This is a genomic window from Rhizobium sp. GN54 (genome assembly GCF_021026345.1).
GTDB lineage: Bacteria > Pseudomonadota > Alphaproteobacteria > Rhizobiales > Rhizobiaceae > Mycoplana.
Genome location: NZ_JAJNCZ010000005.1, coordinates 282,840 through 338,659, shown reverse-complemented (window position 1 = coordinate 338,659; position 55,820 = coordinate 282,840). Strand labels below are relative to the sequence as shown.

The 55,820-nt window shown below is 65.4% G+C and carries 53 protein-coding genes (1 of these 53 only partly in view); 35 read left to right on the top strand and 18 right to left on the bottom strand.

Annotation, left to right across the window (positions count from 1 at the left end):
• Window positions 1-213: 213 nt before the first annotated feature.
• From rpsT to LQK81_RS16465, 3 genes are all read left to right on the top strand, one after another.
• Entirely contained in the window at window positions 214-480 is a 267-nt protein-coding gene (gene rpsT / locus LQK81_RS16475; RefSeq protein WP_230807448.1) for a 30S ribosomal protein S20, read from the top strand.
• 873 nt (window positions 481-1,353) lie between these two features.
• Entirely contained in the window at window positions 1,354-2,901 is a 1,548-nt protein-coding gene (gene dnaA, locus LQK81_RS16470) for a chromosomal replication initiator protein DnaA (protein ID WP_230807447.1), read from the top strand.
• A gap of 246 nt (window positions 2,902-3,147) precedes the next feature.
• Window positions 3,148-3,621 carry a VOC family protein gene (locus tag LQK81_RS16465; RefSeq protein ID WP_230807446.1) on the top strand — a complete coding sequence of 158 codons (474 nt, stop codon included), beginning with the start codon at window positions 3,148-3,150 and terminating at the stop codon, window positions 3,619-3,621.
• 39 nt (window positions 3,622-3,660) lie between these two features.
• On the opposite strand, the gene hemW is transcribed toward LQK81_RS16465, so the two are convergent.
• From hemW to rph, 4 genes are all read right to left on the bottom strand, one after another.
• Window positions 3,661-4,857 (bottom strand): radical SAM family heme chaperone HemW, encoded by a 1,197-nt coding sequence (gene hemW, locus LQK81_RS16460; protein WP_230807445.1) that lies wholly within the window; start codon window positions 4,855-4,857, stop codon window positions 3,661-3,663.
• A 10-nt stretch (window positions 4,858-4,867) separates the two neighbouring features.
• A complete protein-coding gene (gene rdgB, locus LQK81_RS16455) occupies window positions 4,868-5,512 on the bottom strand; it encodes an RdgB/HAM1 family non-canonical purine NTP pyrophosphatase (protein WP_230807444.1) in 645 nt (214 codons plus the stop codon).
• An 11-nt stretch (window positions 5,513-5,523) separates the two neighbouring features.
• A complete protein-coding gene (locus LQK81_RS16450) occupies window positions 5,524-5,964 on the bottom strand; it encodes a VOC family protein (RefSeq protein WP_230807443.1) in 441 nt (146 codons plus the stop codon).
• Window positions 5,965-6,050: 86 nt separating this feature from the next.
• A complete protein-coding gene (gene rph / locus LQK81_RS16445) occupies window positions 6,051-6,767 on the bottom strand; it encodes a ribonuclease PH (protein WP_230807442.1) in 717 nt (238 codons plus the stop codon).
• A 230-nt stretch (window positions 6,768-6,997) separates the two neighbouring features.
• On the opposite strand from rph, the gene hrcA reads away from it, so the two are divergent.
• Both hrcA and grpE read left to right on the top strand, forming a co-directional pair.
• Window positions 6,998-8,077 (top strand): heat-inducible transcriptional repressor HrcA, encoded by a 1,080-nt coding sequence (gene hrcA / locus LQK81_RS16440; RefSeq protein WP_230807441.1) that lies wholly within the window; start codon window positions 6,998-7,000, stop codon window positions 8,075-8,077.
• Window positions 8,078-8,337: 260 nt separating this feature from the next.
• The gene (gene grpE / locus LQK81_RS16435) at window positions 8,338-8,946 is read left to right on the top strand and encodes a nucleotide exchange factor GrpE (RefSeq protein ID WP_230807440.1); all 609 of its coding nucleotides are present in this window, start codon (window positions 8,338-8,340) and stop codon (window positions 8,944-8,946) included.
• Between the two features lie 280 nt (window positions 8,947-9,226).
• Here grpE and ptsN read toward each other — a convergent pair whose 3' ends face one another.
• The 6 genes from ptsN to lptC all read right to left on the bottom strand — a co-directional run bounded on the left by ptsN (window position 9,227) and on the right by lptC (window position 14,830).
• The gene (gene ptsN / locus LQK81_RS16430) at window positions 9,227-9,688 is read right to left on the bottom strand and encodes a PTS IIA-like nitrogen regulatory protein PtsN (protein WP_230807439.1); all 462 of its coding nucleotides are present in this window, start codon (window positions 9,686-9,688) and stop codon (window positions 9,227-9,229) included.
• A gap of 75 nt (window positions 9,689-9,763) precedes the next feature.
• The gene (gene hpf, locus LQK81_RS16425; RefSeq protein WP_230807438.1) at window positions 9,764-10,339 is read right to left on the bottom strand and encodes a ribosome hibernation-promoting factor, HPF/YfiA family; all 576 of its coding nucleotides are present in this window, start codon (window positions 10,337-10,339) and stop codon (window positions 9,764-9,766) included.
• A 454-nt stretch (window positions 10,340-10,793) separates the two neighbouring features.
• The gene (gene rpoN / locus LQK81_RS16420) at window positions 10,794-12,365 is read right to left on the bottom strand and encodes an RNA polymerase factor sigma-54 (RefSeq protein ID WP_230807437.1); all 1,572 of its coding nucleotides are present in this window, start codon (window positions 12,363-12,365) and stop codon (window positions 10,794-10,796) included.
• A gap of 458 nt (window positions 12,366-12,823) precedes the next feature.
• On the bottom strand, window positions 12,824-13,609 hold the full coding sequence (gene lptB / locus LQK81_RS16415; protein ID WP_183802572.1) for an LPS export ABC transporter ATP-binding protein: 786 nt from the start codon (window positions 13,607-13,609) through the stop codon (window positions 12,824-12,826).
• 32 nt (window positions 13,610-13,641) lie between these two features.
• Entirely contained in the window at window positions 13,642-14,205 is a 564-nt protein-coding gene (locus LQK81_RS16410; protein WP_230807436.1) for an LptA/OstA family protein, read from the bottom strand.
• A gap of 7 nt (window positions 14,206-14,212) precedes the next feature.
• Window positions 14,213-14,830, bottom strand: a complete 618-nt coding sequence (gene lptC / locus LQK81_RS16405; protein ID WP_230807435.1) for an LPS export ABC transporter periplasmic protein LptC — start codon at window positions 14,828-14,830, stop codon at window positions 14,213-14,215.
• A 280-nt stretch (window positions 14,831-15,110) separates the two neighbouring features.
• Between lptC and sppA the strand changes: the two genes are divergently transcribed.
• Genes sppA through LQK81_RS16390 form a run of 3 tightly spaced genes read left to right on the top strand, consistent with a single transcriptional unit; the run spans window position 15,111 to window position 16,804 of the window.
• Window positions 15,111-16,061, top strand: a complete 951-nt coding sequence (gene sppA, locus LQK81_RS16400; protein ID WP_230807434.1) for a signal peptide peptidase SppA — start codon at window positions 15,111-15,113, stop codon at window positions 16,059-16,061.
• 27 nt (window positions 16,062-16,088) lie between these two features.
• Window positions 16,089-16,391, top strand: a complete 303-nt coding sequence (locus LQK81_RS16395; protein WP_230807433.1) for an integration host factor subunit beta — start codon at window positions 16,089-16,091, stop codon at window positions 16,389-16,391.
• A gap of 53 nt (window positions 16,392-16,444) precedes the next feature.
• A complete protein-coding gene (locus LQK81_RS16390; RefSeq protein ID WP_230807432.1) occupies window positions 16,445-16,804 on the top strand; it encodes a DUF1049 domain-containing protein in 360 nt (119 codons plus the stop codon).
• Window positions 16,805-17,101: 297 nt separating this feature from the next.
• Here LQK81_RS16390 and LQK81_RS16385 read toward each other — a convergent pair whose 3' ends face one another.
• Window positions 17,102-17,551, bottom strand: a complete 450-nt coding sequence (locus LQK81_RS16385) for an SRPBCC family protein (RefSeq protein WP_230807431.1) — start codon at window positions 17,549-17,551, stop codon at window positions 17,102-17,104.
• A gap of 141 nt (window positions 17,552-17,692) precedes the next feature.
• On the opposite strand from LQK81_RS16385, the gene LQK81_RS16380 reads away from it, so the two are divergent.
• From LQK81_RS16380 to LQK81_RS16360, 5 genes are all read left to right on the top strand, one after another.
• A complete protein-coding gene (locus LQK81_RS16380; RefSeq protein ID WP_230807430.1) occupies window positions 17,693-18,856 on the top strand; it encodes a class I SAM-dependent rRNA methyltransferase in 1,164 nt (387 codons plus the stop codon).
• Window positions 18,856-19,719 (top strand): TrmH family RNA methyltransferase, encoded by an 864-nt coding sequence (locus tag LQK81_RS16375; protein ID WP_442967147.1) that lies wholly within the window; start codon window positions 18,856-18,858, stop codon window positions 19,717-19,719. The genes LQK81_RS16380 and LQK81_RS16375 overlap by 1 nt, the downstream gene beginning before the upstream one ends.
• The gene (gene lspA, locus LQK81_RS16370; RefSeq protein WP_230807429.1) at window positions 19,716-20,219 is read left to right on the top strand and encodes a signal peptidase II; all 504 of its coding nucleotides are present in this window, start codon (window positions 19,716-19,718) and stop codon (window positions 20,217-20,219) included. The genes LQK81_RS16375 and lspA overlap by 4 nt, the downstream gene beginning before the upstream one ends.
• 55 nt (window positions 20,220-20,274) lie before the next feature.
• On the top strand, window positions 20,275-22,557 hold the full coding sequence (locus LQK81_RS16365; protein ID WP_230807428.1) for a hybrid sensor histidine kinase/response regulator: 2,283 nt from the start codon (window positions 20,275-20,277) through the stop codon (window positions 22,555-22,557).
• 139 nt (window positions 22,558-22,696) lie between these two features.
• A complete protein-coding gene (locus tag LQK81_RS16360; protein WP_230807427.1) occupies window positions 22,697-23,575 on the top strand; it encodes a GNAT family N-acetyltransferase in 879 nt (292 codons plus the stop codon).
• Window positions 23,576-23,629: 54 nt separating this feature from the next.
• Here LQK81_RS16360 and LQK81_RS16355 read toward each other — a convergent pair whose 3' ends face one another.
• Complete coding sequence (locus LQK81_RS16355; protein ID WP_230807426.1) at window positions 23,630-25,915, bottom strand: NADP-dependent malic enzyme; 2,286 nt, start codon at window positions 25,913-25,915, stop codon at window positions 23,630-23,632.
• A 114-nt stretch (window positions 25,916-26,029) separates the two neighbouring features.
• Here LQK81_RS16355 and mutS point away from each other — a divergent pair, with 114 nt between their 5' ends.
• The 4 genes from mutS (at window position 26,030) to LQK81_RS16335 (ending at window position 33,700) form a co-directional block, all read left to right on the top strand.
• On the top strand, window positions 26,030-28,783 hold the full coding sequence (gene mutS, locus LQK81_RS16350) for a DNA mismatch repair protein MutS (protein ID WP_230807425.1): 2,754 nt from the start codon (window positions 26,030-26,032) through the stop codon (window positions 28,781-28,783).
• 92 nt (window positions 28,784-28,875) lie between these two features.
• Window positions 28,876-31,716 carry a [protein-PII] uridylyltransferase gene (locus LQK81_RS16345; RefSeq protein WP_230807424.1) on the top strand — a complete coding sequence of 947 codons (2,841 nt, stop codon included), beginning with the start codon at window positions 28,876-28,878 and terminating at the stop codon, window positions 31,714-31,716.
• Window positions 31,713-33,299, top strand: coding sequence for a murein biosynthesis integral membrane protein MurJ (gene murJ / locus LQK81_RS16340; protein WP_230807423.1), 1,587 nt, complete (start codon window positions 31,713-31,715; stop codon window positions 33,297-33,299). The genes LQK81_RS16345 and murJ overlap by 4 nt, the downstream gene beginning before the upstream one ends.
• Window positions 33,296-33,700, top strand: coding sequence for a VOC family protein (locus LQK81_RS16335; protein WP_230807422.1), 405 nt, complete (start codon window positions 33,296-33,298; stop codon window positions 33,698-33,700). Before murJ ends, LQK81_RS16335 begins: the two co-directional genes overlap by 4 nt.
• A gap of 28 nt (window positions 33,701-33,728) precedes the next feature.
• Here LQK81_RS16335 and LQK81_RS16330 read toward each other — a convergent pair whose 3' ends face one another.
• Window positions 33,729-34,217: a YcbK family protein gene (locus tag LQK81_RS16330; protein WP_230807421.1), complete on the bottom strand. Its 489-nt coding sequence runs from the start codon at window positions 34,215-34,217 to the stop codon at window positions 33,729-33,731.
• Window positions 34,218-34,518: 301 nt separating this feature from the next.
• On the opposite strand from LQK81_RS16330, the gene trpS reads away from it, so the two are divergent.
• The 15 genes from trpS (at window position 34,519) to trmB (ending at window position 48,234) form a co-directional block, all read left to right on the top strand.
• Window positions 34,519-35,583 carry a tryptophan--tRNA ligase gene (gene trpS / locus LQK81_RS16325; RefSeq protein WP_230807420.1) on the top strand — a complete coding sequence of 355 codons (1,065 nt, stop codon included), beginning with the start codon at window positions 34,519-34,521 and terminating at the stop codon, window positions 35,581-35,583.
• Window positions 35,584-35,714: 131 nt separating this feature from the next.
• Window positions 35,715-36,203 carry a universal stress protein gene (locus LQK81_RS16320; RefSeq protein ID WP_230807419.1) on the top strand — a complete coding sequence of 163 codons (489 nt, stop codon included), beginning with the start codon at window positions 35,715-35,717 and terminating at the stop codon, window positions 36,201-36,203.
• Window positions 36,204-36,318: 115 nt separating this feature from the next.
• Window positions 36,319-36,888, top strand: a complete 570-nt coding sequence (locus LQK81_RS16315) for a NifU family protein (RefSeq protein WP_230807418.1) — start codon at window positions 36,319-36,321, stop codon at window positions 36,886-36,888.
• A 30-nt stretch (window positions 36,889-36,918) separates the two neighbouring features.
• Window positions 36,919-37,581 (top strand): tRNA (adenosine(37)-N6)-threonylcarbamoyltransferase complex dimerization subunit type 1 TsaB, encoded by a 663-nt coding sequence (tsaB, locus tag LQK81_RS16310; RefSeq protein WP_230807417.1) that lies wholly within the window; start codon window positions 36,919-36,921, stop codon window positions 37,579-37,581.
• Between the two features lie 3 nt (window positions 37,582-37,584).
• Window positions 37,585-38,079, top strand: a complete 495-nt coding sequence (locus LQK81_RS16305) for a GNAT family N-acetyltransferase (RefSeq protein WP_230807416.1) — start codon at window positions 37,585-37,587, stop codon at window positions 38,077-38,079.
• Between the two features lie 68 nt (window positions 38,080-38,147).
• Window positions 38,148-38,576, top strand: a complete 429-nt coding sequence (locus LQK81_RS16300; RefSeq protein WP_230807415.1) for a Fur family transcriptional regulator — start codon at window positions 38,148-38,150, stop codon at window positions 38,574-38,576.
• A gap of 39 nt (window positions 38,577-38,615) precedes the next feature.
• On the top strand, window positions 38,616-39,404 hold the full coding sequence (locus tag LQK81_RS16295) for a lysophospholipid acyltransferase family protein (protein WP_230807414.1): 789 nt from the start codon (window positions 38,616-38,618) through the stop codon (window positions 39,402-39,404).
• A gap of 84 nt (window positions 39,405-39,488) precedes the next feature.
• The gene (gene miaB / locus LQK81_RS16290; RefSeq protein ID WP_230807413.1) at window positions 39,489-40,889 is read left to right on the top strand and encodes a tRNA (N6-isopentenyl adenosine(37)-C2)-methylthiotransferase MiaB; all 1,401 of its coding nucleotides are present in this window, start codon (window positions 39,489-39,491) and stop codon (window positions 40,887-40,889) included.
• A 28-nt stretch (window positions 40,890-40,917) separates the two neighbouring features.
• Window positions 40,918-41,973, top strand: coding sequence for a PhoH family protein (locus tag LQK81_RS16285; RefSeq protein ID WP_230807412.1), 1,056 nt, complete (start codon window positions 40,918-40,920; stop codon window positions 41,971-41,973).
• A gap of 21 nt (window positions 41,974-41,994) precedes the next feature.
• Window positions 41,995-42,498 (top strand): rRNA maturation RNase YbeY, encoded by a 504-nt coding sequence (gene ybeY / locus LQK81_RS16280; RefSeq protein ID WP_230807411.1) that lies wholly within the window; start codon window positions 41,995-41,997, stop codon window positions 42,496-42,498.
• A gap of 12 nt (window positions 42,499-42,510) precedes the next feature.
• Complete coding sequence (locus LQK81_RS16275) at window positions 42,511-43,725, top strand: hemolysin family protein (protein WP_230807410.1); 1,215 nt, start codon at window positions 42,511-42,513, stop codon at window positions 43,723-43,725.
• 141 nt (window positions 43,726-43,866) lie between these two features.
• Window positions 43,867-45,453 carry an apolipoprotein N-acyltransferase gene (gene lnt, locus LQK81_RS16270; protein ID WP_230807409.1) on the top strand — a complete coding sequence of 529 codons (1,587 nt, stop codon included), beginning with the start codon at window positions 43,867-43,869 and terminating at the stop codon, window positions 45,451-45,453.
• 146 nt (window positions 45,454-45,599) lie between these two features.
• Entirely contained in the window at window positions 45,600-46,016 is a 417-nt protein-coding gene (locus tag LQK81_RS16265) for a helix-turn-helix domain-containing protein (protein ID WP_230807408.1), read from the top strand.
• A gap of 176 nt (window positions 46,017-46,192) precedes the next feature.
• A complete protein-coding gene (gene metK, locus LQK81_RS16260; RefSeq protein ID WP_230807407.1) occupies window positions 46,193-47,449 on the top strand; it encodes a methionine adenosyltransferase in 1,257 nt (418 codons plus the stop codon).
• Window positions 47,450-47,532: 83 nt separating this feature from the next.
• Window positions 47,533-48,234, top strand: coding sequence for a tRNA (guanosine(46)-N7)-methyltransferase TrmB (gene trmB / locus LQK81_RS16255; RefSeq protein ID WP_230807406.1), 702 nt, complete (start codon window positions 47,533-47,535; stop codon window positions 48,232-48,234).
• An 18-nt stretch (window positions 48,235-48,252) separates the two neighbouring features.
• Here the strand turns inward: trmB and LQK81_RS16250 are convergent, their stop codons facing one another.
• Together LQK81_RS16250 and LQK81_RS16245 are read right to left on the bottom strand one after the other, a co-directional pair.
• Window positions 48,253-48,510: a DUF1150 family protein gene (locus LQK81_RS16250; RefSeq protein WP_230807405.1), complete on the bottom strand. Its 258-nt coding sequence runs from the start codon at window positions 48,508-48,510 to the stop codon at window positions 48,253-48,255.
• Window positions 48,511-48,648: 138 nt separating this feature from the next.
• The gene (locus LQK81_RS16245; RefSeq protein ID WP_230807404.1) at window positions 48,649-49,080 is read right to left on the bottom strand and encodes an Hsp20 family protein; all 432 of its coding nucleotides are present in this window, start codon (window positions 49,078-49,080) and stop codon (window positions 48,649-48,651) included.
• 182 nt (window positions 49,081-49,262) lie between these two features.
• Between LQK81_RS16245 and LQK81_RS16240 the strand changes: the two genes are divergently transcribed.
• Window positions 49,263-50,207 (top strand): nucleoside hydrolase, encoded by a 945-nt coding sequence (locus LQK81_RS16240; RefSeq protein WP_230807403.1) that lies wholly within the window; start codon window positions 49,263-49,265, stop codon window positions 50,205-50,207.
• A 59-nt stretch (window positions 50,208-50,266) separates the two neighbouring features.
• Here LQK81_RS16240 and LQK81_RS16235 read toward each other — a convergent pair whose 3' ends face one another.
• Window positions 50,267-52,615, bottom strand: coding sequence for a methyl-accepting chemotaxis protein (locus LQK81_RS16235; protein WP_230807402.1), 2,349 nt, complete (start codon window positions 52,613-52,615; stop codon window positions 50,267-50,269).
• A 232-nt stretch (window positions 52,616-52,847) separates the two neighbouring features.
• Here LQK81_RS16235 and LQK81_RS16230 point away from each other — a divergent pair, with 232 nt between their 5' ends.
• On the top strand, window positions 52,848-53,510 hold the full coding sequence (locus LQK81_RS16230; protein ID WP_230807401.1) for a phosphoribosyltransferase: 663 nt from the start codon (window positions 52,848-52,850) through the stop codon (window positions 53,508-53,510).
• A gap of 64 nt (window positions 53,511-53,574) precedes the next feature.
• Here LQK81_RS16230 and LQK81_RS16225 read toward each other — a convergent pair whose 3' ends face one another.
• Together LQK81_RS16225 and spdA are read right to left on the bottom strand one after the other, a co-directional pair.
• Window positions 53,575-54,210 (bottom strand): DUF1236 domain-containing protein, encoded by a 636-nt coding sequence (locus LQK81_RS16225; RefSeq protein WP_230807400.1) that lies wholly within the window; start codon window positions 54,208-54,210, stop codon window positions 53,575-53,577.
• A 106-nt stretch (window positions 54,211-54,316) separates the two neighbouring features.
• Complete coding sequence (gene spdA / locus LQK81_RS16220; RefSeq protein ID WP_230807399.1) at window positions 54,317-55,120, bottom strand: 2', 3'cyclic nucleotide phosphodiesterase SpdA; 804 nt, start codon at window positions 55,118-55,120, stop codon at window positions 54,317-54,319.
• Window positions 55,121-55,332: 212 nt separating this feature from the next.
• Between spdA and LQK81_RS16215 the strand changes: the two genes are divergently transcribed.
• A protein-coding gene (locus LQK81_RS16215; RefSeq protein ID WP_230807398.1) for a proline racemase family protein crosses the window boundary here: on the top strand, window positions 55,333-55,820 show its 5' portion. Its footprint extends 547 nt past the window's final position; the window shows 488 of its 1,035 coding nt (coding positions 1-488); the start codon lies at window positions 55,333-55,335; its stop codon lies beyond the right edge, outside the window.

The window sequence follows — 55,820 nt, the reverse complement described above, 5'->3', positions numbered from 1 at the left end:
CGTATTCTGAATCGGTCGGGCTGGAATTCCCTGCGGTATTTCTTCAATTTGCTCGTTGACGGGCCTGCCAATTCCCGCTATACGCCGGCCCACAGTTTGGAAAGCCAGTTCCAAGGTTTTCCGATAGTACTCCCGAATTGCTTGGATGACAGGTCGCAGTGACCCGGCACGGCGAAGGTGGAGTTCGCGTCCGGTTTCTGAAGAGAGGCATCCATGGCCAATACGACTTCGGCGAAAAAGGCGACCCGCAAGATCGCTCGCCGCACTGAGATCAACAAGGCTCGCCGTTCGCGCGTCCGCACCTTCGTCCGCAAGGTCGAGGAGGCGCTGGCCGCCGGTGACGCCGCTGCAGCAGCGGCTGCGCTGAAGGCCGCACAGCCGGAACTGATGCGCGCTGCGACAAAGGGCGTCGTCCACGCCAATACCGCGTCCCGCAAGGTTTCGCGACTCGCACATCGCGTAAAGGCGCTTTCTGCCTGATTTACATCTGCAGCTATGCAATTTTGATGGAGCCCGGCGTTTTCGCCGGGCTTTTTCTTTGCCTTTTTGTCGCCGCTATGGTTAATGCGCAAGGCTGTCTCATGTCAGAGGCATGACAGAAAAAAGCAATAAAATTCAGTCATTTATAAGAGGATGACCGCGAAGGGACTACCTGAGGTGGGGGCAATTGCGGCGGACTGAGAGTCAAGAGAATTATTATTTTTTTCGTTTCGCGCTCTCGTTGAGCTGGCCGGTGAAACAAAGCCATTGATTCATAATGGATTCTTCTGAAGAACCCGGTTTCCGAGACAAATTGCGTCAAAGGAGTCAACGGCTGCCCGTTAATTTTGCGGAAAATTCGGCATTGATCTTGCCGTTTGATCCTGCCTAAATGCCTTCCACAGGGGGCGCACACACAAGCGTATAGGAAACGCCAAACACCGCCGTGAATGGCTGGTGCCCGGATGTTTCAACCCTGTGCGGAGTGCATAGCTCCGGTTCATCGGACACCAGAAGCAGGAGACCGGCTGCCCGTTTAGGGTTTCGCCGGAGCGGTCGGGATTTGCCGTTGGTCTGCTTCGTCCCGGTGCTGCTGCGAGGACAGTGGCGGCGGGGTCGGTGGACGGGAGAAGTGAGAGAGTGACGGTCGCGCGATCTGTACGAGGATTTCGCGCTGCCGGATGGGCGGAAGACGGGTGGCCATCGGCCGGCCCGTTCAGGCCCGAGTTTGCTGGTCGCGTTCAGGAGTGGGGCGACGTGACCGGCGAAACCGAGTCCGCGCTGCCGATTGGCTCCGGTAGAGGCGGCTGAGGATGGACCACGCGGCGCCGGCATGACATGCCGGTGCGTCGACTGAACTTGAAAGGCGGCACAATGCAAGTAAATACGGCCACGTCTGTCAGTGCATATTCGAACGGGGACGACGCACTGAAGGCAATCGCAGACGGAAGCGGGAAGCCAGACGAAAAATCCGAAACGCGGCATGACGCTCTCTTCGAACGGGTCAGCGCGCGCCTCAAGGCGCAGGTCGGCCAGGACGTCTACGCCAGCTGGTTCGGCCGGCTGAAGCTCCATTCCCACTCCAAGACCGTCGTCCGGCTCTCGGTGCCGACGACCTTTCTCAAATCCTGGATCAACAACCGCTATCTCGAGCTGATCACGACGCTTTTCCAGCAGGAAGAGCCGGAGATCCTCAAGATCGAGATCCTGGTGCGGACGGCCACCCGCGGCGTGCGCGCCGGCATCGAGGAGGCTGCGACGGCCGTCGAGGCCGCGCCGGCTTCCCAGGCACGTCGTGTCGCCGGCCCGCAGACGGTCGCGCAGGCCGCAGCCGGCATCACGGAAAAGGCGCAGCAGCGCCAGTCGGCGCCCGGCCCGCTGTTCGGCTCGCCGCTCGACCCGCGCTACACCTTCGATACCTTTGTCGAGGGCTCGTCCAACCGGGTGGCGCTCGCCGCGGCAAAGACGATCGCCGAGGCCGGCGCCAGCGCCGTGCGCTTCAATCCGCTCTTCATCCATTCCAGCGTCGGTCTGGGCAAGACGCATCTCCTGCAGGCGATCGCCAATGCCGCGCTCGCCAGTGCCCGCAGCCCGCGGGTCGTCTATCTGACGGCCGAATACTTCATGTGGCGCTTTGCCACGGCGATCCGCGACAACGATGCGCTGTCGCTGAAGGAGACGCTGCGCAACATCGATCTCCTGGTCATCGACGACATGCAGTTCCTGCAGGGCAATTCGATCCAGAACGAATTCTGCCATCTGCTCAACATGCTGCTCGATTCCGCCAAGCAGGTGGTGGTAGCTGCCGACCGCGCCCCCTGGGAGCTGGAATCCCTTGATCCGCGCGTGCGGTCCCGCCTGCAGGGCGGCGTCGCGATCGAGATGGAGGCGCCGGACTACGAGATGCGGCTTGAGATCCTCAAGCGCCGCCTGGAGGTGGCCCGCCTGGAGGATGCCTCACTGGAAATCCCGGCGGAGATTCTCAACCACGTCGCCCGCAGCATCACGGCAAGCGGCCGCGAACTGGAGGGTGCCTTCAACCAGTTGCTGTTCCGGCGCACCTTCGAGCCGAACCTCACCGTCGAGCGTGTCGACGAGCTTCTGGCGCACCTCGTCGGTGCCGGCGAGCCGCGCCGCGTGCGGATCGAGGACATCCAGCGCGTGGTGGCCAAGCACTACAACGTCTCCCGCCAGGAACTGGTCTCCAGCCGGCGCACGCGCGTCGTCGTCATGCCGCGCCAGATCGCCATGTATCTGTCGAAGACGCTGACGCCGCGTTCCTTCCCGGAGATCGGCCGCCGCTTCGGCGGTCGCGATCATACGACCGTGCTGCACGCGGTCCGCAAGATCGAGGACCTGATCGCTTCCGACACGAAGCTGAGCCACGAGATCGAACTGCTCAAGCGGCTGATCAACGAATAGTATCCTTCGCGCCTGGGGGTGCGGCCCTTGAGCCCGGGAGCGCGAGGCCCCGGGCTCTTTTTTATTTCCGGTTGCTGAGCCGGATAGGGGTGCTCAGAAAGATTGCGAATCCGGCTGTTTCGGCGCGCGCCGGCACTGTCGCTCCACGGGGAGCAGCCGGATGAAATCGCCTGCGTGGGCTGGACAGAAGCGACTTGCCCCATATTTCGCAAGGGTGCTGGGCTCCGAGAGCGAAAGGACGATGCAATGGCGAAGAACAAGATCTGCCTGTGGTACGACAAGGATGCCGAGGCCGCGGCCCGCTTCTATGCCGAGACCTTTCCCGACAGCACGGTGGGCGCCGTCATCCGGGCACCCGGGGATTATCCCTCCGGCCAGGAGGGAGACGTGCTGGTCGTCGAATTCACCGTTGCCGGCATCCCCTGCATCGGCCTGAACGGCGGCTCTGCGTTCCAGCAGAGCGAAGCCTTCTCGTTCCAGATCGCAACGGATGACCAGGAAGAAACCGACCGCTACTGGAACGCCGTTGTCGGCAACGGCGGCCGGGAAAGCGAGTGCGGTTGGTGCAAGGACAGGTGGGGCGTGTCTTGGCAGATCACCCCGCGCGTCCTGACCGAAGCGCTGGCGATCGGCGGCGCCGAGGCAAAGCGCGCCTTCGACGCGATGATGACCATGAAGAAGATCGACGTGAAGGCGATCGAGGCGGCCCGGCGCGGCTGAGGCACCGTCTCTTCTCCCTCAGATGCGGCAGGGTGGCGCTCAGCAGGCGAGGTCCGCGACAACCGCATCGAGGATCAGCATGCCGGCGGGCGTGCAGCGCAGGCGTGAATTGCCGAGGCGCTCGATGAAGCCGTGGTCGATCAGGAACTGCTCGCGGTCGGGGTCCGGGCCGCGGCCGGCGAGCGTCTGCCAGCGCACGAGGTCGACGCCCTCGGTCAGGCGCAGGCCCATCAGGAGCAGTTCGTCGGCCTGTTCGGAAAGGGCCAGAACCTCCCGGTCGACCATGCCGTGCCCTTCCGCCTCGACCCGGCCGAGCCAGGTCTCGGGATGGCGCTCCGTCGCGGTCGCGATCTTGGCATCGCCCGCAGACAGACGGCCATGGGCACCGGGGCCGATGCCGACATAGTCGCCGTAGCGCCAGTAGGTGAGGTTGTGCCGGCTCTCCGCGCCCGGCCGGGCGTGGTTGGAGACCTCGTAGGCGGGCATGCCCTCGCGGGCGGTGATCTCCTGCGTCGCCTCATAGAGGATCGCCGACTGCTCGCCATCCGGCACCACCAGCTTGCCGGCCTTGTGCAGACCGTAGAAGGGCGTTCCCTCCTCGATGGTCAACTGGTAGAGCGACAGATGATCGACGGCATAGGACACGGCCTGCTTCAGTTCCGCGTCCCACTCGGCGACCGTCTGGTTCGGCCGGGCGTAGATCAGGTCGAAGGACATGCGCGGGAAAATCTCGCGCGCCAGCCGGATCGCCTTCAGCGCGTCGTCGACGTCGTGCAACCGCCCGAGGAACTTCAGGTCGCGGTCGTTGAGCGCCTGCACGCCGAGAGAGACCCGGTTGACGCCGGCCGCCCGGTAGCCGCGGAAGCGCTCGGCCTCGACGCTGGAGGGGTTCGCCTCCATGGTGATCTCGATGCCGTCTGGCAGGTGCCAGTGGCGGCCGATACCCGAAAGGATCGCGTCCACGGTCGAAGGCTGCATCAGCGACGGCGTGCCGCCGCCCATGAAGATGCTGGTGACGGTGCGCGGGCCGGTCAGCCGCCGCATCGTCTCCATCTCCGCCAGGAAGGCAGCGACGAAACGATCCTGGTCGACCGGCTGGTGGCGGACATGGCTGTTGAAGTCGCAATAGGGGCACTTGGCGGCACAGAAGGGCCAATGCACATAGACGCCGAAGCCGGGATCCAGCGGATCGCCGGTGACCGGCTGCCTCGGTGCAAAGGGGGTGACCGCCGTCATCGGTGTGCCTTCAAGCGTCCAGGCAGGTTTCGACGAAGCGCTTGAAGGCGCGGGCCCGGTGCGACAGGGCGACCGCGTCGCCGGGCTTCCAGCCATGCTTCTCCTGCGCGCTCATCTCTCCGAAGGTCACCGCGTGGCCTTCCGGCTGGAACACCGGGTCGTAGCCGAAGCCCTGGCTGCCGCGCGGCGGCCAGACGACCGTGCCCTCGATCTCGCCGCGGAACATTTCGGTGTGTCCGTCCGGCCAGGCCAGGCAGAGCACGGAAACGAAGCGGGCGCTGCGGTCCGCCGGTGCCGTGGCGCCCTTCTGCGAGAGCGCCTCTTCCACCTTGCCCATCGCCATGGCGAAGTCGCGGCTGCCGTCTTCCTTCTCCGCCCAGTTGGCGGTGTAGACGCCGGGGGCGCCGCCGAGCGCGTCGATCACGAGCCCGGAATCGTCGGAGAGCGCGGGAAGCCCCGCAGCCTTGGCCGAGGCCAGCGCCTTGATCGCCGCATTTTCCTCGAATGTCGTGCCGGTCTCGTCCGGTTCGACGAAGTTCAGGTCGGCGGCGGATTTCGCGGTGAAGCCGAGCGGGCCGATCAGGTCGCGGATCTCGCTGATCTTGCCGGCATTGTGGCTGGCGACGACGATCGTCCGGGTATCGAGCTTGCGCATGTCTGTTCCTGTCAGGTCGTATCCCCGGGGTCTACGCCCCAGAGGCCGGGTTCGGCGCATTCGAGGCTGTTTCCGGCGGGGTCGCGGAAATATATGGAGCGGGCGCCGTTCGGCCAGCGGAAATCGGCCTCGATGGCGATCCCCGCTTCTTTGAGCTTTTCCACCCAGAAATCAAGCGCTGCGGCCGATGCGCGGAAACAGACGTGGCCTTGTCCCGTCATTCCGTGTGCCGGCACCGGGAATGCCTCCGGAGCCGGGGGCACCACCGTTTCTTCCGGGTTGAAGATCAGAAGCACGCCCTGGCCGCAGCGGTAGAAGACGTGGCGGTTCGCGTGCCGGGTGATCTTCTCCAGCCCCAGCAGCCCGCCGTAGAAGGCCTCGGCCGCATCCAGGTCCCCGGCATAGAGCGCGGTCTCGAGGATGCCACCGAGAGGATGCTGCAGGTCGGCCATCGTCTCCTCCTGTCCTTCTCCCCGTAAGCCGAAAGAAGGTGCCCGAAGGGCGGATGCGGGGCAAGGGGGCTGCCAGCCCCCGCCTCTCAGGCGATCGCCTGCTTCTGCATCTCGACGAGATCGGCGATGCCGGCCTTGGCGAGCGCCATCAGGCTTGCGAACTCCTCGTCGGTGAAGGGCTTGCCCTCGGCCGTTCCCTGGATCTCGACGATGCCTCCCGAGCCGGTCATGACGAAGTTCGCATCCGTCTCGGCGGCGGAATCCTCCAGATAGTCGAGGTCGATCACCGACTGGCCGGCGAAGATGCCGCAGGAGATCGCCGCGACATGGTCCTTCAGGACCTTCTCGACCTTGATCATGCTGCGGGTTTCCATCCATTTCAGGCAGTCGTTGAGGGCGATCCAGGCGCCGGTGATCGAAGCCGTGCGCGTACCGCCGTCGGCCTGGATGACGTCGCAGTCGATGGTGATCTGCCGCTCGCCGAGGGCCGTGAGGTCGACGACGGCGCGGAGCGACCGGCCGATCAGGCGCTGGATCTCCTGCGTGCGGCCACCCTGCTTGCCGGCGGCCGCCTCGCGCCGCATCCGCTCGCCGGTGGCGCGCGGCAGCATGCCGTATTCGGCGGTGACCCAGCCCTTGCCGCTGTTTCTCAGCCACGGCGGCGTCTTTTCCTCCAGGCTGGCGGTGCAGAGTACGTGGGTGTCGCCGAACTTCACCAGGCACGAGCCTTCCGCATGCTTGGAGAAGTTGCGCTCGAAGGAAATCTTGCGCATCTGATCGGTCTTTCTGCCTGACGGCCGCATCGTGTACTCCGTGTTCTCTTGAAATCTGCGGCTGCTTCTAGCGCATCGGCCGGAGAATCGAAATCGATTTCGATCCGGCCGATGCGTCATTCGGTCAGGCCAGTGGGAGAGGTACTGCCGGAGCGGCGCGATTTCAGGGTATTGCCGCCGGCCGCGAGCGCAATTGTCCTTGTGCGGGCCCCGGGCGCACCCCTATATTCGGGCTTGGTGACAACGTTTGTATGATCGGCATGGTACTGAGGACTCCCGTGGATACGGACATCTATGCGGCGCTTGACGAGCGGGCGGGCGAGATTTTCCGGCGGATCGTCGAGAGTTACCTGGAGCGCGGCGAGCCGCTCGGATCCCGCAACCTTTCCCGCATCCTGCCGATATCGCTTTCGCCGGCATCCGTGCGCAATGTGATGGCCGACCTCGAGGCGCTGGGGCTGATCTATTCGCCGCATGTCAGCGCCGGGCGGTTGCCGACGCAGATGGGCCTGCGCTTTTTCGTCGATGCCTTCATGCGCGTGGGCGGTGTCTCCGACGAGGACAAGGCCTCGATCGAACGCCACGTCCATCGCCCGGGCCACGGCCAGAGCGTCGAGACGATGATGACCGAGGCGAGCAGCATGCTGTCGGGCGTGTCGCGCGGCGCCGGCATCGTCATCACCACCAAGAGTGATTCCGTCCTCAAGCATGTGGAGTTCATCAGGCTGGAGCCGACCAAGGCGCTGGTCGTGCTCGTCGGCGAACACGACCAGGTCGAAAACCGCATCATCGACCTTCCGGCCGGCACCACCAATTCGCAGCTGACGGAGGCTGCCAACTTCCTCAACGCCCATCTGGCGGGCAATACCATCCTGGAGGCACGCACCAAGCTCGATCGGCTTCGCCAGACCGTCCGCCAGGAACTGGACCAACTGTCGCAGGACCTCGTCGAACGCGGCCTTGCCGTGTGGTCCGGCGGCAACGACGCGTCGAACCCGACCCGGCTGATCGTGCGCGGGCGGGCCAATCTGCTGGAGGGGTTGGCCGGCGCCGAGGATGTGGACCGGCTGCGGATGCTGTTCGACGACCTGGAGAAGAAGGACAGCCTGATCGAACTCCTGGATCTCGCCGAGACCGGCCCGGGCGTCCGCATCTTCATCGGCTCTGAGAACAAGCTGTTCTCGCTCTCGGGCTCGTCGCTGATCGTGGCGCCCTACCGGGACGGCGAGGAGCGGATCGTGGGCGCCGTCGGCGTGATCGGGCCGACGCGGCTCAACTACTCGCGCATCGTGCCGATGGTGGATTACACCGCGCAACTGATGTCCCAGCTTTCCCGTTGACGCCGGAGTGTGCCGCGCAAGGGGCGGCGATTTTACCGAGTTCGGCGAAGAGCCTTGATTTTTTCGCCACGAAGCTCGATATCCGCCTCAACTCCCTCTTGATGTCCGCACAGGTTCGAACTGTGCGGACAGTCGGGAGATGAAGGAGCGCTGCGCCGCCATGAGGGTGTGCCGGCCTGCTCCGTCCGTTCAACCCATGCGTGGCCCGGAGCATCGCGATCGATCCCGGGACATGCCGCTTTCTCAATCCGGAGAAAATCATGACCGACGATACCAGCAAGCACGCCCCCGAAGCCGCCAATGACGAGGCCGAGATTGCCGCTGTGTCGCCAGAGACCGAAGTCGCGGAGGCAGAAGCCGATCCGGTCGACCAGCTCAAGGCAGAGAACGCCGATCTGCGCGACAAGTACCTGCGCCTTGCCGCCGAGATGGACAATCTGCGCCGCCGTACCGAGCGTGACATCAAGGACACCAAGTCCTATGCGATTTCGGGCTTCGCACGAGACATGCTCGCGGTTTCCGACAATCTGCGCCGCGGCCTCGAGGCCATCCCGGCCGACGCCCGTGAAGCCGGTGACGCCGGCCTGTTGGCGCTGATCGAAGGCGTGGAGATGACCGAGCGCTCGATGCTGTCGGCGCTGGAGCGTCACGGCGTCCGCAAGCTCGAGCCGATCGGCGAGAAGTTCGACCCCAACTTCCATCAGGCCATGTTCGAGGTGCCGAACGCGGAGGTGCCGCACGGCACCGTTCTGCAGGTGGTGCAGGACGGCTACAAGATCGGCGACCGCGTCCTGCGGCCTGCCATGGTCGGTGTTTCCAAGGGTGGCCCCAAGCTCGCCGCCGGCGGAGACAAGCCCGACCAGGCCTGAGCCCGGCGAAATCGGCGATCGACATCTTCCAACCCGGCAACCTCGCGGCTGCCGGGTTTCTTCTTTTCTGGATCCGGGGGAGGGTGGCCGGGAGATCGGCCGTCAATGGATCGGCAAAAAAAGAAAACCGGCGCGCCACAAGGCCGCCGGTTTTTCCTGTCTTCCTGTCGCCGGTCAGGGCGAGAGCCGCCGACCGTCGGGCACGTTCACGCACGCAAGCACACCTTCAGGGAAGAACGCCGGCGCGCTCCCTTTTGCGTGCGTCTGTCCGGCGGCCCGATCAGGCGGCGTTGGCCTGTTCCTCGCTCAGGCAGGCGTAGATCGCCGTGGCCGAATCCGAAGACCGCAACTTCGCCACCATGGCCGGATCGCGCAGCACCCGGGCGATGCGCGAAAGGGCCTTGAGGTGATCGGCGCCCGCGCCTTCCGGCGCGAGCAGCAGGAAGACCAGGTCGACCGGCTGGTCGTCCAGGGCTTCGAAGTCCACGGGCGTCTCCAGGCGGGCGAAGAGGCCGGTGATCTGATCCAGTTCCTTGAGCTTGCCATGCGGGATGGCGATGCCGTTGCCGACCCCTGTCGAGCCGAGACGCTCGCGCTGGAGGATGACATCGAATATCTCGCGCTCCGGAAGTCCGGTGATCTTCGCCGCTTTTATTGCCAGTTCCTGAAGTAGCTGCTTCTTCGAATTGGCTTTCATAGCCGGAATTATCGCACTCTGCTGCAGCAAACCTGCCAATGCCATTCTTCTGTCCTCGTGAGCCGCAGTGAAGGATTGAAGCGGAAAGCGCCCAGCCCCCGGACGCTTTCCCCTGCCACTTTAGCCTTTGATATTGGCTGCATCTATCCAGCCAATATTTCCGTCGTTTCGTCTGTAGACGATGTTGAGTTGCTCCTGCCCGACGCTGCGGAAGAGCAGAACCGGTTCGTCCGTCATGTCGAGCGCCATGACGGCGCTCGCAACGGACATGGTCTTCAGCTTCTTCGTGCTTTCCGCAACGATCGTCGGCGCGTAGTCGGCCGGAAGTTCATCCGTGTCGTCCGGTATGGCATCCACGACGGCGTAGGCGACTTCCGCATAGGCGTCATGGCCGTTTCCGTTGTGGTGGTCCTTGAGCCTGCGCTTGTAGCGGCGGAGGCGCTTCTCGATCCGATCGGAAGCCGCGTCGAACGCGATAATCGGATCGTTCGCCTCGCCGTTTGCCTGCAGGGCGGCACCCGTGTCGAGGTGTACCTTGCAGTCGGCGCTGAATCGCGAACCGGATTTTTCCACGGTGACCTGGCTCGAATATCCTCCATCGAAATACTTGGTGACGGCCGCCCCGATCTGCTCTTCAATTCGCAGCCGGAAAGCATCGCCGATTTCCATATGTTTGCCGGATACACGCACACTCATGGAGCTTCCTCTCAGATTGTGATTTGCGTGTCACAGTCTATTCCAACCGGACCCGTCATCCAAGCACTTCACGCGAGCACCATATTTTCGCCTGTCGTACCGGGGAAAACGGGCATACCAGATCCGGCCTGTCTTCTCGCTGGAATTGGGGCGGGCATCTATCCCTTCCTTTCCCGAGAGTCAACAGCACCGGCCGGATCAGGCCGGACACATTCTCGCCATCAATGACAACGGCGCAAATGAAAATTGGATCCATCGGCCGGTGCCGATCTTTGCCGCCGCGGCAGGAGTGAGCCCGCAGGTCGCGTTAACGCCTTGGTTTACATCGACCTTCTGCGGTGCCGGCCGGCACCCGTCGCCAGCCACGAATGTGTGAGCTGACGGTGAAGGCCCTGCGCGGACCTTCACGTCGATTTGTTCGGCAGGAGGAATTATGGCGAGGTCGCCGCAGGCGTCAGAATCCGGCAGCCTTGGCCAGCGCTCGCTTCTCCCGCCGGCGCTGGACGGAGGAGGGGATGTTCATCGCTTCGCGGTATTTCGCGACCGTTCGTCGGGCGATGTCCACGCCGCCCTTCTTGAGGATATCCACGATGTCGTCGTCGGAAAGGACCTCTTCCGGCGTTTCCTGGGCGATCATCGTGCGGATCCGGTGGCGCACCGATTCCGCCGAATGCGAATCGCCGCCGCCGGAGGCGCCGATGGACACGGTGAAGAAGTATTTCAGCTCGAACAGGCCACGGGGCGTCAGCATGTACTTGTTCGACGTCACGCGGCTGACGGTCGATTCGTGCATCTTGATGGCGTCGGCGACCGTCTTCAGGTTGAGCGGCCGCAGATGGTCCACACCGTGCATCAGGAAGGCGTCCTGCAGGCGGACGATCTCGGTCGCCACCTTCATGATCGTCTTGGCCCGCTGGTCCAGGCTCCGCGTCAGCCAGTTGGCGTTCTGCAGGCATTCGTTGAGAAAGGCCTGATCGTCGCTCGCCCGGTCGGACCGGCGCGAGACGGAGGCATAGTACTCGTTGTTGACCAGGACGCGCGGCAGCGTCTCGGGATTGAGCTCGACGATCCAGCTTCCGTCCGGCGCGGTCCGCACGACGATGTCGGGAACGACGGATTCGCTGACGCCCGCCTGGAAGCGCGTCCCCGGCTTTGGATCGAGCTTGCGGATCTCGGCCAGCATGTCGATCAGGTCTTCCTCGTCGACGCCGCACAGGCGCTTCAATGCGGCGAAGTCGCGGCGGGCGAGAAGCTCGAGATTGCCGATCAGCGCGGCCATCGCCGGATCGAAGCGGTCGCGGGCGCGAAGCTGGATCGCAAGGCATTCGGCAAGCGTGCGCGCGAAGACGCCGGGAGGATCGAACTGCTGCAGCACATCGAGCACGCGCTCGACCTCCTGCAGCGGCTTTCCGAGCTTCAGTGCGGTCTCCGCGAGGTTCGAACTCAGGTAACCGGCCTCGTCCAGCTGGTCGATCAGGTGCCCGGCGATCAGCCGGTCGACGGCAGCGGTGAGCGAAAACGGAACCTGGGCCTCGAGGTGGTCGCGCAAAGTGGTGCGCCCGGCGATGAACTCGTCGAGATCGTAGCCCTCGCCGTCGCCGTCTCCCGCCCCCGGCATCGACTTCCACTGCCCGAGCAGTTCCGGCGCGTCCGCCGTCTTCGGGCCGGCATCGTCGGGGAACACGTTCTCCATGCTGGTATCGAAGGATTCCGCCATGGTTTCGGTCCGGCCCGCCGTCGCCGAATCGTAGAGGTCGCCGGCGTAGCCGTCCGCGGCTGGCTCGCTTGCAGCAGGGCGCTCCTCGTTGACGGAGTAATAATCGCTCTCGGCATGGGCGACATCGCTGCCGCGCGCGGCGTCGTCGCCCGACACGAGTTCAAGCAGGGGATTGCGCTCGACCTCGTTCTCGATGAACTGCGTCAACTCCAGATGTGTCATCTGCAGCAGCTGGATCGACTGCATCAGTTGCGGCGTCATCACCAGAGACTGGCTTTGCCGTAGAAGAAGGCTGGCTGCGAGTGCCATGCGGACGCTCATACTCCCTGACGCCGTCACATGTCGCTCGAAACTCAACAAGGACGCCGCACGCAAGCGCTCTCCTCTGCAGAAATCGATGCCGATCTCCGCAACGGACGATGCGCAGTTCACAATTCTGTTGCCGCCTCTGAGCGCCCTCCAAGGGCTGCGCGGTGCAGCATACACCCAGCCGCCCTTCCAAAACCGGTCCCGCAAGGGCCGTGCCGCGGTGTTGGTTCCGGGTCGACGGACCTCAGGTCCCACCCGGAATTTCAGGCTGGCCCAAAAATTGCTTTTTTATCGGATTTGGTCAAGCAGCCGTTGCGCGATAAGGTGAATTTCGTCGCCTCCGCGGCGGCGGAAGCGCGAAATTGTCGCGGCATGACCTGCTTTTGCGCGAGCCTTGTCGACATCACCCGTGGAAATCTGGTAGCGCGGCGAAAACCCGCGAATGCGAACCCGAAAGCCTAAAGGCTGAAATTGTCGCCCAGATAAAGGCGGCGCACGTCGGGATTGGCGACGATGTCGTTCGCGCGGCCGTGGGTCAGCACCTCGCCGGCATGAATGATGTAGGCGCGGTCGATCAGGCCCAGCGTCTCGCGGACATTGTGGTCGGTGATCAGCACGCCGATGCCGCGCGACGTCAGGTGGCGCACCAGCGCCTGGATGTCGGCGACGGAGATCGGGTCGACGCCGGCGAAGGGTTCGTCGAGCAGCATGAAGGTCGGGTCGGTGGCGAGCGCACGGGCGATCTCGAGCCGGCGGCGTTCGCCGCCCGAAAGGGCGATCGCCGCCGATTTGCGCAGGTGCGAGATCGAAAATTCGGCAAGCAGGCTATCGAGCTTGCGCTCGCGGCGCGCCCGGTCGCGGTCGTGCACCTCGAGGACGGCGCGGATGTTCTGTTCCACTGTCAGTCCGCGGAAGATCGAGGCTTCCTGCGGCAGGTAGCCGACGCCGAGACGGGCGCGGCGATACATCGGCATGGTCGTGACGTCGTTGCCGTTGAGCTCGATCGTTCCCTCGTCCACCGGCACGAGCCCGGTGATCATGTAGAAACAGGTCGTCTTGCCGGCGCCGTTGGGACCGAGCAGCCCCACCGCCTCGCCTCTCCGCACGACGAGCGACACGCCGTTGACCACGCGCCTGCCGCCATAGCTCTTCGTCAGGTTGCGGGCGATCAGGGTGCCTTCATAGCGCGACGTATCGGCCGTGCGCCGGATCAGCGGCTCGGCCTTCTTGACGCGGCGCGACATGCGGGAGAGGGAAACAAGGGACACGGGCGTCGTCAGTTCGTGGTTTTGCGGGACTTGGGATCGAGCTGTATCATGACCCTGCCGCCGCAGGCATCGAGCTTGGCTTCGCCCGTGCGCATCAGCACGGTGAGCTGGCAGCCGACGAACACGTTCTTGCCCTCCGAAAGCACCACCTTGTCGCCCTTCAGCACGAACACCTCGTCGATGAGGTTGAAGGTGCCGGTATCGGCGGTGGCTTCCTGCGTGCCCGACTGGAGGAGCACCTTGTCGGCGACTTCGATCTTCTCGATGTCGGCATCGCCGCTCGAGATCGAGCCACCGCTCTGGGCCGTGTAGTGCACCACCATGCTGCCGGCCTGCAGGGTCGTGGTGCCCTGTACGACCTTGACGTTGCCGGTGAACTGGGCGGTGTTGGATTGCTGCTGGATCTCGAGCTTGTCGCTCTGGATCTGGATTGGCTGGTCGTTGGACAGCTGAAGCCCCTTCAGCTGGCTCTTCGTTTCCTGCGCGCCGGCGGTCGTTGCGGCCAGCAGGAGACCGGCTGCGAGAAGCGGCAGGATGGCATGTCTTTGCGCGGGTTCAGAAAATGCGGACATCGTGGCCCTACTTCTCTCTGTTGCGGATAGCGGCGGGATCGACATTGACGACGACGTCTCCCTCGAAGACGACGGTTCGCCCTTTATCCGTCATTCGCAGCGACTGCGCAACAATCGAAGCTTCCTTGGACTGGATGGTGACGGGCTGCTGGGTCGACATGCGGCCGCCGTTGATGTCGAGATGGGCATCGCGGAAGGCGGCCTCGAGGCCGGTATTGAGGCGAATGGTGAAGGGCGCGGTCATGTCGAGGATATTGCGGCCGCGGTCGTAGATGCCGGTGACGGCGTCGACCTGCGCGATCATCTTCTCGTTGACCGGCATCTGCGCCTTGATGTTTTCCAGCTGGATGATGTCCGGGTTCTTCATGTCCTGCAGCGCCCGGTCGGCCTTCATCGAGTAGCTGATGCCGTCCCGGTTGCGGCCGGCGATGGCGGGATTCTTCATCACCACCTTGCCGTCCTCGATCGTGGCGCTTTCGACGTCGAGCTCGTCGGGAAGATAGGTGCTGACGATGGAGACGACGGCGAAGACCGCCGCGATGAAGAGGCCGATCACGGGCAGTGCGATCTTGAGCACGCGCACGCGCGCCGAATGACGTGCCGCCCGACGGTATGCCTCCGTCATGCGGCCCTCCGGCTGTCCAGCGTGATGCGTCTCTGCGACTGTTGTCAGCATTGGCCTTGTTCGATGTCTGCGGCCCCAAGGCCCGTGCCGGCGCAGTCGCCTGTGCCCCGAACCATAGTAACGCGCCCCATATGGCAATTATTCCAGAGGAAACAATGGATGTGTTAAATTTGATGCGAATGATTTGCCATCTGCCCGGCTAATGCCATATCGATGAGGCATTTGGCAAATGGCGCCTTCGCCGTCGGCCACGAAAAATTACCGCACGGGGAATTTGCAGATGGATCAGTCCGCCATAGCCGATCGCCGGCAATTGCGCCGCAAGCTCACTTTCTGGCGGGTCGCCGCCGTTCTGCTCGTGGCGGCCGCGGCCTTCGTGGCGGTGGCTGTCAACTGGGAAACCGGCGCCGGCCAGAGCCACATCGCCCGGGTGAAGATCAGCGGCGTCATCCAGGACGACACCGAGCTTCTGGAGCGGCTGGAGCGGATCGAGCGGAACGACCGCGTCAAGGCGCTCGTGGTATCCATCACCTCGCCGGGCGGGACGACCTATGGCGGCGAGGTCATCTTCAAGGCGCTGCGCAAGGTGGCGGAAAAGAAGCCGGTCGTTGCCGACGTGCGCACGCTTGCCGCCTCCGCCGGCTACATGATCGCCACCGCCGGCGACACGATCATCGCCGGCGAGAGCTCGATCACCGGCTCGATCGGCGTGATCTTCCAGTATCCGCAGATCAAGCCGCTGATGGACAAGCTCGGCGTCTCGCTGGACGAGGTGAAGTCGGCGCCGCTGAAGGCCGAGCCCTCTCCGTTCCATCCGGCGAGCGAGGAGGCCAGGGCGATGATCCGCCGCATGGTCGACGACAGCTTCGCCTGGTTCGTCGATGTCGTTGCCGACCGCCGCAAGCTGCCGCGCGAAGACGTGCTGCGGCTGGCCGACGGCAGCATCTATACCGGTCGACAGGCGCTGCAGGCCAAGCTCGTCGACAAGCTCGGCGGCGACGACGAGATCCGCGACTATCTCGAGACGCGCGACGTCAGCCGCCGCCTTTCCGTCGTCGACTACGAGCCGCCGCGGCGCTCGGGCCTGTTCGGCATCGGCATCGATTCCGCCGACTTGCTGAAGGGTCTGCTCGGACTCGACGTCGGCCCGTCCGAGGCAATCGAAAAGCTCGGGGGCGAAAAGTTGTTCCTTGACGGTCTTGTCTCTGTTTGGCAGGTTGGACGTGATTGAAAAGACACGCGTTTTGAGGGGACAACAGTGATCAAGTCAGAATTGGTACAGATCGTCGCCGCTCGCAATCCGCATCTCTATCACCGCGACGTGGAGAACATCGTCAACGCGGTGCTGGACGAGATTTCCGATGCGCTCGCCGCCGGCAACCGGGTCGAGCTGCGCGGCTTCGGTGCCTTTTCGGTCAAGAACCGCCCGTCGCGTTCCGGCCGCAACCCGCGCACCGGCGACAGCGTCTTCGTCGAGGAGAAGTGGGTACCCTTCTTCAAGACCGGCAAGGAACTGCGCGAGCGGCTCAACCCCAATCACGTGGACGACGACGCCGATTGATGTCGGCGTCGCGCCGCGGTCCATCGACAGTTCCGTATGCGGGAGGCGGCCCCATGGTCAGAAAAGTTGTCAACATCGTCGTGCTGGTGCCGGTCGCGATTGTGCTCGTCGTGCTCTCGGTCGCCAACCGCCAGCCGGTGCGCATGGCGCTGAACCCGTTCCGGCCGGACGATTCGGTCCTGTCGCTGACGGCGCCCTTCTTCGTCTTCCTCTTCCTGGCGCTGCTGCTCGGCATGGTCATCGGCGCCGTCGCCACCTGGATCAGCCAGCACAAGTACCGCAAGCGTGCCCGCGTCGAGGCGACCGAGGCGGTCAAGTGGCACACCGAGGCCGACAAGCAGAAGGCCCGCGCCGAAACGCTGGCGTCGCAGACACAGCCCGCCTCGCAGGCCGCGTTGGCGGCGCCAAAGTAGGAAGCTGAAGCTAACCGCAGCGTTGTGCCGCCGCCGCCCTCATCCGGCGCTGCGCGCCACCTTCTCCCCGACGGGGAGAAGAGGGAATTGTTGCTCGGCCCCGTCCGGATCACGTCCGTCACATGCGTTTTCTGCCTGGATCAGACGTCGCATGTCCGAAATCTCAGCGACTCCGCCCGGCTACGGCACAACGTCGCGTTCCCTCTTCTCCCCAGCGGGGAGAAGGTGGCGCGCAGCGCCGGATGAGGGGGTTCCGCGCACTCTGTGCCCGCCACCGCCCCTTTTCCGACGAGGCTCCTACGCGACACCGCCGTTCAGCCGGGTGCCGAGGTCGGCGAAGAACTGCGCGGCGAGCTTCTTCGAGGTGGAATCGATCAGGCGGGAGCCGAGCTGGGCCAGCTTGCCGCCGATCTCGGCGCGGACCGTATAGGCCAGCAGCGTCTCGGCGCCCTCGTCGGTCAGCTTCACATCCGCTCCACCCTTGGCGAAGCCGGCAATGCCGCCCTTGCCTTCGCCCGCGATCGTATAGCTTTCCGGCGGATTGAGGTTCGACAGCGTCACCTCGCCCTTGAAGGTCGCGGAGACCGGCCCGATCTTGATCTTGACGGTGGCCTCGAGTTCGGTCGGCGACGTCTGGGTCAGCGACTGGCATCCGGGAATGCAGGCCTTCAGCGTCTCCGGGTCGTTCAGCGCGGCCCAGACGGCCTCGCGCGGGGCGGCGATGCGCTCCTCACCTGTCAAGTCCATGGCGTTTCTCCTCCTGAACCGCTCGCTTGGTTTATCGCAGATCGGAAAGCGCTTTGCCAAGTGGGAGAGGGGTGCTATTTGGTCTCGCTTTCCCGCGGATCTGCGTCCGCTTTCCAAAAAAAGAACCAGACGGACCGCGACGTGAAGGACAGAAACCGCCGGCAGAAGAATGGCCCCGCTGCAACGGGAGCGGCGCGCGCAGGCGATCGCGTCCGGCCGGCTGCCAAGGCCGCTGCCAAGCCGGATGCGAAGGGCGGCCCGAAGCATCCGGGTGCGGCGGCGCGGTCCCCTGCAAAGCCACGCAGCGTCGCAGCCGACACGGTGCGCACCCGCCCGCAAAAGGTGGCCGAGCAACCCTCCGAGCCGCAACGCCCGGTGAGAGTGCATGCCGGCGAAAAGCCGGCCGAACGGGTTCCGGTCATCCTCGAGACGGCCGGCACCGACGACTACCGGCTGATCGACAGCGGCGCCGGCGAAAAGCTCGAGCAATACGGGCCCTACCGGATCGTTCGGCCCGAAGCGCAGGCCCTTTGGCCGCGCAGCCTGCCGGCGCATGTCTGGGACCGGGCGGATGCCGTCTTCACCGGCGATACCGACGAGGACGGCATGGGGCGCTGGCGCTTTCCCGGCGCGGCGCTTGGCGAAACATGGCCGATGCGGCTGCTGGATACCGATTTCTACGGCCGTTTCACCGCCTTCCGCCATGTCGGCGTCTTTCCCGAGCAACTGGCCCACTGGAGCTGGATGAAGGCGCGGATCGAGGCCTCCGGCCGGCCGCTGAAGGTGTTGAACCTCTTCGGCTATACCGGCGTCGCCTCGCTGGTGGCCGCCGGCGCCGGCGCCGAGGTCACCCATGTCGACGCCTCGAAGAAGGCGATCGGCTGGGCGCGCGAGAACCAGGCGCTCGGCCGCGGCGAGAAGCTGCCTATCCGCTGGATCTGCGAGGATGCGATGAAGTTCATCCTGCGCGAGGAGCGCCGCGGCAGCCGCTACGACATCATCCTCGCCGATCCGCCGAAATTCGGCCGCGGCCCGAACGGCGAGGTCTGGCAGCTGTTCGAGGGCCTGCCGCTGATGCTCGACATCTGCCGGGAGATCCTGTCGCCGAAGGATGCGGCCCTGGTGCTGACGGCCTATTCCATCCGGGCGAGCTTCTATTCGATCCACGAGCTGGTGCGCGAGACCATGCGCGGCCGCGGCGGACTGGTCGAATCCGGTGAACTGGTCATCCGCGAGGGCGGCCTCGACGGCAGCGTGCCCGGCCGCGCCCTTTCCACGTCTCTCTTCAGCCGGTGGACTTCCTGATGAGCGAGCGTCACGAACACGACAGGGGCCCGCACCGCGTGGGTCAGGTCAAGGAGGTGACGAGCCTCGCCAATCCGATCGTCAAGGACATCAAGGCGCTCGCCCAGAAGAAGACGCGCGACGAGACGAAGACGTTCATGGCCGAGGGGCTCAAGCTCGTGATCGACGCGCTCGAGCTCGGCTGGGCCATCCGCACGCTGGTCTATGCCAAGGCGGCCAAAGGCAAGCCGCAGGTGGAGCAGGTCGCTGCGAAGACGTTTGCCAGGGGCGGACTGGTGCTGGAGGTCAGCGAGAAGGTGATGTCGGCCATCACCCGGCGTGACAATCCGCAGATGGTGGTGGGCGTCTTCGAGCAGCGCTACACGCCGCTGAAGGACCTGCGCCCGGACGCCGGCGAGACCTACGTGGCGCTCGATCGCGTCCGCGACCCCGGAAACCTCGGCACCATCATCCGCACCGCCGACGCGGCCGGCGCCTCGGGCGTCATCCTCGTCGGCGACACCACCGATCCGTTCTCGCTGGAAACGGTCCGCGCGACGATGGGATCCGTCTTCGCCATGCCCGTCACCAGGGCCTCCGTGGCCGATTTCCTGCGCTGGAAGAAGGAGGCAGGCGTGAAGCTCGTCGCCACGCACCTGGCCGGCGCCGTCGACTACCGCACGATCGACTACAAGGGGCGGCCGGTCGTCCTCCTGATGGGCAACGAGCAGGCCGGCATTCCCGACGAACTGGCGCACGCAGCCGACGCGCTCGCGCGCATCCCCCAGGCCGGCCGCGCCGACAGCCTCAACCTGGCGATCGCGACCGGCATCATGCTGTTTGAGGCCCGCCGCCACCTCCTGTCCCTGGACGGCTCCGAATGAACGATCGCATCCCGCTGTTTTCCAGGCCGGTCCCGGTCGCCGTCTTCATCGTGCTTGCGGTGCTGGTTGACCAGCTCGTGAAATTCGCCGTCGAAGCCTGGCTGCCGTTTCAGCAGGCGGTGCACGTCGTGCCGATGCTGGCGCTCTATCGCACCTACAATTACGGCGTCGCGTTCTCTATGCTGTCGGGCATGGAGGACTGGTTCATCGTCGGCCTGCGCCTCGTGGTCGTTGCCTTCGTCAGCTGGCTCTGGTGGCAGACGCCGAAGGCGAGGGGCGTGGCGCATGCGGGCTATGCGCTGATCTTCGCCGGCGCGATCGGCAATCTCATTGATCGCTTCCTCTACGGATACGTGATCGACTACGTGCTGTTCTACACCTCGACTTGGTCGTTCGCCGTCTTCAACCTCGCCGACAGCTTCATCACCATCGGTGCCGGCCTCATCCTGCTGGACGAGCTGTTGCTGGTGCGACGGCGCAAGGCGCCGGCCGATCGTTAAAATGCGAGCGGTTTGCTGAAGCGGTTCTGAACGCTTGGCGTGCTATCTGCGCCTCATGAGCGAACCAGCCAAGCTCCAGGGCAGGCTCCGGGCGGAATTCGCGCACGAGCCGCACGAGGACGGGGGAGCGCCGCGCAACGAGGGCGGCGAGCCGGGGGACGGTGTGCGCGCTGCGGCCCGGTCTGCGGCCGATGCTGCCGGTCAGACGCCCTTCGACCAGGCGTTCACCTCGGCGATCGTTGCCGGCCTGACATTGCTCTCGGCCGGACTGGTCCTGGTCACCGGCATCCTCCAGGATTTCCACATCGCAGCATTCGGCCTCGGAACGATCGGGATCGCCGGCTCGATCCTGATGGTCCGGCACGGGGTGCAGAGCGCACAGCGAAACGGCCGCCACGCCGAGCATAGCCACGACCGCTACTGGGAACAGAACGAGACGGCGGCGGTGACGTCGGCGATCCACGACATTCTGCGCGATATCGTCATGGTGCGTTCGCTGGACGGCAGGATTCTCCGCGCCAATGCCGTGATCAGCGATCTCGTCGGCATCATCGATCCGAGGGGGCTGTCCTGCAGCGAGATCGGGCTGGATTTCCGCTCGCAGGCGCTGCCCTATCACTATGATGTCGAGATCGCGACGCCGGGCGGTGTGCGCATCTATGCCTGGCACGACATCACCATCCGTGACCCGGCGACTGGAGAACTGGTGATCCACAGCATCGCCCGCGACGTCACCGAGGAACGCCGGGCGGAAAACGAGCGCGAGATCGCCCGTCGCCGGGCGGAGATGGAGAGCGAGACGAAATCCCGCCTGCTCGCCACCGTCAGCCATGAAATCCGCACGCCGCTGTCGGGCATCCTCGGCATGTCGCACCTCATCGGCCAGACGCGGCTGACCGCGGAGCAGAAGAACTACCTCGCCGGCATCCGCCAGTCCGGCCATGCGCTGGTGCAACTCGTCGACGACCTGCTCGACTTCTCCACGATCGAGGCGGGCCGGTTCCAGCTTCGCCCCTGCGAGGAGCCGGTGCGACCGCTTCTGGAAAGCGTCGTCGAGATGCTGTCGCCCCGCGCCCACGAGAAGGGCATCGAGATCGGCTCCTTCGTCTCCGCCGACGTGCCCGCGGTCATGCTCTTCGACGGACCGCGGCTCAGGCAGGTGCTCTACAACGTCATCGGCAACGCGGTGAAATTCACCCCCGCAGGCGGTGTCTACCTCGAGACGACGCTCGAGGGCGACCATATCGTCGTCACCATTGCAGACACCGGTCCCGGCATGACGGCGGAGGAGCAGGCGCGCGTGTTCGAGGCCTTCGAACAGGCGGGCGGCGTCTCGCAGCGCCGCGGCGGCGCCGGGCTCGGGCTCGCGATCTCGGCGCGCATCCTGCGCGAGGCCGGCGGCGCGCTGACGCTTGCGAGCGAACTCGGCCGCGGCTCCACCTTCACCATCCGGATGCCGGCAGCACCCACGCTTGCGCCCGTCACCGGCCGCTCCGGGCCGCTGCGCGGTTCGGCCGTCTTCCTGTTCGCGCCGGAAGGACCGGTCTCGAAGGCCCTGAAGCGGACCATCGAGACGCTCGGCGGCACCTGCCGCCACGTCGCCGAGGTAAACGAGGCGCTGGAGATCACCCAGGGCGCGGTTGCCTTTCCGCTGACCGACATCATCGTCGACAACAGGCTTTCGGGTGATTTCCGGCGGGAGTTGCTGCACCTGCCGGCTTTCGCCGATCCCCGCATCCGCCGCGTCTATCTGGTCAATCCGGAGGAGCGCACCGGGCGGGCGATCGGCAACGGCGAGGGGTATGACGCCTGGCTGATCCGGCCCTTGCGCGAACGTTCGCTGGTGGAGGTCCTGCGCGGGCGCATGAAGGGCATCGAGATCCGCGACGCCATCAACGACAACCGCCCGATCCTGAGCGAGCCGCCGGCGGACGAGCTGCCTCCCGAACCGGAACGGCGAGCCGGCCGGGTGCTGCTGGCCGAGGACGACCCGATCAATGCCATGCTGGTGCGTTCGATGCTCTCGAAGGCGGGCTTCGAGGTCGAGCTCGTCGAGGATTTCCCGGCGCTGCTGGCGGCGCTCGGTGAGGGCAGGGCCCGGCCGGACATGGTCATCACCGACGTCGGCATGCCGGGGGGCGAGGGGCGCGAGGTCATCCGCGCGATCGCTTCCGGGGAGGGGGCGGTGCCGGTCATCGTGCTGACCGCCGACCGGCGTGCGGCGCTTCACCAGGAATTGATCGCCTGCGGCGCCGCCTGCGTCATGGTCAAGCCGGCAGAGCCGCCGGCGCTGCTTTCGGAGATCTCCCGGCTGACGGCCGCGCGTGTCATAAACTAATTCGCCACTGCCCCTGATTGTGGCCCGCATCTGCTTGCCCGTGGGTGTTTGCGGCCCTATGGTCCCGGTCGCGTGGATGTCACCATCCTGTTGCAGATTCGTGTTTAAAGACGCGCAAATCAACGCAGGAAGGTGGCCCATGACCGTGGAGATCGCAGAGCCCAACGTGGTGACCGAAACCGTACCGCCGACGTGCCAGCTTCCCGTGCGCAAGTCTGCCGAGGTGCTCGGCCGGATCGGCACGCTCGAGACGCGCCTGGCCCTGAAGAACAGCGAGATCGATGCCGCCCAAGCCGTCCGCTACCGCGTCTTCGTCGAGGAGATGAACGCCCAGACCGCTCCCGACGCGATGCGCCGCCGGCGCGACATCGACGCCTGGGACATGGTCTGCGACCACCTGCTCGTGCTCGATACCGCGATCGAGGGCGACCCGGAAGAGCAGATCGTCGGCACCTACCGCCTGCTGCGGCAGGAAGTGGCGAGGGGGTCGGGCGGCTTCTACTCGCAATCGGAGTTCGACGTCGAGACGATGATTGCGCGCCATCCGGACAAGCGCTTCATGGAGCTTGGCCGCTCCTGCGTCCTGCCACAATACCGCACCAAGCGCACGGTCGAACTGCTCTGGCAGGGCGCCTGGGCCTATGCGCTGAAGCATGGCGTTCAGGCCATGTTCGGCTGCGCCTCCTTCGGCGGCGTCGTCCCCGAGGAGCATGCGCTGGCACTGTCCTTCCTGCACCAGAACGCCCTTGCGGGCGGGGATTGGATGGTCAGGGCGCATCCCGACCAGTACCGCACCATGGACCTGATGCCGAGCGAGGCGGTCAATGCCCGGCGTGCGCTCGCCGCCATGCCGCCGCTGGTCAAGGGCTACCTGCGGCTCGGCGCGATGATCGGCGACGGCGCCGTCGTCGATCACGCCTTCCGCACCACCGACGTCCTGATCGTCCTGCCGATCGGCAGCATCTCGGGCCGCTACATCAATTATTACGGTGCGGACGCGGGGCGGTTCGCCAGCTGAAACGCAGTCGGGGGAGTGAAGGTCCCTCGCCCGATACGGCGAAGGACCTATGTCTCAAACCCCCGCGTTATACGCCGCCAGCGCCGCCATGTTGACGATGTCCGAGTCCTTGGCGCCCATCGAGACGATCTGCACCGACTTGTCGAGGCCGACCAGCAGCGGGCCGATCACGGTCGAGCCGCCGAGTTCCTGCAGCATCTTGGTCGAGATGGCCGCCGAGTGGAAGGCGGGCATGACCAGCACGTTGCCGGGGGCGGAGAGACGGCAGAACGGATATTGCTCCATGATCTTCGGGTTGAGCGCCACGTCGGCGGCCATTTCGCCGTCATACTCGAAGTCGACGCGCCGCTTGTCGAGGATCTTCACCGCCTCGCGCACCCGCTCGGAGCGCTCGCCGGTCGGGTTGCCGAAGGTCGAATAGGCGAGCATCGCCACGCGCGGCTCGTAGCCGAGGCGGCGGGCGAGGCCGGCGGCCTCCTCTGCGATGTCGGCCAGTTCCTCCGCATTCGGCATGTCGTGCACGGCGGTATCGGCGACGAGCACGGTGCGGCCGCGGCAGAGCGTCAGCGAGGCGCCGATCACCCGGTGACCCGGCTTGGCGTCGATGCAGCGGCGCACGTCCTCCAGCGCGGTCGAGTAGTTGCGCGTCAGGCCCGTGACCATCGCATCCGCGTCGCCGAGCGCGACCATGCAGGCGGCAAAATGGTTGCGGTCGTTGTTGATCAGGCGCTGGGCATCGCGGAACAGGTAGCCGTTACGCTGGATGCGGGCGTAGAGATAGTCGGTATAGGCGTCGTTGCGCCTGGAAATGCGGGCGTTCAGGAGTTCGATGCCGGGCCTGTCGAGATCGATGCCGGCGCGCTCGGCGGTCTCGCGCATGCGCTCCTCGCGCCCGACCAGGATGGCGGTGCCGAGCTGCTGGTTGGCATAGGAGACGGCGGCCCGCATCATCTGCTCTTCCTCGCCCTCGGCGAAGACCACCCGCTTCGGGTGCCGGCGGACCCGCGCATAGATGCTCTGCAGCGTCGAGGCGATCGGATCGCGCCGCGCCTTCAGTTCGCGCGCATAGGCGTCGAGATCGAGCAGCGGCCGCCGGGCGACGCCGGTGTCCATCGCGGCCTTGGCGACGGCGACCGGGATGGCCGAGATCAGCCGCGGGTCGAAGGGGACGGGAATGATGTACTGCGCGCCGAAGCGGGGCCGGTTGCCCTGGTAGGCAGCCGCGACGTCGTCCGGTACGTCCTCCTTGGCGAGGTTGGCGAGCGCCTCGGCGGCGGCGATCTTCATCGCGTCATTGATCGTGGTGGCGCGCACGTCGAGCGCCCCGCGGAAGATGTAGGGAAAGCCGAGAACGTTGTTGACCTGGTTCGGATAGTCCGAGCGGCCGGTGGCGACGATCGCGTCGTCACGGATGCGGGCGACTTCCTCCGGAGTGATTTCGGGGTCCGGATTGGCCATGGCGAAGATGATCGGATGCGCCGCCATCGTGCGCACCATCTCGGCCGTCAGTGCGCCCTTGGCCGAAAGGCCGAAGAACACGTCGGCGCCGTCGAGCGCGTCCTTGAGGCTGCGCCGGTCGGTCTTGACCGCATGGGCCGACTTCCACTGGTTCATGCCCTCCTCGCGCCCCTGGTAGATGACGCCCTTGGTATCGCAGAGGATGACGTTTTCCGGGTTGAAGCCCATCGACTTGATCAGCTCGATGCAGGCGATCGCCGCAGCGCCCGCGCCGTTGCAGACGAGCTTGGTCGTCTTGAAGTCCCGACCGGTCAGCGTCAGCGCGTTGATCAGTCCGGCGGCGGCGATGATGGCGGTGCCGTGCTGGTCGTCGTGGAAGACGGGGATGTCCATCAGTTCGCGCAGGCGCTGCTCGATGATGAAGCAGTCCGGCGCCTTGATGTCTTCGAGATTGATGCCGCCGAAGGAGGGGCCGAGATAGCGCACGCAGTTGATGAACTCGTCGACGTTCTCGGTGTCGACCTCGAGATCGATGCTGTCGACGTCGGCGAAGCGCTTGAAGAGCACGGCCTTGCCCTCCATCACCGGCTTGGAGGCGAGCGCGCCGAGATTGCCGAGACCGAGGATCGCGGTGCCGTTGGAGATGACGGCGACCATGTTGCCGCGGGAGGTATAGTCGTAGGCGCGGGAAGGGTCCTCCGCGATCGCCTTGACGGGGACGGCCACGCCGGGCGAATAGGCGAGCGACAGGTCGCGCTGCGTCGCCATCGGCTTTGTCGGGGTGATCTCGAGTTTTCCCGGGCGCCCTTGTGCGTGGAAATCCAGCGCTTCCTGATCGGTCACGCTTGCAACCACCCGCTTCGTCTTGCCTGTCTCCGCCATCGGTCTCCCCCCAATGCATTTCCGGTCAACCTCTTGTGGGCAGCAGGCCCTGCGTCCCCTTGAGGTGTTGTCTTCTATAGCGACAGGCGGATAGGGTGGCACCTCTTTTTTGGGATGAACAGCTTTTCCGTGAACGACCAGATCGTGCGCCCCGGCGACATATTGACGACCTCCGAACTTGCCAGCGTGGCGAGCCGCGCATCGGCGACGCCGATGATGGAACAGTATATCGAGATCAAGGCCAACAATCCCGATAGCCTGCTGTTCTATCGCATGGGCGATTTCTACGAGCTGTTCTTCCAGGACGCGGCGGACGCTTCGCGTGCGCTCGGCATCACCCTGACCAAGCGCGGCCAGCACCTGGGACAGGATATCCCGATGTGCGGCGTGCCGATCCATGCCGCCGACGATTACCTGCAGAAGCTGATCGCGCTCGGGTTCCGCGTCGCCGTCTGTGAGCAGGTCGAGGATCCTGCGGAGGCGAAGAAGCGCGGCTCGAAGTCGGTCGTCCGCCGCGACGTCGTCCGTCTCGTCACGCCGGGAACGCTGACCGAGGAAAAGCTGCTCTCGCCGTCCGACGCCAATTACCTGATGACGCTGTCGCGCATCCGCGGCGGCGCCGAGCCGGCACTGGCGCTCGCCTGGATCGACATCTCCACCGGCGTCTTCCGGCTGGCCGAGACGACCGGGCAGCGGCTGCTGGCAGATATCCTGCGCATCGAGCCACGCGAACTGATCGTGCCCGACACGCTGTTCCACGATCCCGAGTTCCGCCCCGTCGTCGACGTTCTGGGCAGGGTCGTCGTTCCCCAGCCGGCGGTGCTGTTCGACAGCGCGACGGCGGAGGGCCGGATTGCCCGCTACTTCGACGTCGGCACGCTCGACGGCTTCGGCACCTTCTCGCGCGCCGAGCTCTCGGCGGCTTCGGCCGCGATCGCCTATGTGGAGAAGACGCAGATCGCCGAGCGCCCGCCGCTCGGGCTGCCCGAGCGCGAGAGCGCGGCCTCGACCCTGTTCATCGATCCGGCGACGCGCGCCAACCTCGAACTGGTGCGCACGCTTTCCGGCGAGAAGAGCGGCACGCTGCTGAAGGCGATCGACCGGACGGTGACGGGCGGCGGCGCGCGGCTTCTGGCCGAGCGGCTGATGTCGCCGCTGACCGATCCGGAGCCGGTCAACGAGCGCCTGGATTCGATTGCCGCCCTTGCCGCCTGGCCGTCCTTCGCCTCCGATCTGCGCGATGCGCTGAAGCTTCTACCGGACATGCCGCGCGCGCTTTCCCGGTTGGCGCTCGGCCGCGGCGGCCCGCGCGATCTCGGCGCCCTGCTGCAGGGCCTGCGGGCGGCCTCGGCGGTCGCCGGCATGATGGCGGCGCAGGATCTGGAAGGCGAACTGGCCGCTGCCCGCAGGGATATCGAGGCACTGCCGGCGGACCTGGTCGAACGGCTCGCCTCGATGCTCGGCGACGAACTGCCGCTCCTGAAGCGCGACGGCGGCTTCATCCGCGAGGGTGCGGACGCCGAACTCGACGAGATGCGGGCGCTGCGCGACCAGTCGCGCCGGGTCATCGCCGGCCTGCAGCTGCAATATGCCGAGGAGACCGGCGTCAAGTCTCTGAAGATCAAGCACAACAACGTGCTCGGCTATTTCATCGAGGTCTCGGCCGGGAACGCCTCGGCGCTGACCGAGGGCGACGAGGCCAAGGCGCGCTTCATCCATCGCCAGACCATGGCGGGCGCGATGCGCTTCACCACCACCGTGCTGTCGGAGCTGGAAACGAAGATCGCCAATGCCGCCGACCGCGCGCTGGCGATCGAGCTTGCAGCGTTCGAGGTGCTGACGGAGGCGGTGGTCGCGCAGGCCGATGCGGTCAAGGCCGCCGCGCGCGCCTTGTCCGTCGTCGATGTCTCGCAGGGGCTTGCGGTCCTAGCCGAGGAACAGGCCTATTGCCGTCCGGTCGTCGACCGCTCGAAGATGTTTGCGATCGCGGGCGGCCGCCATCCGGTCGTCGAGCAGGCGCTGCGCCGGCAGGCGGGCAATCCCTTCGTCGCCAATGCCTGCGACCTCTCTCCGGTAGGCGGCAAGGGAGACGGCGCGATCTGGCTCCTGACCGGCCCGAACATGGGCGGTAAGTCGACCTTCCTGCGGCAGAACGCGCTGATCGCCATTCTGGCGCAGATGGGCTCCTATGTGCCGGCCGAGAGTGCCCATATCGGCATCGTCGATCGCCTGTTTTCGCGCGTCGGCGCCTCGGACGACCTGGCGCGGGGCCGCTCGACCTTCATGGTCGAGATGGTCGAGACGGCGGCGATCCTCAACCAGGCGACCGAGCATTCGCTGGTGATCCTGGACGAGATCGGCCGCGGGACCGCGACCTTCGACGGCCTGTCGATCGCCTGGGCGGCGGTCGAGCACCTGCACGAGGCCAATCGCTGCCGCGGCCTGTTCGCCACCCATTTCCACGAGCTCACGGTGCTTTCCGAAAAGCTCGGCCGCCTTTCCAATGCCACGATGCGGGTGAAGGAGTGGGACGGCGAGGTGATCTTCCTGCACGAGGTCGGCCCCGGTGCCGCCGACCGCTCCTACGGCATCCAGGTGGCGCGGCTCGCCGGGCTCCCTGCATCCGTCGTCGCGCGGGCAAAGGACGTGCTCGCCAAGCTGGAGGACGCCGATCGCAAGAACCCGGCAAGCCAACTGATTGATGACCTGCCGCTGTTCCAGGTGGCGGTCCGGCGCGAGGAGGCGGGTAAGGCCGCTGGCAACGCCAAGATCGACGAGATGCTGAAGGGCCTGAGCCCGGACGACATGTCGCCGCGGGAGGCGCTGGAGGCGCTCTACGCACTCAAGAAGGAAGCCGGCGATCGCTAGAAGCAGGGCTGTCGCGGCGGTCCAAAAAGGGCTATAGCCCTTCGGCACCGGGAGGTGACCACAGGCAGAAAGGCAGCAGGCGGCCGCATTCCATGGACAGCAAAGTAACGGTACCGGCCCATTCCGGCCTGCTTGACGTCGCCGCCCTGAGGGCAAAGTGCGAATTCATCGCCAGCGCCAATGCCGAACAGCGCGACCGCATGCGCCAGGCGCTGCTGGCCGAGCTCAAGAAGGCATACCAGTTGGGGTGCGAGCAGGCGCGGGAACTGCTCTTTGCCGACGGCAGCGGTCTTGCCTGCGCCGCCCGCCTCTCCTGGCTGCAGGACCAGCTGATTTCCGTCGTCCACGATTTCGCGTTGAACCATGTCTTCAGCGCGGCGATGGCCCCGGAGGCCGCCCGCATCACGGTGACTGCCGTCGGCGGCTATGGCCGCGGCACGCTGGCGCCGGGCTCCGACATCGACCTTCTGTTCCTGCTGCCGCCCAGGCCGCAGCCCTGGAGCGAGCCGGCGATCGAGTTCATGCTCTACCTGCTCTGGGACATGGGCTTCAAGGTCGGCCACGCCACCCGCAGCATCGAGGACTGCATCTCGCTGTCCAAGGATGACATGACGATCCGTACCGCGATCCTCGAGGCACGCTACGTGTGCGGTTCGCGGCCGCTGTTCGACGAGCTCTCCGTCCGCTTCGAGCGCGAGATTATGCTCGGCACGGGACCGGAATTCATCGCCGCCAAGCTCGCCGAGCGCGACGAGCGCCACCGCAAGGCCGGCGACACGCGCTATCTGGTCGAGCCGAACATCAAGGAGGGCAAGGGAGGTTTGCGCGACCTGCACACGCTCTTCTGGATCGCCAAATACTACTACAACATCCGCGATCCGGAGGATCTCGTGAAGCTCGGCGTCCTGTCGCGCCACGAGTTCAAGCTGTTCCAGAAGGCCGACGATTTCCTCTGGGCCGTTCGCTGCCACCTGCATTTCCTCACCGGCAAGGCGGAGGAGCGGCTGTCCTTCGACGTGCAGTCGGAGATCGCCGCCTGCCTCGGCTATCAGCCGCATCCGGGGCTGTCGGCCGTCGAACGCTTCATGAAGCACTATTTCCTCGTCGCCAAGGACGTCGGCGACCTGACGCGCATCTTCTGCGCCGCACTCGAGGACCAGCAGGCCAAGGAGGCGCCGGGCATCACCGCTGTGATCAGCCGCTTCACCCGCCGCAACCGCAAGATCCCGGGCTCGCTCGATTTCGTCGAGGACCGCGGCCGCATCACGATCGCGAGCCCCGACGTGTTCAAGCGCGATCCGGTGAACCTGATCCGGCTCTTCCACATCGCCGACCTCAACGGGCTGGAATTCCATCCCGACGCCCTGAAACTGGTCACCCGGTCGCTGCGCCTGATCAACAACGCGCTGCGCGAGGACGAGGAGGCCAACCGGCTGTTCCTGTCGATCCTGACCTCCCCGCGCGATCCGGCCCTGATGCTGAGGCGGATGAACGAATCCGGCGTGCTCGGCCGGTTCATCCCTGAATTCGGCAAGATCGTCGCGATGATGCAGTTCAACATGTATCATCACTACACGGTCGACGAGCACCTGATCCGCTCCGTCGGCGTCTTGTCCGGCATCGAACAGGGGCGCGAGACGGAGGCGCACCCGCTGGCCGCCATGCAGGTCATGCCCAGCATCGAGGATCGCCTGCCGCTCTATGTGGCGGTCCTGCTGCACGACGTGGCCAAGGGCCGGCCGGAGGATCATTCGGTCGCCGGCGCCCGTCTGGCGCGCAAGCTCTGCCAGCGCTTCCGCATGACCCCGAAACAGACCGAGCTCGTCGTCTGGCTGATCGAGGAGCACCTGGTCATGTCGATGGTGGCGCAGACGCGCGACCTCAACGACCGCAAGACCATCGTCGATTTTGCCGACAAGGTGCGCTCGATGGAGCGCCTGAAGATGCTGCTGGTGCTGACCGTCTGCGATATCCGCGCGGTCGGCCCGGGCGTCTGGAACGGCTGGAAGGGTCAGTTGCTGCGAACGCTCTACTACGAGACCGAACTCGTCCTGTCGGGCGGCTTCTCCGAGGTCTCGCGCAAGGAACGGGCGAAGGCCGCGCGCGAGGCGTTGTCGGAGGCGCTCGCCGACTGGAGCCAGAAGGACCGCAGGGCCTATGCCCGCCTGCACTACGATCCCTATCTGCTGACGGTCTCGCTGGAGGAGCAGGTGCGCCATGCGGACTTCATCCGCGGCGCCGACAAGGCCAGGCAGGCGCTCGCGACCATGGTGCGCACGGATAGCTTCCACGCCATCACCGAGATCACCGTCCTCTCGCCCGACCATCCGCGACTCCTGACGGTGATTGCCGGCGCCTGTGCGGCCGCCGGCGCCAACATCGTCGACGCTCAGATCCACACCACCTCCGACGGTCGCGCCCTGGATACGATCCTCGTCAATCGCGAGTTCCCGAACGATGCCGACGAGATGCGGCGCGCGGCCAATATCGGCAAGATGATCGAGGACGTGCTTTCGGGCCGCAAGCGCCTGCCGGAGGTGATCGCCAACCGGACCCGTGGCCGCAAGCGCTCCAAGACCTTCACCGTGCCGCCGGCGGTAACGATCTCCAATGCGCTGTCCAACAAGTTCACGGTGATCGAAATCGAGTGCCTCGACCGGCCCGGTCTCCTGTCCGAGGTGACGGCGGTCCTGTCGGACCTGTCGCTCGACATCGCCTCGGCCCACATCACCACCTTCGGCGAGAAGGTGATCGACACCTTCTACGTCAACGACCTGCTCGGCCAGAAGATCACCAACGAGAACCGCCAGGCCAACATCATCGCCCGGCTGAAGGCGGTGATGGCCGAGGAAGCTGACGAGGCGCGCGACCGGATGCCGTCGGGCATCGTGGCGCCCGTGGGCGCCAAACCGGGGGTCAGGGTCGCCGAATGAGCCTTGTCACGAAATTTGCTACCGTCGGCGGCGCGACGCTCGGCAGCCGTATCCTGGGCTTCGCCCGCGAAACGCTGATGGCGGCGGCACTCGGCACCGGTCCGATGGCGGATGCCTTCTATGCCGCCTTCCGCTTTCCGAACCTGTTTCGCCGCCTGTTTGCCGAGGGAGCCTTCAACGCCGCCTTCGTGCCGCTCTTCGCCAAGGAGATCGAGGCCGGCGGCGTCGACGGCGCCAAGCGTTTTTCCGAGGAGGTCTTCGGCGTCCTCTTCACCGTGCTGATGCTCATCACCATCGCCATGGAACTGGCGATGCCGCTGATCGTCGCCTGGGTCATCGCGCCGGGTTTCGTGGGCGACCCGGAGAAGTTCGACGTGACGGTCAGGCTTGCCATCGTCATGTTCCCCTACCTGATGTGCATGTCGCTGACGGCGATGCTCTCGGGCATGCTGAATTCGCTGCACCACTATTTCGCCGCCGCCGTCGCGCCGATCTTCCTCAATCTCGTGCTGATCAGCGCGCTCGTCTTCGGGCTCTACACCGGCGCCTCGCCGCTGGATACGGCCTGGTATCTCGCCTGGGGCGTGCTGGCTGCCGGCATCCTGCAGATGGTGGTCCTCTATGCGGGCGTCCTGCATGCCGGCATGCGCATCGGCTTTCGCCGGCCGAGGATGACGCCGAACGTCAAGCGGCTGCTGTGGCTGGCGCTGCCGGCCGCCGTCACCGGAGGCATCACCCAGATCAACCAGATCATCGGCCAGATGATCGCCTCGACCCGGGAGGGGGCGATCTCGGCCCTGCAATATGCCGATCGCGTCTATCAGCTGCCGCTCGGCGTCGTCGGCGTCGCCGTCGGCGTCGTGCTGCTGCCGGAACTGGCGCGCGCGCTGAAGGGCGGGCACGAGCGGGAGGCGGCCAACCTGCAGAACCGGTCGCTGGAATTCGTGCTGTTCCTGACGCTGCCGGCCGCGGCCGCCCTCTGGGTCATCTCCGACGAGATCGTCCGCGTCCTTTACGAGCGCGGCGCGTTTTCGCCCGAGACCACTTCCATCGTCGCAGGCACGCTCGCGATCTACGGCCTCGGCCTGCCGGGTTTCGTGATGATCAAGGCACTCAATCCCGGCTTCTTCGCCCGCGAGGATACGAAGACGCCGATGCGCATCACGCTGTTCTCGGTGGTGGTCAATTGCGTGCTGGCCGTCTCGCTCTTTCCCCATTTCCACGAACGCGGCATCGCCACCGCCGAGGCGACCTCGGGCTGGCTGACGGCGATCTTCCTGTTCGTCACGCTCGTCCGCCGTGGCCACTGGCCGCTGGAGAGGGCGCTGGCCTGGCGCGTGGCACGGCTGGTGATAGCCGCCCTCGTCATGGCCGCAAGCCTCGACTACGCCTCGGGGCTGATGGCGGCACGGCTCGCCTCCACCGCCTCGCTTTTGGAGCAGGTGGCCGCGCTCGGCGCCCTGATCGGCCTGTCGATGGTGATCTATTTCGGCGTCGCCTTCCTGATCGGCGGTGCCGACCTCGGCATGATCCGCCGCAACATCAGGCGCAAGGCAAAGCCGGCACCGGAGAGCGGCGAATGAAGGGGCGGATTGCGCTCGTCACGCTGGTGGTGCCGGACTACGACCGCGCGATCGCCTTCTATTGCGGGGCGCTGCGCTTCGACCTCGTCGAGGACACGCAACTGCCCGACGGCAAGCGCTGGGTAGTCGTGCGCCCCAAGGGAGGCGACAACGGCGGCGACGGCACGGGGCTGCTCCTGGCGGAGGCCGTCGGCGAGGCGCAGGTGGCTGCGATCGGCAGGCAGACGGGCGGCCGTGTCGGCTTCTTCCTCCATACCGGCGATTTCGAGCGCGACTTTTCCGCCTTCGTCGCCGCCGGCGTCCGTTTCCTGGAGCAGCCGCGCACGGAGGCCTACGGCACCGTTGCCGTCTTCGAGGATCCCTTCGGCAACAGGTGGGACTTGCTGCAGCCGGCGTCCTGATTGCCGGCGCATGGGTCCCGCCTGCGTCTCAACGCATGGCGACGACCTTCGATTTCGATCTGTTCAGCTTGGCGAGACCGCGCCCCCCGCAGTAATTCCAGCGCCGCTTCGGCCCGACGTCGACATGGACGATGCCATTGCAATAGGTGCCGATGCCGCCGATGCCGGGTGCAGTCTTTGCCGCAGCGACGATGCGACTGACCGGAACGCCGGGCACGCGGATGTCGGCCGCCATGCACTTGCGATGATAGGAACCCCGCCGGCCGCCGGATCGGTTGCCGGAGGTCACCAGCGGGCGCCTGCCGGTCTGTGCCGCAATATGGGCTAGGACGGCGTGCAGCCGCCCCGGGAAACAGCGATGCTGGACCCGTGGCGTCTGGGTCGCATAGGCGAGCGTGATCCGTCCCTTGTCCTTCTTAAAATTCAGCTTGGTCTCCTCGCCCGCCTGCGCGCCGTCGATGGCGAGAGTCGAAAGCGCGAACAGGCCGGCCAGCAGCATGCAACATGCTCTCCGCATGATACCTCTCCTGATCAGGTCGGTCAGCAAAGCTGGCCGGGATACCTCCGCCCCGGAGAGAACTGAAATCCCAAAATTGGCTTTTGTGAGGATTTTATTGCTAATGTTAGTTAATACTTAAGGAGTATTAAGGGCGTGCCGCGATTGTGCCGTCTTGACGCCACGATCGCTGCCCGCACCGCGTCGGGATCGTGCTCGCCATTGCCCGCTTGATTGTGCCCCGGCCGCCGTGCATAAGCGCGCCCGTGAACCAGTTGCGGCACCCGCTGCTTGGGCCCTCCACCAGCCTCACGAGGACATCATGACCGCTTTCAAGCCGCTCGTCTTTTCCGGCGTCCAGCCGACGGGCAATCTCCATCTCGGCAACTATCTCGGCGCCATTCGCAAGTTCGTCGCGCTGCAGGCGGACAACGACTGCATCTACTGCGTCGTCGACCTGCATTCGATCACCGCCCAGCTTGTCCACGAGGACCTGAAGGGGCAGATCCGCTCGATTGCGGCCGCCTTCATCGCGTCCGGCATCGATCCGGAAAAGCATATCGTTTTCAACCAGTCGGCCGTGCCGCAGCATGCCGAGCTGGCCTGGATCTTCAACTGCGTGGCCCGCATCGGCTGGATGAACCGGATGACCCAGTTCAAGGACAAGGCCGGCAAGGACCGCGAGAACGCCTCGCTCGGACTGCTCGCCTATCCGAGCCTGATGGCCGCCGATATCCTCGTCTACCGCGCCACTCACGTTCCGGTCGGCGACGACCAGAAGCAGCATCTGGAACTGGCCCGCGACATCGCGATGAAGTTCAATCTCGACTTCCGGGACAAGATCCGCGCTTCCGGTACCGGCGTCGACATTCTGGTCGGCGACGAGCCCGTGCACGCCTATTTCCCGATGGTCGAGCCGATGATCGAGGGTCCGGCGCCGCGCGTCATGAGCCTGCGCGACGGCACGAAGAAAATGTCGAAGTCCGACCCGTCCGATCTGTCCCGCATCAACCTTATGGATGATGCCGAGACCATCTCGAAGAAGATCCGCAAGGCCAAGACCGATCCCGAGGCGTTGCCGTCCGAGACCGAGGGACTGAAGGGCCGGCCGGAGGCGGAAAACCTCGTCGGCATCTATGCTGCCCTGTCCGACAGGTCGAAGGCGGAGGTCCTGGCGGAGTTCGGCGGCCAGCAGTTCTCCACCTTCAAGCCGGCGCTGGTCGATCTCGCCGTCAACGTTCTTTCGCCGATCACCGCCGAAATGCGCCGGCTGATGGACGATACCGCCCATATCGACGCCATCCTCCGCAATGGCGGCGAACGGGCCCGCGCCCGGGCCGAGAAGACGATCGCCGAGGTCTCCGACATCATCGGCTTCCTGCGCTGAGACATCGGCGCCGGTGCCGCAGGCCCTCTTCTTCCGAGGGGAGAAGAGGGAAGCGGAGGTGCCGCTGGCCAATTCCCATCGCCCGGATTTGGTATAAGCTGTGGCGGAATCAGGGCGAAGGTGAGTGAGACATGGTATCGACACGACAGTCACGCCTGGAGGGTCACCGGCGCAAGTTCCTGGCGATCGTCGACGAGACGCCGGAGTGCCAGCGCGCCACGCATTATGCGGCGGCGCGTGCGAAGAACTCCAATGGCGGCGTCGTGCTGCTCTATGTGATCCTGGCCGGCGACTTCCGTGAATGGCTGGGCGTGGAGGAGATCATGCGCGCCGAGGCGCGCGAGGAGGCCGAGGCCATCGTCGCCAAGGCGGCCCAGTCGGTGCGCGAAAGCCTCGGCATCGAACCGGAGATCGTCATCCGCGAGGGGAACGCGGCCGACGAGATCAATGCCCAGATCGAGGAGGACCGGGACATCGCGATCCTCGTCCTGGCGGCCGGTTCGGCCAAGGAGGGGCCGGGACCCCTGGTGTCGTCGCTCGCCGGCCGCGCCGCTTTCCCGATTCCCGTTACCGTCATTCCGGAGACCCTGACCGACGAGGAGATCGACGCGCTGAGCTGAGGTCACGATTCCTGCGGCCATGCCTTGATGCGGCGGTCGGAAAAGCCTATTTTCTTTTGAATAGTTCTAAACATTCGCCGCGGAGCCTTGAACCCGACGGCATGGAGACGAGAAGATGTTCATCCAGACCGAGACAACGCCGAACCCGGCAACCCTGAAATTCCTTCCCGGCAAGGTCGTGCTGGAAGAGGGAACGGCGGAGTTCCGCGACGAGACCGAGGCACAGGCGGCTTCGCCGCTGGCCGCCCGCCTGTTCGGCGTCCCCGGCGTCACCGGCGTCTTCTTCGGCTACGACTTCATCACCGTCACCAAGGACAATGCCGACTGGCAGCACCTGAAGCCGGCGATCCTCGGCACGATCATGGAGCACTTCATGTCCGGCCAGCCGATCATGGCCGGCGGCGCGCTCGGCGGCGACGACAGCGAGGAAGGCGAGTTCTACGACGAGGGTGACGAAGCGATCGTCGCGACGATCAAGGAACTGCTCGCGACCCGCGTCCGCCCCGCAGTCGCCCAGGACGGCGGCGATATCACCTTCAAGGGCTATCGCGACGGTCGCGTCTATCTCAACATGAAGGGCGCCTGCTCGGGATGCCCCTCGTCAACCGCCACCTTGAAGCACGGCGTTCAGAATCTGTTGCGTCATTTCGTACCGGAAGTTCAGGAAGTTGAAGCGGTTATGTAATTCCCGGCACCCCTCCCGCGGGTGCCACCGATGATCCTGCTGGCGATCGATACGTCCGGCAGCGGCTGCTTCGCGGCCATCCATGACAGCGACAGCAACGTCACGCTCGGCTTCGCCGGGGAGGATATCGGCCGCGGCCATGCCGAGCGGCTGATGGCGTTCGTCGACGCCGCCCTCGATAGCGCCGGCGTCGAATTGTCTGCGATCGACCGGATTGCCGTGACCATCGGGCCCGGCTCCTTCACCGGCATCCGTGTCGGCGTGGCGGCGGCCCGCGGGCTGTCGCTGGCGCTGGGAGTGCCGGCCGTCGGCGTCTCGACGCTGGCTGCGATCGCAGCCGGCCATCTTTCCGGCCATCCGGCAGCGCCCGTGTTCGTCGCGATCGACGCCAAGCGCGGCGAGGCCTATTGCCAGGCCTTTGCCGCCGACGGATCGGCGATCACGGCACCGCAGGTCCTGTCGCTCGAAGAGGCGCGCTCGGCGGCCGAAGCCTCCCGGGGAACCGTCATCGGCTCGGCGGCAGCGCTCGTTGCCGGGACCGCCGGCGAGATCGAGCCTTCCCGGCCGATCCCGATCGAGACGGTGGCCCGTCTCGGGGCGCTGGCCGATCCCGTTGGCGACAAGCCGAAGCCGCTCTATCTTCGCGGCCCGGACGCCAAGCCTCAGGCCGGTTTTGCCATTGCGAGGGTGTGATCCGTGTCGTTGACAGACTTCTTCCTCCGCAGGCCGCCCGAATTCGAGATCTTCCCCATCGAGCCGGAGGACCGCGGGGTGATCGCGAGCCTGCACAAGGCGCGCTTTGCCCGCGCCTGGAGCGACGGTGAGTTCCATTCGCTTTTGTCGCAGGACACCGTGTTCGGCTTCATCGCCTGGCAGACCAACGCGTCCGGCCGTCCCTCCGGCGGGTTCGTGCTGGCGCGCGCGGCGGCCGGCGAGGCGGAGATCCTGACGATCGGCGTCGATGTCAGGTTCGAGCGTGCCGGGCTCGGCTGGCGGCTGATGCAGGCGGCCCTGCGCGAGGCCCGCATGCGCGGCGCCGAGGAGATCTTCCTCGAGGTCGACGAGGGCAATCTTGCAGCGCTCAGGCTCTACGAGAAGCTCGGCTTTGCCAAGGTCGGAGAGCGCAAGGCCTATTACGAGCAGGCCGGTCGCCGGTCCACGGCGCTTGTCATGCGGCGCGATCTTCGCTAGTCCCCTTCTGGCAGGGCCGCATGTTCGGTTGCGAACCCTGGACGTGCTTGCGACGGGACCGGGACGACATGACGGAAGTGGAAAAAACGCTGGAGGAGCTTTGCGTCGAGCGCGGCATGCGCATGACCGAGCAGCGACGCGTGATCGCCCGCGTTCTGGAGAGCTCCGCCGATCACCCGGACGTGGAAGAGCTCTATCGCCGCTCCGCCGATGTCGATCCGCGCATCTCGATCTCCACGGTCTACCGCACCGTCAAGCTGTTCGAGGACGCCGGTATCATCGAGCGCCATGACTTTCGCGACGGCCGCTCGCGCTACGAGACTGTTCCGGAAGAGCATCACGATCACCTGATCGACCTGAAGACGGGCACCGTCATCGAGTTCCATTCGCCCGAGATCGAGGCGCTGCAGGAAAAGATCGCCCGCGAGCATGGCTTCCGGCTGGTCGATCACCGCCTCGAGCTCTACGGCGTGCCGCTGAAGAAGGAGGGCGAGTAGGGCGGTCGCATCATGCCATCGCCTGCTTGCAGGATCTGATTGATCGCCTGGCTCCGCATCGTCCTTGTCCTCCTCTGTCTTGCGATCGTGACGCTGGCCCTGCTGCCGGCCCAGCTTCTCTGCCTCCGCTTCGATCTGAAGCCCCGCCGCCGCATTCCGCGGCTCTGGCATCGCGCGGCTTGCGCGCTGCTCGGGCTGAAAGTGCGCGTGCACGGGGCGCTGGAGAAGCGCCGGCCGCTGATGCTCGTTGCGAACCACGCTTCCTGGCAGGACATTCTCGTGCTCGGCGCGATCGCCGACGTCGTCTACATCGCCAAGTCCGAGGTCCGCGACTGGCCGGTGTTCGGCCTGCTGGCGCGCCTGCAGGCCTCGATCTTCGTCGTGCGCGAGGAGAAGCGCAAGACCGGCGAGCAGGTGGGCGAGATCGCCCGGCGGATGGCGGACGGCGAGATCGTGGTGCTGTTTCCGGAAGGCACGACCTCGGATGGAAACCGGCTGCTGGAGGTCAAGACCTCGCTGTTCGGCGCAGCGTCCACCGCGGCGACCCAGGTGCCGGGCGGGACGGTCTTCATCCAGCCCCTCTCGATCGCCTATACCGGGATCCACGGCATGGCGATGGGGCGCTATCACCGGCCGATCGTCGCCTGGCCCGGCGACATCGAGATGCTGCCGCACCTGCTCGGCATCCTGAAGGAAGGCGCCTTCGAGATCGACGTCGATTTCGGCGAGATGATCCCCTACGATGCGGCCGGCAATCGCAAGGCGCTGAGCCGCGAGGTGGAGCGGCGCATTCGCGCGATGCTGGGCGACAGGCTGCGCGCCCGGTGAGCGGAGCCGCCGAAACCGGCCCGTTCGGCGATGCGCGATCGACAGGGCTTCAATTCCCGGGCTTTTTCGACTAAAGACCCGCCCATGACAGACCAGATTTCCGCAATCGACGAGGCCTCGCAGCCGGCACCTGTTTCACGCAACAGCCGAAAGGTGTTCGTGAAGACCTATGGCTGCCAGATGAACGTCTACGACAGCGAGCGCATGACGGACGCGCTGTCGAAGGACGGCTACGAGCCGACGACGACGCTGGAGGACGCCGACCTCGTGCTCCTCAACACCTGTCACATTCGCGAGAAGGCGGCGGAGAAGGTCTACTCCGAACTCGGGCGCCTGCGCGACATGAAGAAGGCGCGGGCCAAGGACGGTCGCGAATTCGTGATCGGCGTCACCGGCTGCGTCGCCCAGGCCGAGGGCAGCGAGATCCTGCGCCGGGCGCCGGCTGTCGACCTCGTGATCGGCCCGCAGACCTATCATCGCCTCCCCGAGGCGCTCAGGCGCGCCAAGGAGGGCGAGCGCGTCGTCGATACGGACTATGCGATCGAGGACAAGTTCGAGCATCTGCCGGCCCCGAGGAAGGCGCAGTCGCGTGCCCGCGGCGTCGCCGCGTTCCTGACCGTGCAGGAAGGCTGCGACAAGTTCTGCACCTTCTGCGTCGTGCCCTACACCCGCGGCTCCGAGGTCTCCCGGCCGCTTTCCCAGATCGTGGCGGAGGCCGAGCGTTTGGTCGATGCGGGCGTGCGCGAGATCACGCTGCTCGGCCAGAACGTCAACGCCTGGCATGGCGAAGGCGGAGACGGCGCGGAGATGGGGCTCGGTGCCCTCCTGGCCCGCCTGTCGGAGATCGAGGGGCTGGCCCGCATCCGCTACACCACCAGCCATCCGCGCGACATGGACGAGGGGCTGATCGCTGCTCACCGCGACCTGCCGAAGCTGATGCCCTACCTGCACCTGCCGGTGCAGTCCGGATCCGATCGGATCCTGAAGGCGATGAACCGGCGCCATACGGCCGCCGACTATGTCGCCCTGATCGAACGCATCCGCGCCGTCCAGCCGGATCTCGCCATTTCCGGCGACTTCATCGTCGGCTTCCCCGGCGAGACGGACGAGGACTTCGAAGACACGATGGCACTTGTCCACAAGGTCAGCTATGCGCAGGCCTTCTCCTTCAAATACTCGATCCGGCCGGGTACGCCGGGTGCGGAGATGGACGGACACGTTGCCGAGGGTGTAAAGTCCGAGCGCCTCGAGAGGCTGCAGGCGCTGCTGTTCGAGCAGCAGAGAGCTTTCGCTGCAGGATGCGTTGGCAAGGAGATCGATCTTCTGCTCGAAAAACCGGGCCGGATGCCCGGCCAGCTCGTCGGACGATCGCCTTGGCTGCACCCTGTTAATGTTGATGCAAACGGCTCCGAAATCGGTGACATTATAAGGGTACGAATCACCGGTGCCGGCCCGAACAGCCTTTTCGCCGAGGCGATTGGTTGAGGGGCGGACAGCAAGGGAGCGTTGCCGCTTGAACGGACACGAATTGATGACGACATCGCCGCGCCAGTCGAAACCGCCTGCGACAGACGCAAATCACTTCGTGCTCACCTTCGAAAACAACCGATACGCAAGCGAACTCTTCGGTCAGTTCGACCAGAACCTGAAGCTTCTGGAACAGCGGCTGCAGGTCGAGGCGCGGCCCCGCGGCAACTCGGTCTCCATTAGCGGCGACATCGTGGCGACCAACCAGGCCCGCCGCGCGCTCGACTATCTCTACGGACGGCTGCAGAGCGGCGGCTCGGTTGAGCTCTCCGACGTCGAAGGCGCGATCCGCATGGCCGTTGCCGCCGATGACCAGCTCCTGCTGCCGACCATGGAGCGCAAGGCCAAGCTGACCATGTCGCAGATCTCCACCCGCAAGAAGACGATCGTCGCCCGCACGCCGACGCAGGATGCCTATATCCGCGCAATGGAGCGCTCCGAGCTCGTCTTCGGTGTCGGGCCCGCCGGTACCGGCAAGACCTATCTCGCCGTCGCCTATGCGGCGCAACTCCTGGAGCGCGGTGCGGTCGACCGGATCGTGCTGTCGCGACCGGCGGTCGAGGCGGGCGAGCGGCTCGGCTTCCTGCCCGGCGACATGAAGGAGAAGGTCGACCCCTACCTGCGGCCGCTCTACGATGCGCTCTATGACATGATGCCGGGCGACAAGGTCGAACGCGCCATCACCGCCGGTGTCATCGAGATCGCTCCGCTCGCCTTCATGCGCGGGCGGACGCTGGCCAATGCCGCCGTCATCCTCGACGAGGCGCAGAACACGACCTCGATGCAGATGAAGATGTTCCTCACCCGCCTCGGCGAGAACGGCCGCATGATCGTCACCGGCGACCCGAGCCAGATCGATTTGCCGCGCGGCATGAAATCCGGCTTGGTCGAAGCGTTGCAGATCCTGCGCGGCGTCGAGGGCGTTTCGGTGGTGCGGTTCAAGGACGTCGACGTCGTCCGTCATCCGATGGTGGCGCGGATCGTTCGGGCCTACGAATCCCAGAGCGCCGTTCAGGACGAAAGCGAGCATATGGACCGCTGAGGCGGCCCTGCCCAAGGATCGATGAGCGAAATCGAGATACAGATCAGCGTCGAGGCGGGTCCCTGGCCCGCCGAGAAGACGCTCCTCTCCATGAGCGAGCGCGTCATCGGCGCAGCCGCGCGTCATCTCGCGCGCGAAGAGGGGCAGCCCCTGCCGGACACGCCGGCCGAACTGTCGCTGCTCTTCACCGACGACGCCTCGATCCGCGCGATCAATGCCGAATGGCGCGGGCAGGACAAGCCGACCAACGTGCTGTCCTTCCCCGCCTTTCCGGTCCAGCCGGGCGACATGCCGGGCCCGATGCTCGGCGATATCATCCTGGCGCACGAGACGCTGGTGCGCGAGGCGGCCGAAATGGGCAAGCCGTTCGAGGAGCACCTGACGCATCTTTTGGTGCATGGATTTCTGCACCTCTTCGGTTATGATCATATGGAAACCGACGAGGCCGAAGAAATGGAAGGGCTGGAGACTCGCATTTTGGGCGAGCTTGGCCTATCTGATCCGTACGGGGACGACCCGGTTTGACAGTTTGGAACGATGAGCGATTTGAGATCACAGCCGCTTTCGGCTGATACCAACGAGGCCGACGCCTCGGAACAGGACGACGGGGGCAGTACGCCCAGGCCGGAACCGCAGGCGAGTCCGGCAAGGAATTTCTGGTCACGCGCGATGCGCTTCTTCAGAAGCAGCGATGCGTCGTCGCTTCGCCACGACCTGGCCGAAGCGTTGAGGACCCCGGCCCCCGAAGGGGATGCTGCCTTCTCGCCCGAGGAACGGGCGATGCTTCACAACATTCTCCGTTTCCGCGAGGTCCGGGTCGAGGACGTGATGGTTCCGCGTGCCGACATCGAGGCGGTGGAGCAGGAGATCACCATCGGCGAGTTGATGATGATCTTCGAGGAATCCGGCCATTCGCGCATGCCGGTCTATTGCGATAGCCTCGACGATCCGCGCGGCATGGTCCACATCCGCGACCTTCTCGCCTATGTCACCAAGCAGGCGCGCAACAAGCGGCGCAACGGCGCGAAGGCCGCCGCCTCCTCCAGGGTGGCGATCAGCGGCAAATCGACAGCCGGTGCCAAGGCGACGAACGGCGTTGCCGCGGCCGTGGCGGGCGACAAGCCGGCAAAGACGCCGAAGCCTGAGTTTGACCTTGCCCGGATCGACCTGACCAAGACGGTCGTCGAGGCCGGCATCATCCGCCCCGTTCTGTTCGTGCCGCCCTCCATGCTGGCCTCCGACCTGATGGGACGGATGCAGGCGACGCGCACGCAGATGGCGCTGGTGATCGACGAATACGGCGGCACCGACGGTCTGGCTTCGCTCGAGGACATCGTCGAGATGGTCGTGGGCAACATCGAGGACGAGCACGACGACGACCAGGCGATGATCACGCGCGTTTCGGACGACGTCTTCATCGCCGATGCGCGTGCCGAACTCGAGGAGCTTGCCGAGACGGTCGGCCGCGACTTCGACATTCGCGAGCAGCTCGAGGATGCCGACACGCTGGGCGGCCTGATCTTCGGTTCGCTCGGCCGCATTCCGGTGCGCGGCGAGGTCGTGCAGGCGCTGCCGGGGTTCGAGTTCCACGTGCTCGATGCCGATCCCAGGCGCGTCAAGCGCGTGCGCATCACCCGCAAGCGCTCGTCGCCCACGCGAAGGCGTCTGGCGCGGCCGGAAGGCGAGGGGCAGCTTCCGCCGCCCCAGGAGCACGTGCTCACCGAGGACGGCAAGACTGAAGGCAACGCCTGAGGGCGGCAGGCGCCGGCCGGGTGGCCGGCGCTTTCCCGGTGCCGTTTCGACATCCCCGGCATTCACCCGACGGCGCGCGACAAGCGCTGTTTTTTTTGAAAGACTTGCCACGCTGATTCGCGATGGTTCGAGAGAGGCGGGATGACACGTCTGGCGGGGAGGGTGATGCTGTTGTCCGGTTGGAGCCGGGCGCTGACGGCATTCCTGGCGGGCCTGTTCGGCGTGTTGGCGCTGCAGCCCTTCGGCTTCTTTGCCGCCCTGTTCGTTTCCTTTCCTATCCTGGTCTGGCTGATCGACGGCGCCAGCGGTGATCCCGACGCGGGCTTCGTCCGCAGGCTCGCGCCGGCATTCCGCGTCGGCTGGTGCTTCGGCTTCGGCTATTTCCTGGGAAGCCTCTGGTGGCTCGGCAACGCGCTGCTCGTCGATGCGGAGGCGTTCGCCTGGGCACTGCCGCTGGCGGTGGTCGGCCTGCCCGCCGTCCTGGCCATCTACTACGGCCTTGCCGCCGCACTGGCGCGGATGTTCTGGTCGGACGGCGTCGGGCGCATCCTCGCGCTGGCCGCGGCCTTCGGCCTTGCCGAATGGTTGCGTTCGTTCCTGTTTACGGGTTTCCCCTGGAATGCCGTCGGTTACGGCGCCATGCCGATCCCGCTGATGATGCAGCCGGCGCGCATCATAGGCGTCGCCGGCATGAACGTGCTGGCGGTGTTCGTCTTCGCAGCCCCGGCGCTCCTGTGGACGGGACGGGGCAAGCGGATCGGACTGTCGATCGCCGGGCTGCTTCTGGCGTTGCAGGCAGGCTACGGTTTCTATGCGCTTCGGATAGTGCCCGACCCTGCCGATACCGACGTGACCGTCCGCCTCGTGCAGCCCAACATCGACCAGGCCGGCAAGTGGGACGACGCCAATCGCGTGGCGATCTTCGAAAAGCACCTGGCGCTCAGCGGCGCTCCGCCCTCGGGCGAGAAGCGGCCGGACATCATCATCTGGCCGGAGACATCCATTCCCTTCATCCTGACGGACAATCCCGATGCGCTGACGCGGATCGCCGCCGTGCTGGAGGACGATCAGGTGCTGATCGCAGGCGCCGTGCGGACCGAGGACGCGGGCGCCGGCAAGGAGCCGCGCTACTACAACTCCATCTATGCGATCGACGGGACCGGCCAGATCCTGGGCGCGACCGACAAGGTGCATCTCGTGCCCTTCGGCGAATACATGCCGTTCGAGGAACTCTTGAACTCCTGGGGCGTCACCGCCGTCGCCTCGCTGCCGGGCGGCTTTTCGGCAGCGCGCGCGCATCAGGTGCTGGCGCTGCCGTCGAACCGCTCGTTCTACCCGATGGTCTGCTACGAGGCGATCTTTCCCGACGAGATCGAGGCCGCCGCCTATTCGACCGATGCCCTGCTGAACGTCACCAACGACGCATGGTTCGGCGACACCCCGGGGCCCTACCAGCATTTCCATCAGGCGCAGGTGCGTTCGGTGGAGACGGGGCTGCCGCTGGTACGGGTGGCCAATACCGGGATTTCAGCCGTCGTGGACGCAAAAGGCACGATTGTATTAGGGCTTCCTTATAATATGGAAGGCTTTGTCGATGCAACCATACCGGGAAAACGTCCTGCAATTCATGACAGTGTGTCACGAAACCTGTGGTTTTGGTCCGCAGTTGCAATTTTTTTCGGAATAGGGGCGTTTTCTCGCATTGGTTTTATCCGGCATGCGAATTGACCAAAAACCCCTAAAATTGCATAGTGGCGAATACCGGCATTTTATAAGTATTATAAAGTCCGAAAAGGTCTCGAATACAACGTGACGTTAAGGCTTATGATAGATGCCGGGTAAATGGGGCCATTTCGTGCGTTAGGACAACAGCAATGATGGAAAACAAAAAGAAGCCGAACCCGATCGACATTCACGTCGGTAGCCGGATCCGCCTTCGCCGGACCATGCTTGGCATGAGCCAGGAAAAATTGGGCGAAAATTTGGGGATCACCTTCCAGCAGATCCAGAAATACGAAAAAGGCACCAACCGGGTCGGCGCGAGCCGCCTGCAGAACATCTCCAGCATACTCAACGTGCCGGTTTCGTTTTTCTTCGAGGATGCGCCGGGGGAAAATACCGGAAACCAGCCGGGAATGGCCGAAGCGTCCAGCTCGAACTACGTGGTCGACTTCCTCTCCTCTTCGGAGGGGCTGCAACTCAACCGGTCCTTCGTCAAGATCAGCGATCCCAAGGTGCGCCGCAAGCTCGTGGATCTCGTGAAGGCGCTCGCTGCCGAGGCGGAAGAATAGACGCTCGCCTCGACGGAAAAACTTACGCAAGAAAACGGCTCCTTCGGGAGCCGTTTTCTTTTGGTGGGCTCTCAAGAGGAATAATCGCATATAAAGATATGTTTATGTCGTTCTGCGCTTGTTTTTCGGCGCCGAACTGACTAATACGGAACCATCTTCATTGAGGGGAATCCCGTATGCGCAGCAATTATCTCTTCACCAGCGAGTCCGTGGCCGAAGGGCATCCCGACAAGGTTTGCGATCGCATTTCCGACGAGATCGTCGATCTGGTCTACCGCGAGGCCGCCAAGACCAAGTACGATCCCTGGACGGTTCGGATCGCCTGCGAGACGCTGGCGACCACCAACCGCGTCGTGATCGCCGGTGAGGTGCGCCTGCCGCCGAGCCTTCTGAAGAAGGACAAGGACGGCAACGACGTCATCAACCCCTCGAAGTTCAAGTCCGCGGCGCGCAAGGCGATCCGCGACATCGGCTACGAGCAGAGCGGCTTCCACTGGAAGAGCGCCAAGATCGACGTGCTGCTGCATGCCCAGTCTGCCGACATCGCGCAGGGCGTCGACAGCGCCGCCGACCAGCAGGGCGACGAGGGCGCGGGCGACCAGGGCATCATGTTCGGCTATGCCTGCCGCGAGACGGCGGAACTCATGCCGGCGCCGATCTACTACTCCCACCGTATCCTGCAACTGCTCGCCGACGCCCGCAAGAGCGGCAATGGCGAAGTCGCCAAGCTCGGCCCCGACGCCAAGAGCCAGGTGACGGTGAAATATGTCGACGGCAAGCCCGCCGAGGTCACCTCGATCGTGCTTTCCACCCAGCATCTCGACGGCAGCTGGGATTCCAGGAAGGTTCGCGAGGTGGTCGAGCCCTATATTCGCGAGGCGCTGGCCGACATCAAGATCGCCGGCGACTGCAACTGGTACATCAATCCCACGGGCAAGTTCGTCATCGGCGGCCCGGACGGCGATGCCGGCCTGACCGGCCGCAAGATCATCGTCGACACCTATGGCGGTGCCGCTCCCCATGGCGGCGGTGCCTTCTCGGGCAAGGACACGACCAAGGTCGACCGTTCGGCCGCCTATGCCGCACGTTACCTGGCCAAGAACGTCGTCGCGGCGAGCCTTGCCGACCGCTGCACGATCCAGCTGTCCTATGCCATCGGCGTGGCCCAGCCGCTGTCGATCTATGTCGACCTTCACGGCACCGGCAAGGTGACCGAGGACGAGGTCGAGGCCGCGATCCGCAAGGTCATGGACCTGTCGCCCTCCGGGATTCGCCGTCACCTCGACCTGAACCGACCGATCTATTCCAAGACCTCGGCCTACGGTCATTTCGGCCGCAAGGCCGGTCGCGACGGTTCGTTCTCCTGGGAGAAGCTCGATCTCGTCAAGCCGCTGAAGGAAGCGCTGAAGGCGGAGACGGCCAAGGCGGCCTGATCGGCCTTTACGGACCCTGTTCGAAGACTGTAAAGCGGGTGCCTCCCAAGGGAGACGCCCGCTTTTATCGTGAGAGACCCGCCATGACAGAACTGCCGCACCCGACCCGCGCCACGGAAGCCTTTTTCGGACGCCGCAAGGGCAAGCCGCTTCGCGAGGCCCAGGCGCGCCGGCTCGACGAGGTTCTGCCGACGCTGGCTCTCGACCTGTCGCAGCCGGCGCCGGAAAGGCTCGCCGGCCTCTTTTCCGTCGACACGCAGCGGATCCGGTTGGAGATCGGTTTCGGCGGCGGCGAGCACCTGATCCATCGTGCGCTCGAGAACCCGCAGACCGGCTTCATCGGCGTGGAGCCCTTCGTCAATTCCATGGCGAAGCTCGTGGGGCGGATCGAGGAGACCGGTGCGCGCAACATCCGCCTTTACGACAATGATGCGATGCAGGTTCTGGACTGGCTGCCGCCGGCCTCCATTGACCAGATCGACCTGCTCTATCCCGATCCGTGGCCGAAGAAGAAGCACTGGAAACGTCGCTTCGTATCGGCGACCAGCCTCGATCGTTTTGCAAGGGTGCTCAAGCCCGGCGGGCTCTTCTGCTTCGCGTCCGACATCGACACCTACGTCAACTGGACGCTGGGCCATTGCGCGGCCCACCCCGCATTCGAATGGACCGCCGACAATGCCGCCGACTGGCTGACGCCTTTCGCCGGCTGGCCGGGCACGCGCTACGAGGCCAAGGCCAGGCGCGAAGGTCGCAGCTCGGCCTATCTGACCTTCAGGCGGGCCTGAGCCCGCCAGGGTTCTCGGTCAGTGCAGGCTGACGGTGCGGAGTTCGTCCTCGGCCGCCTTGTAGAAGGTGCTGGAACGGTTGTCCGTCAGAAGAATGGGCGTGCCGTCGGCACCGAAGAGCGCCCAGAGGTCGAGGCTGGGATCGATATCCGGCGCTTCCGGGAAGCAGCGCGAAACCTCGTCGGCGCGCATCTTGCGGATATAGCCCACTTCGCCCGCGCCCAGATGGGCGAGGTCCGCCTTGGTGACTTGAGGGGTGATGGCTTTCAGTCCCATGTTTGCCTCCTGGCAATATGCCGGATTGGTTACCGGCCTGCCGGATGCCCGCTGTCGATATGACCCGTCGGTGCATCCGGAAAATATCCGTATGTGGGTGAAGCTCCGGCGGGTGTTCCCGCAGGAACGGCACTTGGCCTAGTCTGGTACGGAAATGTTAATTTTCCTTACCATGCGTTCAGGTTCGGGCCGGGCAAGGTCGATGGCGAGAAGGCCGTTGCGAAGCTCGGCGCCCAGCACCCGCATGCCGTCGGCAAGGACGAACATGCGCTGGAACTGCCGCGCGGCAATGCCCCGGTAGAGGTAGTCCCGCTCATCCGTGTCGGTCTGGCGACCGCGCACGATCAGCTGGTTCTCCTCCGTCGTCACCTCGAGCTCCTCTTCCGAAAACCCGGCCACCGCGAGTGTGATGCGGAGCCGTTCCGGGGAGCCGGAAGCGCCATCGGCGCGAATGCGTTCGATGTTGTAGGGCGGGTAGCCGTCATTGCCCTTGGCGATCCGCTCGAGGGTTTTCTCCATGGCGTCGAAGCCGAGAAGGAGTGGGCTGGCGAAAGGCGTAATCCGGCTCATGTCGTTAGTCCTTGGTTTCAAGCGACTTGTTGCGGGACCCGCATTCGGCATCCCTGCATGAGCCAATATGGGTGTTGCGCTGCACCCGTGCAAGACGCTTGCGAAGTGACGTCCGGCAAATATAGTCGCCGTTTCGCCGCGTTCTGCCGGCGCGACAACACGATTCGGAGATGTGAAGGCCCATGTCGCAACCCAGAAAGATCATCATCGACACCGACCCGGGCCAGGACGACGCCGCAGCGATCATGCTGGCCTTCGGCAGCGTCGATGAATTGGAGGTGCTGGGCATCACCACCGTCGCCGGCAACGTTCCCCTGAGCCTGACCGCGCGCAATGCCCGCATCCTCTGCGAACTCTGCGGGCGGACGGACGTCAAGGTCTTCGCGGGCGCCGACGCGCCGCTCCGCCGTCCCCTCGTCACCGCCGAACACGTCCACGGCAAGACCGGCCTCGACGGCCCGGACCTCGAAGAGCCGACCATGGTGCTGCAGGACATGCACGCGGTGGATTTCATCGTCGAGACGATCCGCAGCGAGCCGCCCGGTTCGGTGACGCTGTGCACGCTCGGCCCCCTAACCAACGTCGCGCTCGCCCTGGAGAAGGCGCCGGACCTGGCAGGCCGCATCGCCGGGATCGTCATGATGGGCGGAGGCTTCTTCGAGGGCGGCAACATCACGCCGGCCGCGGAGTTCAACGTCTATGTCGACCCGGAGGCGGCCGATGCGGTGTTCCGCTCCGGCGTCCCGATCGTCATGATGCCGCTCGATGTTACCCACAAGGTCCTCACCCATCGAAGCCGGGTGGAGAAGCTGCGCGCGATCGGCACGCCGCCCGCCCGCGCCCTCGTCGCCATGCTGGAATTCTTCGAGCGCTTCGACGTCGAGAAGTACGGTTCCGACGGCGGGCCGCTGCACGATCCGACCGTGATCGCCTATCTGCTGCGACCGGAACTGTTCGCCGGCCGCGCCTGCAATGTCGAAATCGAGACGGCATCGCCGCTGACAACGGGCATGACCGTCGTGGACTGGTGGAACGTCACCGGCCGACCTCAAAATGCGACGGTCATGCGCGAGGTTGACGCAGACGGCTTCTTCGACCTGCTGACGGAGCGCGTGGCGCGTCTCTGATACGGAAAACGGCGCCGCAGGGGCGGCGCCGTTCGCTTGTCCTATGCTCCGTTCCGGGCTCAGAACTCTTCCCAGGCGTCCTGTGCAAGGGCCGTATTGCCGGCGACCTGCGGGACCGCGCGGGAAGGAGAAGCAGGACGGTAGGCAGCCGCGCGGGGCGCCGCTGCGGCAGGTGCCGCCGCCTGTGCTTGACGTTGTGCCGGCCGCGCGACGGCCGGTTCCTGAGCCCGCCCGGTGCGGAAGCGGGCGACGAGCGACTGCAGCGTGCGCGCCTCCTCGTTCAGCGCGACGCTGGCGGCGGTCGTTTCCTCCACCATCGCCGCATTCTGCTGGGTCACCTGGTCCATCTGGTTGACGGCCGAGTTGATCTCCTTCAATCCGACCGCCTGCTCGGAGGCAGACGACGAGATCTGTCGGATCAGGTCGTTGATCTGCATGACCTGCTGGGCGATCTTCTCCAGTGCATTGCCGGTCCGGCCGACGAGATCGACGCCCTCGCGCACCTGCGTTTCCGAGGCGTTGATGAGGGTCTTGATCTCCTTGGCGGCATTCGCCGAGCGCTGTGCCAGTTCCCGCACTTCCTGGGCGACGACGGCGAAGCCCTTGCCGGCCTCGCCCGCCCGCGCCGCCTCGACGCCGGCGTTCAGCGCCAGAAGGTTGGTCTGGAAGGCGATCTCGTCGATCACGCCGATGATGTTGGAGATCTCGCCGGAGGACGTTTCGATGCCCTTCATGGCCGTGATGGCCTTTTGGACGACCTCGCCCGAACGGCCGGCGTCTTCGCTGGCCGAGGCGACCGACTGGGCGGCGACGCGGGCGTTCTCGGCGCTGGAATTGACCTGGGAGGTCAACTGGTCGAGGGCGGCTGCCGTTTCTTCCAGGCTTGCGGCCTGCTGCTCGGTGCGATGCGACAGGTCGGCGGCGCCGTTGGAGATCTCGTTGGTGCCGTTGCCGATATTGGCGACCGACGCGTTGACGGTGCCGATCGTCTCCTCGAGGCTGCCCATGGCGGAGTTGAAGTCGCTCTTGAGCTTTTCGTATTCGCCCGGAAAGTCGCCGGAGAGGCGGAAGGACAGTTCGCCGGCGGAGAGCCGCGAAAGTCCTTCGGCGAGCCGCGAGACGATGTCGCGCTGCAGGGCGCCGGAGGCCTGGCGCTCCGATTCGGCCCGGCTGCGTTCGCTCTCGGTCATCTGCCGCTGGTTCTCCGCATCCGCCTCGAGGCGTCTGGTGTCGGCGAGCTGGTGGCGGAAACCGTCGAGCGCTTTTGCCACCGCGCCGGTCTCGTCCGTGCGCTCCTGGCCACGGACGGGTTCGGCGTATTCCCCGTGGCCCAGCCTGTCGACGTCGGCAACAAGGCTGGCGAGCGGCTTCTGCACGAAGCGGCGGACGGCGAGCCACAGGCCGAGCAGGACGACGCCGAGCACGATCGCGCCGCCGAGAACCATCATGACGGTCTGGGCGCGCACCGGTGCAGCGACCGCCGAATGCGGGATGTCCACGAGGACGGCCCAGGTGGTGTTCACGCCGGGCAATTCGACCGGATAGACGACGCGATCGAACGGCTCCTGGCCGTCGAGGGACAGATTGTCGATGAAGCCCGGCTTTTGCGCACCGAGGGCCTCCTTGACGATGTCGCTGCCGGCGCCGTCATAGTCCTTCATCAGAAGGTCCGGCTGGGGCGGGACGAGCCACTTGCCCGTCTGTGTCAGGACGAGAACGCGGCCGGAGCCGAAGGGGCGCAGCGCGGAGACGCGCTCGGCCAGCGTCGAAAGGCGGACGTCGACGCCGCTGACACCGATCAGCTTGCCGTTGGACAGAACCGGATAGGCGATGGACGCCATCGAGACGTTGTCGCCGGTCGTGCTCTCGGTATAGGGCGGGCTCATGGCGCCCTTGCCGCTCTTGGCCGCGAGCGCGTACCAGCCGCCTTCGTAGTCGGACTCGAAGGTCGAGAAGGTCAGGCCGCCCTCCTTGTTCTTCGTCCAGTAGGGGTTGAAGGTGCCGTCCTTGCTGCCGGCGAAGTCCTTGTTTCCTGCATATTCGGACGCCTTGCCATCGAAGGTGTCCTTTTCCGCAGCGTACCAGCTGCCGAAGGCGAAGTCGTTCGCCTCGACACCGACCCGCAGCATGTCGATGACCGCCTTGCGGTCGAGATACTGGCCCTCGTGTCCCTTGGCGATGATGCCTGCGTTCGAGCGGGCAGCGCTTGCCAGTTCCCCGATGGCGCCGGCGACGTCCTCGGAGATGGCGCGTGCCTCGCTGTTGGCCTCGTTGAGGATCAGCGCTTCGACGCGATCCTTCGACTGCGAGATCAGGATGAAATTCGATGCAAGCAGGACGACGGCGATGGTTCCGCCGGTGACCGCGATCAGCTTCGTCGCGAGCGACTTGGGCCGTATGTTGAACATGAAATCCTCACGAGCTGAGACGTTCGCCGCGCGGGTGCGCGGCGGTGGGACGCAATCGAAATGGGGATGGCTCCATCATGGAGAACGGGACAGGCCGACCGGCTCCCGGGGGGGCGTAACTGACGTTTCGCCAGTTGTCCGTCCAAGCACTTCAAATATCTGCAAGTCATTAATGAACTTGATATGATGCGGCTCGATTTTCAGCCTAGCGCCTCCTTCCGGGAGGGCAGAAATGCCAGATGGACAGCCGTTCGAGGACCGCCCGGATGCGGGGCGAAAACTGGCCTCGTTGCTTGCCGGCGAGAGGATCGGGCAGCCGGTCGTCCTCGCCATCCCGCGTGGCGGCGTCGCCGTCGCCGCCGAGATCGCAGCCGCGCTCGGCGCGGAACTGGACCTCCTGTTCGTGCGCAAGATCGGCGCGCCGTCAAACCCCGAGGTCGCGATCGGGGCGATCGCCGGATGTGGCGAGCCGCAGGTGGTCCTGAACGAGGAATTCGTCGGCTTGAGCGGTGCCACGGTTGCCTATATCGACGCCGAGGCGGCCAGGCAGCGGGCGGAGATCGAGCGCCAGCGCCGGACGTATCGGGGCGACAGGCCGGAGGTTCCGCTTGTGGGCCGTGATGTCATCGTCGTCGACGATGGCGTTGCGACCGGCGCGACGCTGGCGGCGGCGCTGAAGGCGCTGCGGCTGCAGGCGGTTGCCTCCATCACCCTGGCCGTGCCGGTCGGTCCGCCGGAGACCCTCCGGCTGCTGGCGCGCTCGGCCGACCGTATCGCCTGTCTCAGGCAACCGGCCGACTTCCGCGCCGTCAGTTGCCACTATCGCGATTTCGAGCAGGTTTCCGACCGGGAGGTGATCGATCTCATGGCGCGGACCACGACCGATCAGCGATAGAACTACCGCCACGGAAAACGGCCCGCAACGTGCGGGCCGTTCGTCAGGTCGGGTCGACCTGGGCTTAGCGCACCCAGAGGATCTGGCGGCTGCCGCGGTCGACCAGCACCGGACGGTCTTCCACATAGATATAGCCGTAATCCGGGCTTTCCGGGACTGCGACGATGTCGACGTCCTCGGGGACGACAGTGCCGGCTGCGACCGGTCCTTCGAGAACCACCGGGCCGACCGGGTGACGCTCGATGTAGGTGATCGTCGTCTCGGGGATCGGCGGAGCGACGCTGCCGGTCTGCACTTCGTCCACATAGACCACCTGGCGGTCGTCGGTCCGTACGATCACCGGTCGGTTCTCGACATAGACGTAGGAGAAGTCAGGCTGGTCGGGGATCGGCGTCAGCACGACGTCGTCGCGCAGGCGCGTCTCGGTCGTCACCGGCCCGTCGAGCACGACAGGCTCCACCGGGTTCTCCATCACATAGACGCGGGTTTCCTCCGGAACGGCCGAAGCGGCACCGAGCGTCGCACCGGCGACCCCGCCGATCGCGGCGCCAACCGGACCGCCGACCAGCGCGCCCGTCAGGGCGCCGGCTGCACCGCCGGTTGCTGCTGCCGCGCCCGGGTTTTCCTTGCGCTCTTCCGCGTGGGCCATCGAGGCGCCGGCGATCGCGAGCGCAACGCCCGTCATCAGGATCTTGTACATGGGTATCTCCTTCCAATTACCTGGATCTGCGCGTCCCTTCGCCGAACAGAACGTGCCGCGGCGCTTACGGTTCCCGGTGACAGAAAGGAGGCCAGGTAACGAACTGTTACGCGATCACGCTGTCGCGCCGCGCGATTTCAAAGTCCTCCGTGTGGACCTGCAGGCCCTCGGGCGTCAGCACGACGATGCCGTAAGCGCCCGGTTCGTCCACCGAAAGCGAGGGGTTGGGGGTGTCGAAGGGCATGGGCTGCTGGTGCACCGGGCTCTTGAAGATGGAGAAGGGAATGCCGCGATGCGAGCCGCCGATCGTGCGGTGGACGTGCCCGGCGAAGATGTGGCGGACGTTTCCGTGGCGCAACGCCACCTCGTAGAACGCCGCCTCGTTCGTCAGGCGGATCGAGTCCATGCCGGTGAAGCCGGTACGATGCGGCGGGTGGTGCATGAAGAGCAGGACCGGCGCCCTGGATTCCGCGAGCCTCTGGTCCAGCCAGGCGAGGCGCCGGTCGCAGAGCAGTCCGGCGTGGCTGGCCGGATAGTCGTAAGGCGGGGCGAACAGCGTGTCGAGCAGCAGCACCCGGCAGTCGTCGAAGTCTATCGCCTGCTGCACGAAGCCGTCCATGTCGGGGGTGACGTGATCGAAGATGTCCAGGAAGCGCTCGCGATGGTCGTGGTTGCCGATCGTGATCGCGGCCGGCGGCACGAGCGTCGACAGGAGCGTCTTGAGCCTGTGGTAGGAGGCCGTATCGGCACGGTGGGTGAGGTCACCGGTGAAGATCACCCGGTCGGCATCCGCATGATGGCGGTTCACATGGTCGATGCCCTTGCGCAACCGTTCGAACGGGTCGAGGCCGATGATGGTCGTGCCTTCGGGCGTCATGTGCAGGTCGGTGAAGACGATGAGCTTGGTCATGAAAAGGTCCGTGAGGAAAGGTGGCGGCGAAATGTCTCCGGCGGCGATGCAGCGGTCAAGCCCTCAGGGTGACCGGGCATCGATGGGGCGATCGGGGGACTGAGCGGTGCAGGCGATGAAAGCAGTTGGATTGCGCCCCGCCGTGATGTAGCAGGATGGCGATCGACCGTGCTGCAGCGGCGGCGCGGGACAAGAGCGAGTGGAGTGGCGCGATGAGATGGAAACGCACGATCCAGCTTCTGGACGTTCATTGCGAGGGCGAGATCGGCAAGGTCGCGATCGGCGGGGTGCCGAAGATCCCCGGCAATTCGATCGCCGAACAGCTCAACCACATCAACACCGTGGACGACAGCCTGCGCCGGTTTCTCTGCCTGGAGCCGCGCGCCGCCGCGACGGGTTCGGTGAACCTGCTTCTGCCGGCCAAACGCCCCGAGGCCGATGCGGGCTTCATCATCCTCCAGGCCGACCAGGCCCATGCCTCCTCCGGCTCAAACTCGATCTGCGTCACGACGGCGCTGCTCGAGAGCGGCATCGTGGAGATGAAGGAGCCGGAAACGGTGGTCGTGCTCGACACCGCCGCCGGTCTCGTCAAGGCGACGGCGACCTGCCGCGACGGTCGCTGCGAGAAGGTCAGGCTCACCATGGTGCCGTCCTTCGTCCAGGAACTCGATGCCGAAATCGATACGCCCGACTGGGGGCG

What these genes read in the sequence shown, in the direction of transcription:
- LQK81_RS16330 (WP_230807421.1), bottom strand. Translation starts at nt 34,217, where the DNA reads ATGCGGAGAGCATGTTGCATGCTGCTGGCCGGCCTGTTCGCGCTTTCG.
- hpf (WP_230807438.1), bottom strand. Translation starts at nt 10,339, where the DNA reads ATGAGTGTGCGTGTATCCGGCAAACATATGGAAATCGGCGATGCTTTC.
- LQK81_RS16300 (WP_230807415.1), top strand. Translation starts at nt 38,148, where the DNA reads ATGACGGAAGTGGAAAAAACGCTGGAGGAGCTTTGCGTCGAGCGCGGC.
- LQK81_RS16320 (WP_230807419.1), top strand. Translation starts at nt 35,715, where the DNA reads ATGGTATCGACACGACAGTCACGCCTGGAGGGTCACCGGCGCAAGTTC.
- rpsT (WP_230807448.1), top strand. Translation starts at nt 214, where the DNA reads ATGGCCAATACGACTTCGGCGAAAAAGGCGACCCGCAAGATCGCTCGC.
- dnaA (WP_230807447.1), top strand. Translation starts at nt 1,354, where the DNA reads ATGCAAGTAAATACGGCCACGTCTGTCAGTGCATATTCGAACGGGGAC.
- LQK81_RS16465 (WP_230807446.1), top strand. Translation starts at nt 3,148, where the DNA reads ATGGCGAAGAACAAGATCTGCCTGTGGTACGACAAGGATGCCGAGGCC.
- tsaB (WP_230807417.1), top strand. Translation starts at nt 36,919, where the DNA reads ATGATCCTGCTGGCGATCGATACGTCCGGCAGCGGCTGCTTCGCGGCC.
- ptsN (WP_230807439.1), bottom strand. Translation starts at nt 9,688, where the DNA reads ATGGCATTGGCAGGTTTGCTGCAGCAGAGTGCGATAATTCCGGCTATG.
- LQK81_RS16410 (WP_230807436.1), bottom strand. Translation starts at nt 14,205, where the DNA reads ATGTCCGCATTTTCTGAACCCGCGCAAAGACATGCCATCCTGCCGCTT.
- lptB (WP_183802572.1), bottom strand. Translation starts at nt 13,609, where the DNA reads ATGTCGCGCCGCGTCAAGAAGGCCGAGCCGCTGATCCGGCGCACGGCC.
- LQK81_RS16375 (WP_442967147.1), top strand. Translation starts at nt 18,856, where the DNA reads ATGAGCGAGCGTCACGAACACGACAGGGGCCCGCACCGCGTGGGTCAG.
- metK (WP_230807407.1), top strand. Translation starts at nt 46,193, where the DNA reads ATGCGCAGCAATTATCTCTTCACCAGCGAGTCCGTGGCCGAAGGGCAT.
- LQK81_RS16230 (WP_230807401.1), top strand. Translation starts at nt 52,848, where the DNA reads ATGCCAGATGGACAGCCGTTCGAGGACCGCCCGGATGCGGGGCGAAAA.
- LQK81_RS16450 (WP_230807443.1), bottom strand. Translation starts at nt 5,964, where the DNA reads ATGGCCGACCTGCAGCATCCTCTCGGTGGCATCCTCGAGACCGCGCTC.
- lspA (WP_230807429.1), top strand. Translation starts at nt 19,716, where the DNA reads ATGAACGATCGCATCCCGCTGTTTTCCAGGCCGGTCCCGGTCGCCGTC.
- LQK81_RS16275 (WP_230807410.1), top strand. Translation starts at nt 42,511, where the DNA reads ATGAGCGATTTGAGATCACAGCCGCTTTCGGCTGATACCAACGAGGCC.
- lptC (WP_230807435.1), bottom strand. Translation starts at nt 14,830, where the DNA reads ATGACGGAGGCATACCGTCGGGCGGCACGTCATTCGGCGCGCGTGCGC.
- LQK81_RS16360 (WP_230807427.1), top strand. Translation starts at nt 22,697, where the DNA reads ATGACCGTGGAGATCGCAGAGCCCAACGTGGTGACCGAAACCGTACCG.
- LQK81_RS16390 (WP_230807432.1), top strand. Translation starts at nt 16,445, where the DNA reads ATGGTCAGAAAAGTTGTCAACATCGTCGTGCTGGTGCCGGTCGCGATT.
- lnt (WP_230807409.1), top strand. Translation starts at nt 43,867, where the DNA reads ATGACACGTCTGGCGGGGAGGGTGATGCTGTTGTCCGGTTGGAGCCGG.
- LQK81_RS16315 (WP_230807418.1), top strand. Translation starts at nt 36,319, where the DNA reads ATGTTCATCCAGACCGAGACAACGCCGAACCCGGCAACCCTGAAATTC.
- LQK81_RS16240 (WP_230807403.1), top strand. Translation starts at nt 49,263, where the DNA reads ATGTCGCAACCCAGAAAGATCATCATCGACACCGACCCGGGCCAGGAC.
- trpS (WP_230807420.1), top strand. Translation starts at nt 34,519, where the DNA reads ATGACCGCTTTCAAGCCGCTCGTCTTTTCCGGCGTCCAGCCGACGGGC.
- spdA (WP_230807399.1), bottom strand. Translation starts at nt 55,120, where the DNA reads ATGACCAAGCTCATCGTCTTCACCGACCTGCACATGACGCCCGAAGGC.
- trmB (WP_230807406.1), top strand. Translation starts at nt 47,533, where the DNA reads ATGACAGAACTGCCGCACCCGACCCGCGCCACGGAAGCCTTTTTCGGA.
- grpE (WP_230807440.1), top strand. Translation starts at nt 8,338, where the DNA reads ATGACCGACGATACCAGCAAGCACGCCCCCGAAGCCGCCAATGACGAG.
- ybeY (WP_230807411.1), top strand. Translation starts at nt 41,995, where the DNA reads ATGAGCGAAATCGAGATACAGATCAGCGTCGAGGCGGGTCCCTGGCCC.
- LQK81_RS16265 (WP_230807408.1), top strand. Translation starts at nt 45,600, where the DNA reads ATGATGGAAAACAAAAAGAAGCCGAACCCGATCGACATTCACGTCGGT.
- rpoN (WP_230807437.1), bottom strand. Translation starts at nt 12,365, where the DNA reads ATGGCACTCGCAGCCAGCCTTCTTCTACGGCAAAGCCAGTCTCTGGTG.
- LQK81_RS16345 (WP_230807424.1), top strand. Translation starts at nt 28,876, where the DNA reads ATGGACAGCAAAGTAACGGTACCGGCCCATTCCGGCCTGCTTGACGTC.
- mutS (WP_230807425.1), top strand. Translation starts at nt 26,030, where the DNA reads ATGAACAGCTTTTCCGTGAACGACCAGATCGTGCGCCCCGGCGACATA.
- rdgB (WP_230807444.1), bottom strand. Translation starts at nt 5,512, where the DNA reads ATGCGCAAGCTCGATACCCGGACGATCGTCGTCGCCAGCCACAATGCC.
- rph (WP_230807442.1), bottom strand. Translation starts at nt 6,767, where the DNA reads ATGCGGCCGTCAGGCAGAAAGACCGATCAGATGCGCAAGATTTCCTTC.
- LQK81_RS16365 (WP_230807428.1), top strand. Translation starts at nt 20,275, where the DNA reads ATGAGCGAACCAGCCAAGCTCCAGGGCAGGCTCCGGGCGGAATTCGCG.
- LQK81_RS16235 (WP_230807402.1), bottom strand. Translation starts at nt 52,615, where the DNA reads ATGTTCAACATACGGCCCAAGTCGCTCGCGACGAAGCTGATCGCGGTC.
- LQK81_RS16385 (WP_230807431.1), bottom strand. Translation starts at nt 17,551, where the DNA reads ATGGACTTGACAGGTGAGGAGCGCATCGCCGCCCCGCGCGAGGCCGTC.
- LQK81_RS16335 (WP_230807422.1), top strand. Translation starts at nt 33,296, where the DNA reads ATGAAGGGGCGGATTGCGCTCGTCACGCTGGTGGTGCCGGACTACGAC.
- murJ (WP_230807423.1), top strand. Translation starts at nt 31,713, where the DNA reads ATGAGCCTTGTCACGAAATTTGCTACCGTCGGCGGCGCGACGCTCGGC.
- hemW (WP_230807445.1), bottom strand. Translation starts at nt 4,857, where the DNA reads ATGACGGCGGTCACCCCCTTTGCACCGAGGCAGCCGGTCACCGGCGAT.
- miaB (WP_230807413.1), top strand. Translation starts at nt 39,489, where the DNA reads ATGACAGACCAGATTTCCGCAATCGACGAGGCCTCGCAGCCGGCACCT.
- LQK81_RS16225 (WP_230807400.1), bottom strand. Translation starts at nt 54,210, where the DNA reads ATGTACAAGATCCTGATGACGGGCGTTGCGCTCGCGATCGCCGGCGCC.
- hrcA (WP_230807441.1), top strand. Translation starts at nt 6,998, where the DNA reads ATGGTACTGAGGACTCCCGTGGATACGGACATCTATGCGGCGCTTGAC.
- LQK81_RS16250 (WP_230807405.1), bottom strand. Translation starts at nt 48,510, where the DNA reads ATGGGACTGAAAGCCATCACCCCTCAAGTCACCAAGGCGGACCTCGCC.
- LQK81_RS16245 (WP_230807404.1), bottom strand. Translation starts at nt 49,080, where the DNA reads ATGAGCCGGATTACGCCTTTCGCCAGCCCACTCCTTCTCGGCTTCGAC.
- LQK81_RS16355 (WP_230807426.1), bottom strand. Translation starts at nt 25,915, where the DNA reads ATGGCGGAGACAGGCAAGACGAAGCGGGTGGTTGCAAGCGTGACCGAT.
- sppA (WP_230807434.1), top strand. Translation starts at nt 15,111, where the DNA reads ATGGATCAGTCCGCCATAGCCGATCGCCGGCAATTGCGCCGCAAGCTC.